This window comes from Kitasatospora sp. NPDC048545, assembly GCF_040651155.1.
GTDB lineage: Bacteria > Actinomycetota > Actinomycetes > Streptomycetales > Streptomycetaceae > Kitasatospora.
The window spans coordinates 1-47,735 of sequence record NZ_JBEZIQ010000071.1 but is presented as its reverse complement, the minus strand read 5'-3'; the positions used below and the strand labels follow the sequence as shown (position 1 = coordinate 47,735).

Below are 47,735 nucleotides of genomic sequence, written 5' to 3'. Positions count from 1 at the left end.
GACGGCTCGGTCACGACGACGCCTCCCCGGCCGGGTCCGGGACGCTGCCGCGCGGCCGGCGGGTGCGGCCGGGGCAGGGCTGGACGGGGGCGGCGTCGGGGCGGTGGTGAGGTCGACTGCCCCCGGGCCGAGCGCCGGTGAGTTTCGGGTGCCACCCGGTGAGTTTCGGGTGTCGGTGCAGGTCCGTGGTTGGTGAGAACGGCCGGGGCTGGGCGGTTCGGGTGTGGGAGGAGCTGCGCCCGCCGAACAACCGCAAGCTTCAATGTCTGCGGTGATCGCCATCATGGGGACATGAGCAACCCGAATCCGGCCACCGGCAGTGTCCGCCGGCTCCACCGCGGCGACCTTGAGGTGGCCCGGCCGGCGGTGACCGGCGCCGAATTGGCCCTGGATACACGCCGACGTCGAGACGGTTCCCGGCTTTGAAGAGTTCCGTCTACTGTTCGCGGAGCAGGAGCGGGCCATCGACGTAGAGGACTGGGAGCAGATCGACGAGTGCTACGTCCGGATCCGCAGTGCGCTCACCATGACGTTTCCCGACGGAAATCCCGTCGCTGAGTTCATGCTGCACATCCACGACGACGGCACCGCCGGCTGGCGCTGGCACGACGAGCCCTTCGACACGGTGAACCGGTGACGCGCTGGGTTCGCTGATTCTGGGACGAGGAAGCCGTCTGCTTCTGCTTTGAGCTGGTCACCGAGGGGCACGTGATCCGGCAGGTCGAGTTGCAGGAGCCCGGAAGCAAGGCTCTGGCCGCCGCGTCGTAGGCGGCCAGGTCGGTGCGCAGCCCGGCGTCGAGAGCGCCGGGAGACCACGGCAGCGGGTGCGGGGCGGGCGGACGACGGCGGACGGCGCCCGCCCGGCACCCGGGACGAGTCCACGCCGAGTGGCGTTGCTCATGCGGCTGCCGACGCCCCGGCCGCCCGGCCGACATCGTCGGCGCCGAGCCACCCACCGCCCACATCGGTTCGACGGCGGGTCTGCCTCGCCGCCGGTACGGGGCCTGCCGAGGTTCGACGGGGGCCGGTGCCCGCAGCTCCGCGCTGACCTCGCGGGTGGTTGGAGCAGGGAGACCGCGGCATGGATCCGCGCAAGGCCCGTCCGGGGCTTTTGCACCAATCCGTGGCACTGTTCGGAAAACCTTGTCGTGCCCGAATCGGACGAATAGCCTCACGCTCATCGACCGACACCATGGAAACGCAGGGCGGAGAATATCAGCCGACCAGGGCATTTCCGTGATCCCGGTTACGAGCGATTCATCTTCGCAGAGGAGCAACCCATGATCGAAAACGGCAACGTCACGCCCGCCGGCGCCTCGGACGAGCAGGACGCCCTGGATCTCGACGACGACGAGCTGGACGGCATCTCCGGCGGCCTTGAGCGCATCTGACAGCAGCCGCCCCGGCCGAGCGGCAGAACCTTCGGGCCCGGTGCGCGGCCGTCCACCCGGATCGGATGCAGGGATGGAAATGCCAATCGACTTTGCGCGCGGAATCTCGGACGCGCGCGAGATGTTGGATCACAGGTGTTCGACGGCCCGCTTCAAGGAAAGGCGCCAAAAACTCGAACAGCTGCTGGAGTTCGATCCGATCCGCGGCGCAGAGCGTCTGGACCGCCTCCTGGCCATCGCCCGGGACCGCGTACCGTACTACCGCGCACTGCAGGGCCGGGAATCCCTCCGGCTGTCCGACTTTCCGCTGACCCGGAAGGCCGACCTACGGGATCATTTCGCCGATCTCATCAGCCGTAAGGCGAACGGCGAGATGGAGCCCGGCCGGCACTTCATCAATCAGACCAGTGGCAGCACGGGCCAGCCGGTCAGGACGCTGACGACCGTGGAGACCGGCGGCATGGCCAACGCCGTCATCCATGAGCGGATCAACAGGTACCTCGAGCTGCCCGAGAGGGGGACGACCCTCAGCGTCGGATTGATGTTCGAGGGGACCAGACTGTTCGAGGCGATGCCGCTTCCCCGGCCCTACGTGCGGTGCAATCTCGGCGGCTTCGACCCCGCGTCTGCGAGGATCGTGGCCGAGTACGAGGCCACCGTCGGCAGATTCCCCGTCGACAAGATCACCGGCACGTCCAGCCGGATCATCGCGCTCGCGCAGTACTGTGGCGAGCGGGCGATCCGGCTCAGGCCCCGGGGGATCATCGCCACCTACGAGCACATGCCGGAAAGCGGGCGGAGGCTGGTCGAGGAGACGTTCGACTGCCCGGTCACGATGTTGTACATGACCTCCGAGACCGGCTACTCCGCCTGGGAGTGCCGCCGTGGGAACATGCACTTCCAGGACGATCTCGTGATGCCCGAGGTCATGCCGACCGGCGCGGAAGGAAAGGAGGTCGTCCTGACCGCCTTGCTCTCTCCGGCGATGCCGGTGATCCGCTACGTGACGGGAGACATGGCTGCGGATACGGTTTCCTGTGACTGCGGCCTCCCCGGGACGGCCATCAGCCGGCTGACGGGCCGCGCCAGGACCAGCCTGATCGGCGTCGACGGGGCGGTGTATTCGCCCTACTCCCTTCTGGCAGCACTCGCGGCGGCCGGAATCCCGGATTTCCAGATCATCCAGGACGAGCCCGGGATCCTGGATCTCGTCATTCCCTTCCGGTCGGATGAGACGGACGCGGTGACGCGGGACATCAACAGCCGGCTTTCGGCATCCTTCGGTCGGCGGCAGGGCTTTCTTCTCCGGCTCCGGCCGTCGGGCCACTTCGTTCTGACGGCGATGGGGAAGCGGAATCCTGTCATCCAACGCCTCCCGGTCCCCCTCGGGCCGGAGCGGACCCGTTATCTGGCGTCCTGAGCGGACCTGTTGTCTGACGCCCTGAGCCCCGGCGCCGGACGGGCTCCTGCGCCTCTGCCGGCCCGCTGTCAGTCCCTCCTGCACACCGCCCGATTGCCACGGAGACGACCGATGACCGACTCGCCTGACCGGCAGCCCGCTGCCGTACCGCTTGCGAGCGGCCGGGACCATGTCGCCCGGCTCCAGGAGGCGCTACGGAGCCTGGACGTGGAGCGGCTCCAGCGATGGGGGCGCCGTCTGGCGGGCGTGCTCAGGGACGGCGGACGTCTGCTCGCGGCCGGAAACGGCGGCTCTGCCGCGGAGGCCCAGCATCTGACGTCCGAGCTGGTCGGACGGCTTCGGGACGATCGCGAGCCGCTGTCGGCGATCTCGCTCCACGCCGAGACGTCCACTCTCACCGCGATCGGCAACGACTACGGCTATGACGAGTCGTTCGCTCGCCAGGTGCGGGCCCACGGCCGCGCGGGCGACATCCTGATCCTGTTGTCCACGTCCGGTCACAGCCGCAACATCCTGCGCGCGGCCGAGGCGGCACAGCGGGCGGGGCTCGAGGTGTGGGCGCTCACCGGGCCGGGGCCCAACCCGCTCACCGGCCTGTGCGATGACGTGGTCACCCTCGACTCGGCATCGACCGCCACCATCCAGGAGGGCCACCTGGTAGCCGTCCACCTCATCTGTGCGGCGGTGGACATCGCGCTGGGCGTCAGCCTGCCGGCCACCGCCCAGGATATCGGGCCCGCCGACACGGCGGAGGGAGACCGTACGGCTCCCCTCGTGGTGATCGGGGACGCCCTGCTCGACCGGGATGTGGTGGGAGTCGTGGAACGGCTCTCGCCCGAAGCACCGGTTCCCGTCGTGGATCAGGTCGAGGTGCGTTCACGCCCCGGCGGCGCCGGGCTCGCGGCCGTCGTCGCCGCTCGGGGCACCCGGCCGGTCGTCCTGGTCACCGCGCTCGCGACTGACCCGGCTGGCCGCGAGCTCGCCCAGCTCCTGCGCGAGCACGGGGTCCAGGTGGTCGACCTGGGCCTGGCCGGGCCCACTCCGGTGAAGTCCCGGGTACGTGCCGACGGCAGGTCCCTGATCATGCTCAGCCAGGCAACCGGGCGGCCCGCTCCCCTGCTACGCCCGCTCAGTGCGCGGGAGCGCACGACGGTGCTCGGCGCGGCGGCGATCCTGGTCTCCGACTACGGACGCGGGGTCAGCGAGGACGCGTCCGTCCGCTCCGCGGTCGAGGCGGCGGTCTCCCGGTGTCCGGTGGTCTGGGACCCGCATCCCCGCGGCGACGTGCCCGTTCCCGGTGTCCGGCTCATCACCCCCAACAGCCGGGAGGCCGCGCACTTCGCGCGGCACGTCGAGGGATCGGGGTTGAGGGCGGACATCGACCGAGGGCTTGAGCTGGTGAGGACCTGGTCCGCGGCGACGGTGGCGGTCACCAGGGGGGCGGACGGCGCCGTTCTGGTGGACGCGTCCGGCACATCGGCGCTGGTGGTGCCCTGCCCGGAGGTTCCGCACGGGGATTCCGCCGGGGCGGGCGACTGCTTCGCCGCCACTGCCGCCGGGCTGCTGGCCGACGGCCGCCTGGTCTCGCAGGCCGTCACCCGGGCGGTTGCCGTCGCAGCCGGGTTCGTCGCGGCCGGAGGCGCCTCGTCCGTCTCGGATCCGCTGCCCGGGGAGGGCGGGATCCGGCCCGGCGCCGATGAGGACGCACTCGCGGTGGTCGCACGGGTTCGGGCCGCCGGTGGGACGGTCGTCGCGACTGGTGGCTGCTTCGACCTTCTGCACACAGGACATGTCGCTCTCCTCGAGCGCGCCCGTCGGCTGGGCGACTGCCTGGTGGTGTGCCTCAACGACGACGAATCGGTCGGTCGGCTGAAGGGCCCGGAGCGTCCGGTGGTCTCCGCCGCCGACCGGGCCGCGGTCCTGCGCTCGCTGGCTTCGGTCGACGGTGTCGTGGTCTTCCCCGAGAACACGCCGGAAGACGCGCTCGAGCGGATCCGTCCGGACATCTACGTGAAGGGCGGCGACTACCGGATCGACGACGTTCCGGAGGCGGCCCTGGTGGAGGGCTGGGGCGGGCGCACGGTCATCCTGCCCTACCTGGACGGCCGGTCCACCACGAACATGATCGACAGGATCGCCCGAGGGACCTCGAGGTGACAGGGCGTCGCGGCGCGCACGTCGAGGGCCCGGCCGAACTGAAGGCCGTCACGGCCCGTCGGGGCGCCGACCGGCCGTCCGAGCGCCCTCGGCTTCGGACGCCAACCCGTCCGTACGCAAGCCGTCTCCACGGAAGGCCCTTCCAGTGCTGATCGTCTTCGACCTGATGGACACCTTGCTCACCGACCCTTACCGGCAAGCCCATGAAGCGGCCTCCGGACTCGGCTTCGCGGAGTTCGACAGCCTCCGCCCGCCAGGGGCCTACCACCGCCTCGAACGGGGCGAGATCTCGGAGGGCGAGTACTGGCGAAGCATCCGAGAATCCGGAATCGCGTTCGACGTCGACGTGTTCCACACGGTCCGGCGCCAGGGTTACCGGTGGCTTCCCGGCATGCGCGAGCTGGTGGCCGACTGCGCGGCCGTGTACCGCACGGTGGTCGGCTCGAACTATCCCGACTGGATCACCGAGATCGGCCGCGATTTTCTGACCGGCCTCGGAGTCGACGTATACGCCTCGTACCGATTCGGTGTTCGCAAACCCTCGGCGGACTTCTTTCTGATGCTGTGCGAGCAATCCGGTGTCACACCCGAGGAACTGGTCCTCGTCGACGACAAGCCCGGGAACACGGCGGCCGTGTTGGCGCTCGGCGGCCGCGGAATAACCTTCACCTCCGCCCCTCAGGCGCGCGAACTCCTCGGGCTCGCGGGCGAAACGCCGCGGGCCTGTCGCCCTCGGCGCGGCCCGGGATGATGTGGCGGCAGAGCAGGCCGAGGCTCGCCCACTCGCCAAGGGCTGTCAGCGGGCTGTCGGAGCCGGCCGCGTGAGCGGGGGCCGCGACCGTGGCCCCGTCGACCCATGCCGCGACTGCCAGCGCACCCGCCGCACGGACACCTCGGCCGGTTTTGTCATCCAACTCATCAGGGATATAGAGGAGTTTGGCTGCATCGGACGGAGGGCCCCGGACACAGCTCCGCCGCCGCGTTCGGGTCGGGCGCCGTGCGCGCCTACGCGCCGGCGCCGGGCAGTCGGGTCGGCACCCACCGGCACGACACGCACCAGGTCGTCTGGGCCCGTAACGGTGTGCCGACCGTGTCGACCGGGGACGGCGAGTGGATCCTGCCGCGACCCGGGCGCTGTGGATCCCGGCCGGCACCCCGCACCAGACCGCCGCCCTGGCCAGCACCGCCATGCGCAGCCTGAACATCAGCCCGGGCCCCGGGCTGCCCGGCTGGTCACTGCCCCAGCCGTTGGCGGTGGGTCCGCTGGTCGCCGTCCTGATCGACCACCTGGCCGGGGCCCTCGCTCCGGAGCACCGGGCCCGGGCCCAGGCCGTCCTGATCGACAACCTGGCGCCGGTCGCCGCCCGCTCGATCGAGGTGCTGATGCCCGCCGGTCCCCGGGCCCTGGACGTCGCCCGTGCCCTGGTCGCCGACCCGGCCGACCCGCGGACCCTCGCCCAGTGGGGGCGTCAGGTCGGGTCCAGCGCAAGGACCCTGGCCCGCGCGTTCGCCGCCGGCATCGGTCTCACCTTCGCCCGCTGGCGCACCGCCGTCCGGCTGCGCGCGGCCCTCGGCCACCTCGCCCGGGGGGAGCCCGTCACCAGGGTCGCGGGCCGCGCCGGCTACGCGACGCCCAGCGCCTTCGTCGCCGCCTTCGTCCGGGAGACCGGCCTCACCCCCGGCAGCTACTTCCACGGCGGTCCGCCGGAGGTCTGAGTCCCGCTCCCGCAGCCCGCAGCCCGCAGCCCGCAGCCCGTACCCGCGCCTGCACCCGCAGCCGGTGGGGCCCGCCGTCGGCCCGACCTGCCGTCGGCCCGGCCCGGCACCGCCGGCGCTCGATTGAGCCATCTGATCACCACGTGGTGGCACGGGACCCGAGCCCAGCGATGGGCACGGTGCGATGCCGAGGCCCAGCTCCATCAGCTGACGCCGGCCGAGGCCGAGCACCTAGCTTGCGATTTTAGGACGCAAAGATTGGCTTCGTAGGTGACAACGGAGAGCGGTTGTCCATGAGTGCCGACAGCAGTTGTTGGCCTGAGTGCCGTGCATCGCCTGTGAGTGTTGAGAGCGCCGAGCCGGGCGTGTCGGGCTGATGAGGACGGGGGCCTCCTCCTGGGCCGTGCGCCTCATGCCATGGTGGTGACCATGAGCAAGGACGAGAGTGCCCTGATGCGACAGTTCCTGGAAGCCGAGATCGCACGGCTGAGCGCCGTCATCGGGCTCACGGGTTCCGATGTGCCCGACTTCGTGCAGCGTGACGGTGCCTGGCCGTTCATGGTCGTCGCCGAGGACGGTGCACTGCGCTACCTCGCCGTGGAGCGGGGGCAGCTGGTCCATGAGCAGGCGACCCGCGACCCCGCCGAACTGCTGTACTGGGCGTTCAGCAGCGCCACATACAGACTCGCCAGCCGATGGGTGCTCAAGCACCCCAGAGACGACGAAGAGCAGCGGGTGACCCGGTGGAGGCGCCAGGCCACCCTGCTCCATGCCATCCATCCCGAGTGGGCCGAGCGTTGGCGGGCAGAGCTGATCGAGCGCCTTTCAGACCGGGACGATCACCAGCTCGTCCCCGCCCTGCCCCCGCCCCCGCTGGTCCTCGATCCCCGCTGAGCCCGCACACCCGGCGGCGCCGGAGGAGTCGGCACCGGTGCCGGGTCGGCTGGGCACCGGCTGTCGAGGACCGCCCGAGCCAGAGGAGCGAGGGCGTGCCCGTCCGCCACGCCGGGCACAACCGAGGTCCCGCCGCAAGCACTCAGGCGCTCTCAGAACCCAGCAACATCGTTCTCCCGTAGCGCGGAGTGCTCTCGGGGCGGAGCGACAAGTGCTCTCGATCCTCACCGACAAAGCCACAAAGATCGGTTAGGTCTGGGTTCTGCTGTTCTCCGGACATGTGAACGGCCTTCGGGTGACGCTGGGTTCTCGCCAGAGATCCAGCTGCACCGGAAGGCCCTGATGGACAGTCTGCAAGACGCCCCTGCCCGAGTCGAGGCGTTGTCCGAGTTATCCAGGTTCCGTGCGGGTCTCCGCGCCTGCTTCACCCGTCGCGGGGATGCCCTGTTCGAGTTGGCGGACGCGATGCTCTGCGCGCAGGGCCCGGTGCGATCGCCGGTAGAGCTGTCCTTGGAGCCGGAGTTCCGCCGCCGACACGGCTCCGTCTACGACGCCCTGGCCCATGGCCAGATGAGCAGTAGCCGCTTGCGGCACCTGCTGATCGGCCTGTCGGCCCCGGCCAGGGCGGGCGAGCCGCTGATGTTCGCGATCGACACCACTCCGCACGCGCCCCGACGCCCAGTACGCCGACGAGCGCATGATGGTGCAGGTCCGCGGCAAGGGCGGGAACCGCTGGCTGCCCGGCTGGCCCTACAGCCTGCTCGTCGGCATCCAGTGGGGCTCCTCCTCCTGGGTCGATCCCATCGAGGCACGCCGGCTGCGGCCCGGCGAGGAGCACACCGACGTCACGATCGACCAGATCACCGGGCTGCTCAAGGACCTGACCGCGACCGGGAAGTGGCAGCCCGGCGACCCGCCGCCACTGGTCCTGCTCGACGCGGGCAACTACGCCACTGACCTCACCCATGCCCTGGCCGGCCATGACGTGCAACTGCTGGTCCGGCTGCGTACCACCCGGGTCTTCTACCTCGACCCCCCGCCTCGGCGGCCGGGACAGATGGGTGCTCCGCCGCGCCACGGCGCGGAGTTCTCCTGCTCCGACCCCGCCAAACGGCACGCCCCCGATTTCGAACGCACGGTGGAGTCCGAGCTGTACGGCACCGTGACCGTCCGTGCCTGGAGCGGGCTGCACCAAAAACTCGGCAGCACCGGCCGCTGGGCCAACTGGCCGCGAGACAAGCAGTTGCCGATCGTGCGCGGCACGGTCCTGCAGGTGGTCGTCGACCATCTGCCCGACGGCCGCAAGCCACCCAAGGACCTGTGGCTGTGGCACGCCGGCCCTGTCCCGGCCGACCCGGACCTGCTCTGGAAGGCCTACCTGCGCCGCTTCGACCAGGAGCACTTCCACCGCTTCGCCAAGGTCTACCTCGGCCTGGCCAGCGCACACCTGAGTTCGGCGGCAGCCACCGACCGGTGGGTGTCCCTGGTCATCGGCGCCTACGCCCAACTACGCCTCGCCCGCCACCTGGTGGACGACCTGCGCCGCCCCTGGCACCCACGCCCCGACCCGGGCAAGCCCCTCAGCCCCTACAAAGTCCGCCTCGGCTTCCGCCGACTCCGCGCACGAATCGGCACACCCGCCGACTCGCCGAAACCCACCCGCCCCGGCCCAGGCCGCCCGAAAGGCTCGAAGAACCGCCCGAAACCCAAGCGACCGCCCCACCGCAAGACCGAACCGACCACCAGCAAACACGCAGAGTGACGACGAAAGCTAAAATCGCAAGCCTAGTGCTGCCACGCAGAAGTTCGTGGAGGGGGTGATCACAGTCGTGGGTGCATGGCAGGCTGCTTCGCATGGTGATCAGTGATTCGTCGCAAGGCGGCGATGAGGTGTTGGTGGTGTGTCCTGATCTGACGGACGCTGAGCTCAACGAGTTGTTCAGCGCGTCGTGGCCAGCTCACAGGCCAACGTCCTTCGCGCCGATGCTGTCCCGCAGTCTGACCTGGGTCGCGGCGCGTCGAGGTGGCCGGCTGATCGGATTCGTCAACGTCGTCGGCGACGGCGGTGCGCACGCCTTCATCCTGGATACGACCGTGCACCCGGATGGGCGCCGGCAGGGGCTCGGGATACGGCTGGTGAAGGCAGCTGCCGACGAGGCGAAGGCACGCGGTGCCGAGTGGTTGCACGTCGACTACGAGCCGCACCTGGAGTCCTTCTATGGTCAGTGCGGATTCCGGCCGACCGCCGCCGGGCTCATGCGGCTTTGAGCGGGCTGCCTTCGTAGGTCCAAGGGTACGGCTTGGCGGTCTCGTTGTGCCCGATGGCGTAAGTCTCCAGCTTGTCGATCAGGTCGTCACGGCCGGTGAAGTCGCCGTGCCGCACGACCCGGCGGGTGAGGGCGGAGAAGAACAGCTCGACCTGGTTGAGCCAAGATGCGTGCGGCGGGGTCAAGCGGACGTGCCAGCGTGGGTGCGCGGCCAGCCAGGCCTTGGTGTGTTTGGCAGTGTGCGAGGAACCGTTGTCAAGCACGACGTGGATCTCCTTGCCAGGGGCGATCACCTGGTCGAGCTGTTCCAGGAATGCGGTGAAGGTCACCGCGTCGTTGCGGGCGATCACTTCGGTGAGCACCTCGCCAGTGCGCACGTCGAGGGCGGCGACCAGGGAGGCGGTGCCGTGGCGCCGGTACTCGAACTCCTGCCGGACGGGCTCGCCCGGTCTTGCGGGACGCCCGGGACGGCGGCGCGAGCGGGCGGCGATCGCGGTCTTCTCGTCGATGGAAAGGACCACCGCTCCCTCGGGCGGGTTGAGGTAGAGGGCGCACACGTCGGCGGCGCGCTGCCAGAAGTCGGGGGTGTCCCGGCGGGTGAGCCAGCCGCGGACCTTGTGCGGTTTCAGGTCCAGGTCGGCCAGGATCCGGCCGACCTGGGAAGCGGAGACCGGTGCGAAGCACGTGCCCGCGACCCGCGGGGCAATGGCTCGGTGCGACCAGATCGCCTCCGGATACGGTGGCGCGCTCGTCGCGGTGGCCACGATCGCCACCCGCACCTCGGGCCCGTACGATCTGGGCCGTCCCGACCGTTCGGCATCGCGCAGGCCGTCCATGCCGTGGGCCGCGAACCGCCCGCGCCACGTGCGTACCGTGTTCACGCTGACCTCCAGCTCCCGGGTGATGGCCCCGTTCGCGAGCCCGTCCGCCGCCGCCAGCACGATCTTCGCCCTCAGCACCGCCCGTACCTCGGACTTCGCCGAGGCCACCGTCCGCACCAGCCGCTCGCGGACCTCCGCCTCCAGCACCACCGCAACCGCCGTCCCCGCCCGCTGCACACCACGCACGGCCAACGATCACGGTGGACCGCCAGCGCACCCGGCAGGATGGAGCCCGTGCCGAAGAACCCCCCGGAATCGATGCAGCACCACCTCCGCCAGCGCCTGAGCCATCATGCCCGGGAGCGGTGGCCGCAGGTTACCGCCATCACGGTCCGCTTCCGTACCGGATTCGCCTATGTGGCAGCCGAATTGGCCGACGGGCAGAGCCTGCCCCTGTGCCGCCTGCGCTTCGCCGGCGTGTTGCATACCTGGGGCTTCGCGCTCTACCTGGCCAGCAGCGACAGCTACAAGGACAACATCCTGCCCAGCGGACTACCCGCCGGCTCCCCGGAAGAAGCCCTCGACTGCGCGGGCGACCTCTACCTCACCGGACTGGCCACCTGATCAACGCCCCTCCACGAACTTCTGCGGAGCAGCACCAGGACTGTCTCAGGGCGTTCCCGCTTGGCTGATTCAGCGGATCCGGGTCGCCGCGACCGGGCGTCCCGCGGAGACCGCCGACATGGTGCTGCCGGCCGACCGGTGGCGCGTCCGCCTGAGGTGGCCCTGGCCGACCGCACCGCCGTGCGGCCGGCCAGGAGTCAGCGGCTACTCGGCAGGCGGGGGGTTCGGCGGCGGCGGGCTGGACGGTCCGGCCGGTGGCGCCTTCGGGCCTCCGATACCTCCGCTACCTCCCGACGCGGGGTTCTGCCCGTCGTCCAGAGTCTCCTCCTCGATCTCCTCGACCACCGGGATCTGATCCGGCGGCGGCATGGGGGGGGTGAAACTTCTGCCGGGTTGGAGCCGCAGCTCCCCGGCGGCGACCGGGCCAGCGGCCCTGCCGGTCATATGGCACGACGCCGCTCATGGCGTCCTCTCCGGGTCGGAAGTGAGGCCACCATCGTCGCGCTCCTGCGGCGGCTGCCGCTGGAGTTCAGCTGTTGTAGGTTCGAGCCCGGACCTCGCGCGGCGGCTCGCCAGGGCAGTCGTCGTGCTCGACCAGCTCCCGCCGCTCGTCAACCGTCCGAATCACCCGGCCACGGACGTACGCGTAGCAGCACGGACAGTGGCCCACGGCAGTCCTGGTCCCGACCGGATTCCCGCCGACGGCAGTCACCTGGTCACCGACCCGCCCGGCAGGACGCGGTACCCGGCCAAGTTGACCTGACCGCGGACCCAGGCATCGGCGCACTCCTCGATCGCGAACTCAAGAGGGCGCACCCCGCTGGTGCCGGCGGTGACCAGGCTGCCGGTCTCGGCGTCCCGGACCACCCACGGGCGCCTACCCCGGTCATCGGCCGGCAGCTGTTCGACGGTGTACCGGGCGCCGGTCCTCTGCGCTCGGGTCAGGCCGTCGCCGTGCCAGACCCGGACGATCGCCTGGCCGCCGCCGACCAGGCCGAGAGGCCAGTCGACGGAGCCGCCGCCGTTCATCATCCGCTCCAGGTCGGCCGTGCTACCGGAGCCGAGCAGCCACTCCATGGCCTGCAGCTCGTAGGAGCTGATCGGCAGCTGGCGGACCGTCTGCCACAGCGCGTCCAGGGCCTCCAGGGCCGGTTTGGTGACGCGCTCCAGGTGGCCATCTACCGAAACGGTCAGGTCGTCATCGATCAACGCGGATCCTCCTCAACGCACGCCGGGTAAGCAACGACAGCCCAACCGAGCGGCGCCGTCTTGGAGCCGGTCGACGTGCAGACGTGGCCGGCCGCAACCATCGGCGGCTCAGGCGAGCCGCAGCTGATGCACGCCTCCCCGTGGAGCCGAGCGGGGCTTATTGACCCCGGGTCGACAACCAGCGTGCTCGGTGTTTCTGTCACGCCCCTAAGCGTCCCCGGCGGCGACCCCCGAAAGTGCCACAACCTGTGGCACCTTCCTCAGACCGCCTTGGCCCACCGCGCGAACTGGAGCAACTGCTCGTCCCGACCACGAGACAGCCGGACCAGCGTGGCCAGCTCGGCCCGGACCTGGCCGTGCTCTCGTACGTGCTGCGGTGCGATCCGCCTCGCGACCAGCAGCGACTCCTTCGCGTGCTGCGGGCGCCCGAGGAGCATCTGCGCCCGGCCGAGGTCGATGTAGTAGTGGCTCCTGCGTTCGGCCGGTAGCTCTCTCGGCGGCGCCCAGCGCGTGGCTGCCGTTACCGCGTCATGGAGGTCTTGCTGCTCGCCGAGCTCGACCGCGACCGCCAGCCGGTGGATCTCCAGGCTGTCCGGGCCGACTGCGGTGCCGTCGTAGAGCCGCTCCCGGACTCGCCGGGCCAGTACCTCGGCGTCCCGCAGGTGCTCGCGCGCCTCATCCGCGCGCCTCATCCGTCCAGCCGCGACGGCTGCCCGCATGTGCAGGGCGGCGGCAGCTGCGGCGAGCGGCTCCGTCGTCGGCGCCGGCATCCGATCGACCGCAGCCCGAAGCGACCGCAGGCCGGGGCTGAGTTGACCGGTCGAGAAGTAGACCTCCATTCGGACATACGCGGCCGTGGCCTCCAAAGCCGGGTCGCCGGCGATTCCTGCTGCCCACCGCATCAGCTCGACCAGGCGAGCGCTCAGGTCCCGGTAGCCGTACTTGTAGGCCACAGCGTCCGCCGACCTGATCGCCAGCGCGAGGAGGCGGGCGGTTTGCTCGCGGTCCGCTCCCTGTGCGTGGTCGACCGCCCGGAAAAGCTCGTCCAGCAGCGGGGGCGTCTCCTCAGCGAGGCGCGCGTATTGCGACTGCACCCGGTACTCGACCGCCAGATCGACGGCTGCGGCGAGCTGAGGGAACGGTCGTACTGGGCCATCGTCTGGCAGGTCGTACGCGGCGATCACCCGCTGCAGCTCGGGGACGGCCTGGTGGACCCGGCTGTCGGTGCGGCGGGGGCCACCCAGCAACTCCTCCGGCGTGGTCTGGACTGCCCGCGCGAGGGCGTCGAGGACAGCGTCGGAGGGCCAGCGCTCGCCGCCCTCGGTCTTGCGGATCATGCTGATGCTCACGCCGGAGACGTCGCAGACCTGACGGCGAGTCAATCCAGCAGCGTGCCGCGCGGTTTCGATGCGCTGACCGAGTGCGGCAGCGGTGGTTCCGGGAATAGTGTGGCTCCGTTCCGTGGTCGCACTCGGAACGGTACCGGCGCCCGTGCGGGAGCTGGGCGGATTCGCCCCGGCGGCCATGCCGCCGGGGCGGTCCTGCTACAGGCTGGCCAGCAGCTTGGCCAGCTCGGTCAGCGAGTTCACGGTCCAGTCCGCGTCCGGCGCGCTGGTTGTGAGGCCGATCGGACCTCGGCGGAGGTGTGCGGCTTGCAGGCCTGCCGCCTTGGCCGGTGCCACATCATTCGCCGGGTGGTCGCCCACGTACACGATCTCGTGAGGCTCACCCGGTGCCCACACCGTCACCCGCCCGAAGAATCCGGGATTGGGCTTCGAGACGCCCCACTCTGCCGAGGTTGCGATGGCATCGGCCGGCAGATCGAGGCCACGCAGCAGAGAGGACACCGCAGCGTTCTGGTTGCCCGCGATGCCCACCCACAGGCCAGCCTCACGCAGCCGGGACAGCGCCGGGCGCACGTCTGGGTAGAGGTCCGTCTCATCGAGGTAGTCGCCCTGGCCGGTCGCCTGTCGGGCACGCCACTCGGCGCCTACGTCGACGCCAGGTTTGATGATCCGGATCGCGTCCGCGTTGTCGCGACCCTCGGCTACTACCTTGCCCACCAGGGCCGACAGCGTGTGCTGCGGAACCCCGAGCCACCGGGCCCAGTCCCCCCAGTACCGGGTGTCACTCGTCAGGGTCTCACCGATGTCGAACACCACAGAGCGCATGGGCCGAGCCTACGGGAGTGTGCCGATCGCTCTCTCGTACGATTGGGTGCATGCCCAAGAGCCTGCCCCTGCCGGATGACCTGCTGCCCCTCCGTGTCGCCGTGGTTGAGGCCGACCGGGCGATGATCGCGGCACGGGAGAGCGGCGACGACGTTGACGCCGCGCGCGAGACCTACGTGGAACGCTCCCTCGTCCTGCGTGCCCACCCGATCTGAGAGCAGGCCCGCACTGCTGCCGAGCCGTGCCACGCCCAGACGTGGCCGGCCAGCCTCGACGCAGCGAAGAAGGCGCTCGACGCCGAGCAGGCCAGCGAGGCCACCTGATCCTCGGGCATTATGGCCAGCACGGAGCGATGGGAAATGGTCGAGCTGCACGGCGGCCCACTCGACGGTTACCAGGCCGTCGTGAACACTGCCGACCCCGACCCGGGCACCGCGCTCACCAGCCGCACAGCCGGTACACCGGCGGCCGCAGCTGGTACCGGCCGGACCAACACCGTGTACGCGCCAAGCAGGCCCAGCGCCACGGTCACGGTCATCACGTGCCGGCCGATCCGGGTACGGCGCCACGGCGCCCGCAGGTGGTAAGTGACCGCCGCGAACACCGAGGTGACGGCCAGTAAGGCGGACGCCGCCCAGTTCACGAGCTGGTCAGCAGACAAGTGACCCGTCAGCGGCCTCCCTGTGGAACGTCTACGAGGCCTTCGCCACGCCCGGCCGCGTCCACGCCCAGGTCGCCGCTACCTCTGGACCGCCCGGGCGTCACCCGCTCCCCGGGCGGCTGGGCCCGCCCCACCAAGACCTTCGCCCTCGGCCTCGGCTGCGAACTCCGCCACGCCGGACGGCTCGTCTACTCGGCGGGACTCGATCTCGGCGACGAGACCGCCGCCACGCCGATCGGCCTCGGCTGCAAGGTCTGCGACCGCCCCGCCTGCCCGCAGCGCTCCGCACCCGCCATCGGCCGCCCGCTCGCGGTCGACGGGCACACCAGCACCTTCGTCCCGTACCCGGCGGTGCCCGCGCCCCGGCACTGACCTTCGGGCCGCTGCGCCCGCCCGCTCTGCCCGCCGGCCGGGCCGAAACCGCGGTGCGCCCGGGCCGCGGTCACCGGTACCGTCCGCGGGTGACCCGTCGAACTCCCCCGCGCCCCGTGCCGGTCGAAGAGCAGTTTCCCGAGGTCGTCCCCTTCCGCCGGGAGGCCGTGCGACTGCACCCGCGAGCGGGCCGGCCGGCCCCCGGTGACAGCTCGGTCGGCGGCCCGCTGCTGTGGCCGGCGCGGGAGCCGTGGCCGGACTGCCCGGAGCACCCGGGGTCGCCGATGGTCGCGGTCGTGCAGGTCCGCCGTGCCGACGTGCCCGACCTCGTGCCCTTCCCGGAGGGGCGGGACCTGCTCCAGGTGCTGTGGTGCCCGCGCGCCCACGATGGCCAGTGGGTCGTCCCGCTGGTCCGCTGGCGGTCCGCGGCGGAAGTCGGCGAGGTGCGGCAGGCCCCGCCGGTACCGCCGGAGGCCCGGTACGGTCAGGTGCCGCGGCCGTGCGTCGTCCATCCGGAACCGGTCACGGAGTATCCCAGCTGGGACCTGCCGGACGCGCTCTGGGACGCCCTGGAACCCCGCTTCGAGCAGGTGGAGGCGGAGACGGGCTGGGACTACCAGTTCCACCTGTCCACCGCGCCGGGCATCAAGCTGGGCGGCTACCCGGGCTGGTGCCAGGAACCGCGGTGGCCGCACTGTCCGACCTGCCGGGCACCGATGGACCACCTGCTGACCGTGGACAGCACCGAGGATCACGACTGCCGGCTGACGTGGACACCGGTCGAGGACCGCGACCTCCGCCGGCAGGGTGCGGACCTGAGCCTCGGCGACCTGGGCGGGGTGTACCTGTTCGAGTGCCGCGCGTGCCCCGGCCGCCCGTTCGCCCACCGCTACGACGCCTGAACGGCCGTCGCGCGCCGGTGCGGCCGGTGCGCGGCGGCCGGTGTCCCGGTCGGCGGTCCCGCAGGACTCAGCCCCGGAAGGCCGCCGCGTGTTCGGCGGCCCAGGTGGCGAAGGTCAGGGCGGGGCGTCCCAGGAGCCGCGGGACGGTGTCCGTCGTCGGGCCCGGCTGCTCCAGGCAGGCGGCCGCGTAGCCGATCAGGCGGTCGGGCACATCCTCGGGCAGCCCCTGGGCGAGCATCGCCCGGCGCAGTTCCTCGGGCGGCACTTCCGCGAACGCCAGCTCCCTGCCGATGGCTTCGCCGATGAGCCGGGCCCTGTCCCGTTGGGTGAGCGACTCGGGCCCGGTGAGTGCGTACGCACGGCCCGCGTGGGTGGGGTCCACGAGTGCCCGGACGGCGACCTCGGCGATGTCCCGTTGGTGGACGGGGGAGGTGGCTGCGTCGCCGTGCACGCCCCGGACGAGGCCGGTCGCGCGGATCTGCGGTGCCCAGGCGAGGGCGTTGGCGTCGAAGTCGGCGCACCGCAGGAACGTCCACTGCAGCCCGGAGGCCCTGGCTGCGGCCTCGACCCGCTCGAACTCCTCGGCGAAGCGCCGGTACCCCCCGCCGTACTCGACCGTGACGGCCGACAGCACCACCACGCGCCGCACGCCGTGCTCGGCCGCCAGCGCCAGCAGCTCGGCACTCGCACCGCCGACGGCGCGCGGGCTGAGCAGGAGGGCCTCCACGCCGTCCAGCGCCGAGGCCAGCGACTGCGGCCTGGACGGATCGCCGACGACCGGCCGAACACCGTCGGCCGGCCCGCCGGCGGCCGGATCGCGGGTGACTGCGGCGACCTCGCATCGCTGCGCCGCCAGGTGTTCCACCACGGTGCGACCGACGGTTCCGGTCGCGCCAGTGACCATGATCATGTGCAGACTCCTGTCCGGAAGGCAGGTGGCACCTCGTGCCCCTGTGGCCCTGATGGGCGGTCGTACCGTCGGCGTTCCGATCGCCGGCGTGGTGCTGTGCGGTTCCGACGGTGGCTTCGACACCGGTGACGCGGGTGGTCGGGCCTGCCGCCGGGTTCCCGGCCCGCCGCCGGTCCGCAGGTGACGGCGCGTCGCCTCAGTCGGCGTCGCGGGCGTGACGGTCGAGGTGCCGGCGCAGGAACGAGATCTCCGCTTCGACGGCCTGTTCGTGCGATTCGAGGAACGGGGCGTAGTGGCGGCCGGACAGCCGGACGACCTCGGCGTGCGGCGCGCTCCGGGCCGCGCGGACGGCGGGGCCGGGGAGCGCGCTCTGGTCCTGGTCGCAGACGACCACCAGCAGCGGGCACCTGATCCGGGGGGCGTGGCGCCCGGGCCGGTACCCGCCGATCTGCAGGGCCAGGCGTGCTGCGACGGTCTGCTCCCAGTTCGCGTGGCGACGGTCGGGATCGAGCGCCCGGTCGCAGTCCATGGCGTCGGCCGTGGTGAGGGAGGCGACGGCGCCGCGCGGTCCGGCGGTCGGGACCAGCAGCGGCGGGCGTCCGACGAGGCTGCCGAGCGCGTCGGCGACGCCCCGGCCGAGGAGCCGCAGCAGGGCGAGGGGCGTCATGGAGCGCAGCGCGTGGGGGGCGACGGCGCGGGCGTCGACCAGCGGGGTCTGGGCGATCGCGCAGGCCAGTCGCGGGTGTTCGGCCGCGACCCGGAAGACGTGGCCGCCCGCGAGCGAGAAGCCCCAGACGGAGATCGCGTCCGGGTCGACGTCGGGGAGACCGGCGGCGAAGTCGATCGCGGCGTGCCAGTCGGCGACCTGCTCGTCGACGCGGAGGATCTGGCGCGGAAGGCCCCCGCTCTCTCCGAACCGGCGGTGGTCGAAGGCGAGGACGGCGAAACCGGCGTCGTTGAACCGTGCGGCGAACAGGTCCGTGGCCGGTTCCTTCGTCACCGAGGTTCCGCCGGCCATGATGACGCAGCCGCCGTTGGACCCCGGGTAGTGCCAGGCGGCGCACGAGGTGTCGCCGCTGGCGAAGCGTACTGCTTTTCGTTGCGTGAGCGTGGGCACGTCGGCCTCCGTGGTGGATCTGTCTCTCGGGGTGCTGTGGAGCTGCGGGCCTGCGGTGTGGTCGCACCGCAGGCCCGCTCCTCCCGGGCGCCGGTGGCGGCGCGGGGGTGCTGACGGTCAGCCGGTGAGGCCGGGGAACCAGATGCGCGGGTCGAGGATCACGGGTTGCTCCTTTCCGGGGCTCGGGTCCGCCGACGTCGGTCGGGGACGGGCGGAGCGGATGACCTCCATGGTTGGGGTGTCGTCCGCGGAACGGGCGCCGCGAGGCCACGGAATGGGCGAAACTCTCGTTCATGGCACGTGAATCGACGAATTCCGTACTGAGCCTCCCGGACCAGCGGCTGGTGGCCGCGTTGCAGTGGGACGGCCGCCTCACCGCCGAGCGGGCGGCCCACGCGCTGGGGCTCAGCCCGGCCACCGTCCGCCGCCGCCTGCACGCGCTCGGCGCCGACGGCACCGTGCGCGTGGTCGTCTCGCCGGTGGCGCGACCGCGCAACGGGGGCTCGGCCGGAGCCCTGTTCCTGCGCATCCGGGTCCTGCGGGGAAAGCTCGACACGATCGTGGCCGCGCTCGCGGCACGCGAGGACATCCCCTTCATCGACATCACCACGTCGGGTGACGAGATCTTCGCGGTCGCCCGTACCGAGCCGGGCTCACGGGACCAGTTGGTCTTCCGTCAACTGCCCTCGACCCAGGCGGTGACCTCCCTGGAGAGCGCCACGATCCTGCACGTCTTCCGGCTCACCTCCGAGTGGCGCCACCAGGTGCTGACCGCGGCCGAGCGCGAGGCGCTCGGCCCGGGCGCGCCGGCCGCCGGGGCGACGGCCGCCACGTCGCCGGGCCCGTACGGCGTCGACACCGATGCCTTGGAACAGGCCCTCATCGACGCCCTCACGCCCGACGCGCGCCTGAGCGCGGTGGCACTGGCCGAGCGCACCGGTCACCCGGAGAGCACGGTGCGCCGACGCCTCGCCCACCTGGCGGCCGAAGGCCGTCTGGTCACCCAGGTCCTGGTCGACCCCCGCCGCCTCGGGCTGCCCATCGAAGCCAAGTTCCTGCTGCAGGTGGCCCCGGACCACCTGGCCGCCGCCGGGCAGGCGCTGGCCGACCACCCCGCGGTGCACGGCGCGTTCGCGACGTCGGGTCCTTCCAACCTGCACGCGGCCGCGTACTTCCCGGATCTGGCGACCCTCTACACCTTCCTCTCCCACGACCTGGTCGGGCTGGGCATCACCCACGTCGAGACGGCCGTCGTCAGTCACGCCGCCAAACGCACTCCGATGCCGGTCCGACCGGTCCCGTCGGGGTGAGGGCCCACCGGACCGTACGCCCGGGTGGGCGAACGGGGCGGGCCCTTCCGGGGTGACCGGTACCGCGCCGCCCGGGGCCGGGGCTCGGGACGCGGTACCGGTCGGGACGGTCCGGGTGGGGACGGCGCCGCCGGGCCCGGTGTCGGCGACCGGACGGGGCGTCAGCCGACCCGGTGCAGCCGGATCAGGCGGCTGGCGTGGTCGCCGGCGGGCAGGTCCAGGTCGATGCCGCGGTTGCGGAGGACAGCGCCGTCGTGCACCCGGCCGGTGTCCGGGTCGCGGTAGCGGTGCCCGGTGTGGAGGGCGGGCAGGCGCAGCGGGGCGGGGTGGTGGCCGAAGCGGGTGGTCGGGCGCCAGGCGAGGACTGCGTGCTCGGTGTCGTCCGGGGCGGCGTAGTGGACGGCGGTGAGTCCGTCGTGGCCGGTGAGCCGGTGCTGGAGGCCGTGCTGCACGAGTGGCCGGATCCGCTTGTACTCGGCGACCAGGCGGGCGGCCTCGGCGAGTTCGTCCGGTGTCCACCGGGTGAGGTCGCCGCCGAGGCCGAGGGCCCCGGCCATGGCGACGTGGAAGCGGAAGCGCAGGGGCGTGGTGCGGCCGGTGATGCCGTTCGGTGAGTCGGTGACCCAGGAGGCCATGGTGTGGGCGGGGAAGAGCTGGCTGAAGCCGTGCTGGACGGAGATCCGGTCGACCGGGTCGGTGTTGTCGGAGGTCCAGGCCTGGTCGGTCCGGGCGAGGACGGCGAGGTCGACGCGGCCGCCGCCGCCGGCGCAGGCCTCGATCCGCAGGCCGGGGTGGTCGGCGCGCAGCCGGTCCATGATCCGGTGGACGGCCCGGGTGTGGTCGATCCACCGCCGGTCGGGGTCCGGGTGGACGGATCGGCCGGTGTCGGTGAAGGGGCGGTTGGCGTCCCACTTGAGCCAGTCCACGTCGTTCTCGGTGACCAGCCGGTCGAGGGTCGACCGCACCCAGTCCTCGACGTCGGGGCGGGCGAGGTCGAGGACGAGCTGGTGGCGCAGTTCGGTCGTGTCCCGGGTGGGTGCGTGGAGCACCCAGTCGGGGTGGGCGCGGTACAGGTCGCTGTCGGCGTTGACCATCTCCGGTTCCACCCACACGCCGAACGCCATGCCGTGGCCGTGGACGTGGTCGGCGAGCGGTCGCAGGCCGTCGGGGAAGGCCCCGGGCCTGGGCGTCCAGTCCCCGAGGCCGGCGCGGTCGTCGGTGCGGGCACCGAACCAGCCGTCGTCCAGGACGAAGAGTTCGACGCCGAGCCCGGCGGCGAGGTCGGCGAGGCGGCACTGGCCGGCCTGGTCGACGGCGAAGCCGGTGGCTTCCCAGGAGTTGTACAGGACGGGCCGGTCGCGGTCGGGTTCGGGCAGGACGGCCGTCCGGACGTGGGCGTGCCAGGCGCGGCTCGCCCCGCCGAAGCCGTCGGGGGTGTAGAGGCCGGCGAAGACCGGGGTGTGCAGGGTCTCGCCCGGTTGCAGGGCCCAGCTGAGCCCCTCGTGGCCGAAGCCGCCGGTCCAGGTGGTGCGGCCGACCGGGTCCCGGTGCACGGTGATGCGCCAGCTCCCGCTCCAGGCGAGCGCGGTGCTCCACACGTCGCCCTGCTCCTCGGTGGCGGATCCGTCGTCGAGGGCCAGCCAGGGGCCGGCGTGGTGGCCGGTGATGCCCCGGCGGCTGGTGAGGACGGTTTCGGCGACCGGGAGCCGGTCGCGGTGCAGCTGGAACTCGCTGGCCCAGCCGCCGACCAGGTGACTGAGCCGGTAGTCGGGCAGGCGCGGAGCGGTCCAGGACGCCGAGTCGAGGCGTCGGACCGTGATCGGGCCGGCGCCGCTCTCCGCGGTGCCGGTGTGGGTGAGTTCGGTCCAGCGTTCGATCACGTCGCTGTCGGGCCGTACCCGGTAGCAGAGTTCGGCGGCCAGCGGGTAGTGACGGTCGGTCAGGAGGAGTCGTAGCTCGCCGCCGTCGACGCGGTGGCCGCGGAAGTGCCACTGGGCGCCCGAGGTGCCGTCGGGGAAGCGCACCTGGAGGCCTGCCGGGCCGAAGCGGGCGCCGGTCTGGATGCCGAGTTCGTCGGGGGCCGCGTCGTCCTCGAAGCTGCTGTCGGCGGGGGAGTGGGGGTGCGGCAGTTCGAGGGCGTCGAGGGGCGGCCCCCAGTGGACGTGGCGGGGGCTGCCGTCGGCGCCGACGCGTACGGCGTAGACGCTGTTCGGCGTGCGCAGGACGGCGGTGCCGTGGTCGGTGTCGAAGGAGACGGCGGGAGGGGTGGTGGGCACGGGTGTCCCCCAGGGAGGAGGTGGGTGGTCGGACCGGGGCGGGGCGGCGGGGCGGGCGTCCGGGCGGGTCCTGGTGCGGGTGGTGGGCACGTGGGTGGCCCGAGATTAGGTCCGGCGGACTGTCCAAATCAATACTGGAAGAAGTTATTTATTTGTCGTAGGTTGCAGCCGTGTTCCCCACCCATGTCCAGCCCTTGGTCACCGCGCCGGCCGAGACGTCGATGCTCGCCCTCCTGTTGACCGAAGGCCCCCTCAGCCGGGTCGAACTGGCCCGTCGCACCGGCCTGTCGTCCACCGCCGTCACCAAGGCCGCCCGGCCGCTCATCGACGACGGCTACCTGCACGAACTCCCCCCGGAACGCACCGCCCCGGGCGCCGGACGGCCCGTCAACCCCCTGGCCGTCACCGCGGACCGGGAGTTCTTCGTCGGGGTCAAGATCAGCGCGGAGGCCCTGTTCGGCACGGTCTGCGACCTGCGGGCCGGACTGCGGGCCACCGCCGAGCGCAGGCTGGGCGAGGACCGCGGCCCGGCCGCCGTGTGCGCCCTGGTCGGCGAACTCGTGGAGCTCCTGCTCGACGCGGACCCGGCGTTCCGGGAGCGCACCCGCCACCTCGGGATCGCGGTCTCCGGCGACGTCGACCGCACCGCCGGCCGGGTCCGCTACTCCGTCCTCCCCGGGTGGCAGGACGTCCCGCTCGCCGAGACGGTGGCGCGGGCGACCGGCCTGAGCGTCACCGCCGAGAACGACGTCAAGGCCCTCACCGCGGCCGAACACTGGTTCGGCGAGGGCATCGGCACCGAGTACTTCGCGCTGGTCACGATCGGTGCGGGGATCGGCTCCGGCCTGGTCGTCAACGGCCGGCTGATCGCCGGGGCGTACGGCGTCGCCGGCGAGATGGGGCACATCTGCATCGACCCGGCCGGACCGCTCTGCCACTGCGGCCAGACCGGCTGCGTGGAGGCGATCGCCTCCAGCGACGCCATCCTGGCCGCCGTCCGCGACGCCACCGGTGACGCGGACCTCGACTTCGACGGCGCCGTCCGCCTCGCCCGCGGCGGAGACCCCGCCGCCCGCGAGGCCTTCGCCCGGGCGGGACGGGCGATCGGCACCGGAATCGCCACCCTGGTCAGCCTGCTCGGCCCCGAACGGGTCGTCGTGACCGGGGAGGGCCTCGACACCTACGACCTCTTCGGCGTGCACATCAGGGACGCGTACGCCGCCCACTGCTTCAAGGCCGCCGCGAAGTGCCCGCTGACGCTGCGTCCGCTCCCCTGGGAGGAATGGGCCAGAGGCGCCGCCGTCCTGGGCATCCAGGCGCTCTTCCCGTAAGGCACGGCACCACCCTGACGGCCCCGCACACGCGGGAGCCCGGCCAGTGCACCACCACATCGCACCGGACTCCCGGCCGGTGTCCGCGCAATGCCCGGCAGCGACCGACGGCAGCGACCGACGGTCGCAACCGTCGCCGGCACCCGACAGCGGACACCCACCGGGGGCGGACCCACCCGCACCGGACGGCGGACACCCGCCCGGGACGGACCCACCCGTACCCCCACCCTCGAGGATGCGATATGAGCGCACACGCATCGCAGCTCAGCCGACGCGGATTCCTCAGCGGCTCGCTGCTCTTCGTCGCCGGCGCCGCGGTCGGCTGCAGCACCGACCCGACCGGCGGCGGCTCCTCCGGCGCCAGGACCACGCTGAACGTCTGGTTCCACGCCTACGGCGAGGCCGGGACCCAGCAGGCCGCCACCCGCTACGCCGAGGCCTTCACCAAGGCCCACCCCGACATCGCGGTCAAGGTCACCTGGGTCCCGGGCGACTACACCGGCAAGCTCAACGCGACCCTCCTCACCGACGGCGCCCCCGACGTCTTCGAGATCGGCGACTTCAGCGCGGCCATGGCCCGGCGCGGCCAGATAGCCCCGCTCGACGACCTGTACGGCACCGCCGCACCGGACTTCAACCCGGGCGACCTCGCCTACGTGACCGTCGACGGCAAGCCCCACGGCGTCAAGATGGTCGACGACGTCGTGATGCTCTACTACCGCAAGAGCGTCCTCGCCAAGGCGGGCATCAACCCTCCCGCCACCTTCGACGAACTGGTCGCCGCGGCCAAGGCGCTCACCACCAGGAACGGCAAGGGCCTGTTCGTCGGCAACGACGGTATCGGTGACACCCCGTTGCTGGCGGTGCTCTCCAACGGCGGCGACCTGGTCACCGACGGCAGGGTCGGGTACGCCTCCCCGCAGGCCGTCGAGGCGGTCACCGGCCTCAAGCGGCTGCACGACGACCAGTCCCTGCAACTCGGCTTCACCACCGACTGGTGGGACCCGTCCGCCCTGGTCCAGGACGTCGTCCCGATCCAGTGGTGCGGCCTGTGGGCGATGCCCGCGATCAGGACCGCGCTCGGCGACGACTTCGGCGTCCTGCCCTGGCCGGCCTTCAAGCCGGGCGGCCGCCCGGTGGTGCGGGTCGGCGGCTGGACCAGCTGCGTCAACGCCAAGAGCAGGCACGTGGACGCGGCCAAGCGGTTCGTCCAGTGGCTCTGGGTCGAACAGACCGACCTCCAGAAGGACTTCGCGGAGAGCTACGGCTTCCACATCCCGCCGCGCACCTCGGTCGCCGCCGCCGCGGACAAGCTCGCCCAGGGCCCTGCCAAGGAGACCCTCGCGCTCGCCGCCCAGTACGGCAGGAACAACCCGAACCTCTGGGACAGCACGGTCTCCACCCCGTTCAACGCGGCCGCCGCCAAGATCGTCTCCGGACAGGGCGACCCCGCCCGACTCCTTGCCGAAGCGGCCGCGCAGGCCCAGACCTCCGTGGACAGGCAGCACAGCGGATGAACGCCACCCCGGACAGCACCCGGAGTTTCGGGCGTGCCGCGTCACCCGCGACGCAACCGTGGGTCCATGCCCCGGCCCGCCGCCCCGGGCGTGCCGACCGGCGCGCCTGGGGAGCGTTCGCCCTGCTCGCAGGCCCGATGCTGATCGGCCTCGGGACCTTCAAGTACGTTGCCATCGGCTGGAGTTTCCTGCTCAGCCTCAGCGACGCCCACGGGACCATCGCCCTCGGCCACTGGGTGGGCCTGGACAACTACCGGCACCTGCTCGCCGACCCGGCCTTCCGTTCCTCGCTGGTCCGGATCGTGCTCTTCACCCTCGCCATCGTGCCGGTCACCTTCGCCGTCTCGCTCGGCCTCGCGCTGCTCGTGCACCGCGTCCGGCGCGGTCGGGCGGTGGTGCGCACCGCCTTCCTGATCCCGGCCGCCGTGTCCTACGTCGCGGCGTCCCTGCTGTGGAAGATGTGCCTGTTCAACGGCCTGCCGGCGGGCATCGCCAACACGGTCGGCGGCTGGTTCGGGATGGCCGCCGTCCCCTGGCTGCAGACCACCGACCCCCCGCTCTACTGGATCGTCCTGGTCACCCTCCGGCTGTGGCTCCAGGTCGGCTTCTACATGGTGCTCTTCCTGGCCGGCCTGCAGGCCGTCCCCCGGGACGTGTACGAGGCCGCGGCCCTGGACGGCGCCACCGGTCTGCGGCTGCTGCGGCGGATCACCCTGCCCATGCTGCGCAACACCTCCGTCACGGTGCTCATGCTCCAGTTCATCGCCGCCTTCCAGGCCTTCGACGAGTTCTACAACCTGTTCAACAGCGGTCTGTCGGGCGGCGGCACCGCGCCCGTGCGGACCCCGCTGGTCTACCTGTACGACACCGCGATGGGCGCCCAGGACTACGGCCTCGGATCGGCGGGGGCCTTCGTCCTCACCGCGCTGATCGTGGCCGTGACCCTGGTCCAGGGCCGGCTGACCGGCTTCGGCAAGGGCGGGGAGTGAACCGGCCGTGACGAACAACCCGTTCGGGCGCCTGCGCCCCGGCGCGCGCGGCCTGCTGGTGGGCCTGCTGACGGCGGTCTTCCTGACGCCGTTCTACCTGATGCTGCGCAACGCACTGATGGACTCCAGGGGCCTGGCCTCGCCCCGGTGGACCTGGTGGCCCTCGCCCATGCACTGGGAGAACTTCACCGCGCTCCTCGACGACCCGACCCTGCACATGGGCCGGGCCCTCGGGAACTCGCTGCTGATCGCCGGGATCACCGCCCCGGTCTCGACGCTCCTGGCCTCCGCCGCCGGGTACGCCTTCGCACGGATCCCGGTGCCCGGACGCGGCGTGCTGCTGGCCCTGGTGGTGGCCACGCTGATGATCCCCGGCTCGGTCACCTTCGTGCCCACCTTCGTGGTGGTCGGCTCGATGGGCGGGGTCAACACGCTGTGGGGCCTCATCGCACCCGGCCTGTTCAACCCGTTCGCGGTCCTGCTGTTCCGCAACTTCTACCTGCAGTTCCCGGCCGAGATCGAGGAGGCCGGGCGGCTGGACGGGCTCGGCTGGTTCGGGCTCTACCGGCGGATCGCCCTCCCGGCCTCGGGCGCGATGCTCGCCTCCCTCGGCGCGCTCGCCTTCATCGACAGCTGGAACGCCTTCCTGTGGCCGCTGGTCATCGGACAGGACCCGTCCAGCTGGACCGCCCAGATCGCGCTGTCCACCTTCCTCACCTCGCAGACCATCAACCTGCCCGGCCTGTTCGCCGGCGCCGTCGTGACCGTCGCCCCGCTGGTGGCGATGTTCCTCATCGCCCAGCGGTACATCGTCGAAGGCATCGCCACCAGCGGCCTCAAGGGCTGAACCGCCCGCAACCCCCCGCAACCGCCCGCCCCGAGGGCCGAACCGCCCCCCCAGACACCCCGGACGTCGTGAGCCGGGGTCCGCACCACCCCGCTCCTCCCTCACCCCACCAGAAGACCGGAGGGAAACCCTCATGCGATCCGTCCGACCCGCCCCGCGCGGCCTGCCCGCGGTGCTCGTCACCACCGCCCTGCTGGTCCTGTCCGCCCCCGGCGCCGTCGCCGCGCCGACCACCGGCACCGCGACCGCGAGCGCCACCGCCTCCGCCACCGCCTCAGCCCCCGTCGCGATGACGGGAGCCCAACTCGCCGCCTCCTGGACCGGACCGCTGTCCACCCGGGGCCGGTACGTCGTCGACGCGAACGGCGAGCGCTTCAAGCTCAAGGCGAGCAACTGGGCCGGCGCCCAGGGCACGTGGGAGGGCAGCGGCGCCGTCGACGACCCGGCGAACAACCAGGCCGGGCAGGTCTCCCACAACATCCCGCTCGGCCTGGACCGCACCCCGATCAGCCGGATCGTGTCCGACTTCCACGCGGTGGGCGTCAACAGCATCCGGCTGCCCTTCGCCAACGCGATGATCCACGACACGGTGGCCGTCCCGGACTCCGCCGTCGCCGCCAACCCGCAGCTCAGGGGCATGACCCCGCTCCAGGTGTACGACGCCGTCGTCGCCGCGCTGACCGCGGACGGCTTCGCCGTCATCCTCAACAACCACACCACGAGCTACCGCTTCTGCTGCGCCCTGGACGGCAACGAGCGCTGGAACAGCGGCCAGTCCACGCAGCAGTGGATCGACGACTGGGTGTTCCTGGTCAACCGGTACAAGGGCAACAAGCGGGTGGCCGGCGCCGACCTGCGCAACGAGGTCCGGCGCGACACCTGGGACGACCCGAACTGGGGGTGGGGCGACGACCACGACCTCTACGCCGCGTTCGAGCAGGCCGGCAACAGGATCCTCGAAGCCGACCCCGACATGCTGATCATCATGGAGGGCATCAACTGGCAGGGCATCCCCTCCGGGATGTTCAGCCACGGCCGCCCGATGCTCACCCCGGTCCGCACCCTCTCCAACACCCTGATCGACTCCGGCAAGCTCGTCTACTCCGCGCACTTCTACGCGTACACCGGCCCCAACCACACCGGCGCGAGCGGCGGCTGGCAGAACGGCGAGACCAACGACCCGCGCTACCAGGACCTCACCCCCGAGCAGCTCGTCCAGGTCGTGAACGACGAGGCCCTGTTCGTCACGCAGTCCGGACAGCACTTCACCGCACCCGTGTGGATCAGCGAGTTCGGCGCAGGCGGCCGCGGCTCCGACAACGCCAAGGAGAAGGACTGGTTCGACCGCTTCACCGACATCCTGGTGAAGAACGACACCGACTTCGCCCAGTGGCCGCTCGTCGGCTGGAGCGACCCCACCGGCAAGCCGAACGACACCTGGGCGCTGATCTCCTACGACGCCACCGGCAGGAGGACGAGCGTCGAGGACCCCGGCGACTGGCGCGCCACCGACTGGAACAAGCTCGTCAACGCCCCCGCCAGGACCGGGCCCGTCCCCCGGAGTGACCACTGGAACATGCTCGACCTCGACTTCGGTGACCAGGACCTCTCCCGCACCATGCGCGCCAAGGCCGACTGGGCCGCCGGCTACCGCAAGGGCAACTGCCCCGACACCCAGCGCGTCGTCGGCCTCGCCCGCAGCTCGAACCGAGGCCTGTGCACCGACGCGAACCAGCCGGCCGGGACCGCCGCCGGATGGACCGCCGTCAACGACGAGCGGTACGTCAAGGCCGACTGGGCCGGCGGCTACAACAAGCTCCAGTGCCCCGACAACAGCTTCGCCGTCGGCTACAGCGTCAACGGCAACGCCATGGCCACCCTGCTCTGCGCCCCCTCCACCACGCCGCTCCCCGCCACCGACCGCCTCGTCTGGTTCGACCACGGCGACAACCGGCCCGCCACCGGCGGATCGAACGCCAGCGACTGGGCACCCGGCCACTACAAGGGCCAGTGCGCCGACAACGAGTACCTCGCCGGCGTCGCCTTCACCTGGAAGTGGACGCACGGCGGCGCCCCCGACGCCCTGCTCTGCCGTCCGCTCGCCTGACCCGCCCGCCCGCCCGCAGGGCCCGCCCCCGGACCCGGGCCGCCCCCACCCCTGAGACGCCCCGGACCCGGCCCGCCCCCACATCGACCAGCTAGGAGCACCCCGGCATGCCACGACTGGAGACCGCCGACGACGGCTTCCGCCTCGACGGCCGACCGCTGCGCATCATCTCCGGCGGACTGCACTACTTCCGTGTCCACCCGGAGCAGTGGGCCGACCGCCTCCACAAGGCGAGGCTGCTGGGACTCAACACGGTCGAGACCTACGTCCCCTGGAACCTCCACGCCCCCCGGCCCGGACGGTTCCGGCGGGACGGAGGTCTCGACCTGCCCCGGTTCCTCGACCTGGCCGCCGCCGAGGGCCTGCACGTGCTGCTCCGCCCCGGCCCCTACATCTGCGCCGAATGGGAGGGCGGCGGCCTGCCCGCCTGGCTGCTCGCCGAGGACGGCATCCGGCTGCGCAGCCGCGACCCCCGTTTCCTCGCCGCCGTCGACGGCTATCTCGCCGACCTCATGGCGGCCGTCAAGCCCCACCTGTCCACCGGCGGCGGCCCGGTCATCGCCGTCCAGCTGGAGAACGAGTACGGCGCGTACGGCGAGGACCGCGGCTACCTCGCCGACCTCGCCGCACTGCTGCGCACCCACGGCGTCGACGTCCCCCTGTTCACCTGCGACCAGCCCGCCGACCTGGAACGCGGCGGCCTGGACGGGGTGCTGCGCACCGCCAACTTCGGCAGCCGCGTCGACACCGGCCTCGCCGAACTGCGCAGGCAGCAGCCGACCGGGCCGCTGATGTGTTCGGAGTTCTGGATCGGCTGGTTCGACCGCTGGGGCGCCACCCACACCACCCGCAGCCCCGCCGACGCCGCCGCCGACCTGGACCGCCTGCTCGCCGCCGGCGCCTCCGTCAACGTCTACCTGTTCCACGGCGGCACCAACTTCGGCTTCACCAACGGCGCCAACGACAAGGGCACCTACCGGCCCACCGTCACCTCCTACGACTACGACTCGCTCCTCGACGAGGCCGGCGACCCCACCCCCAAGTACCGGGCGTTCCGCGAGGTCATCGCGAAGCACGCGCCCGTCCCGGCGGAGCCGGTCCCCGCCCCCGGTCCCAAGCTCGCCCCCGTCACCGTCGAACTCGACTCCTGCACAGGCCTGTTCGACCAGGCGCAGCTGTTCGGCCCGGCCGTCACCGCCCACCGTCCGCAGACCATGGAGCAGCTCGGCCAGTCGTTCGGCTTCGTGCTGTACGAGACGGCGCTGCCGGCGGCCGGGCCCGTCGTGCTCCGGGCCGGCGAGGTCCGCGACCGGGCGCAGGTCTTCGTCGACGGGCAGCCCGTCGGCGTGCTGGAGCGCGAGAACCACGAGCACGCCCTCGCCTTCACCGCGCACCGGCGCGGCGCGCGCCTGGCCGTCCTGGTGGAGAACCAGGGCCGGGTCAACTACGGGACCGGCATCCACGACCGCAAGGGCCTGCTCGGCCCGGTCACCGTCAACGGCGAGGAGCCGGCCGGCTGGTCCAGCCGCGCGCTGCCCCTGGACACTCTCGACGGCCTCAGCTTCACCCCCGCCGCCGCCTCCGCCGTGCCCGTCGTCGGCCCGGCCTTCCACCGGGGCCGCCTCCACGTCGAGGAGCCCGCCGACGGGTACCTGGCGCTGCCCGGCTGGACCAAGGGCCAGGCGTGGATCAACGGCTTCAACCTCGGCCGCTACTGGTCCCGGGGCCCGCAGACCACCCTGTACGTCCCCGCGCCGGTGCTCCGCCGCGGCGGGAACGAGATCACCGTCCTGGAACTCCACGCCTCCACCGCGCCCACCGTCCAGCTGCGGGACCGGCCCGACCTCGGCCCGACCGAGGACTGAGGGCCGCCGGGGGACCACCGCGCATGGCGGGCAGCGCCCCACCCGGGGCGTGTCGTGAGGGCGTCGGCTCCCCGGCCCGGCGGGTTCACCTGCCGGAGATGCTCCACGTGCCGTCGCCGGCCGCCGCGGCGTCGCGCAGTGCGGTCCACGCGGCGCCGTCGACCTCGAAGGCGTCGAGGAGGTAGGCGGAGACCGCGTCGGCGACGAGGGCGACGCGGGCGGGGTCCTCGTCGCCGGTCTCGGCGACCGCCTCGCCGGCGATGCCGCCCAGGGTGTGCTCGCCATCGGCGATGACGAGCAGGCTCTTCGGGGCCGGGCCGAGGTGGTAGGCGTCGGTGAACCACTCCGGCCCCCGGGTGGAGAGCTGCGACCGGTCCTTGCCGCCTGCGACGATCAGGGCCGGGGTGGTCATGGTGGAGTAGTCCGGCCTCATGAACGGAAGGTGCTCGGCGGCGAACGGGGTGAGGCTGTCGCCGGTTCCGGTCACGGCGATCAGTGCGCCGGCGGAGACCGCGGGGTGGGAGAAGTCCTCGCCGGGCAGGCCGTCGGCGTCGAGCACGCGTGCGCCGAGGATCGTCCCGGCCGTCTGGGCGCCCCAGGAGTGGCCGACGACCGCGATGCGCTCGCGGTCGGCGCGGGCCTCCAGGCCGCCGGCCTGGCGGAGGATGTCGCCGAGGTTGTCGAGGACCGCGTGGAGGTCGGCGATCCGCACGCGCCAGATGGTGGCGAAGCGCGGGTCGTCCCACCCGAGGCCGTTGCGGCGGGAGTCCAGGTGGGTGGGCTGCACGACGACGAATCCGGCGGCGGCCCACCGGTCGACGAGGGGCTCGTACCCGTCGAGGGACCATGCGTTGCCGTGGGAGAACACGATGACGGGCAGGTCCTGGCCCGACACCGGGGCGGTGACCTTCACCTGCAGGTCGACGCCACGGCCGGGGGCGGGAACGGTGATGGGCTTGACGGCGACGATCCGCCGGTCGAGGTGGCGGGTGGGCATGGGAGACCTGCGCTTTCTCCGAGGGAAGGCTCTGCCATAATTTGGCGGAGCAGCGTTCCGCCAAACTAGCGGAACAATGTTCCGCGAGTAAAGGAGAAACCCGTGCCGGAACCGGTCGGAGTACGCCAAGCACAGGCCCAGCGCACCCGAAGCGGCGTGCTGGCGGCCGCCGCGGCGGTCTTCGTGGACCAGGGGGTCCAGGCCCCCGTTCGGGACATCGCCGACCGCGCCGGCGTCGGCGTCGGCACGGTCTACCGGAACTTCCCGACCCGGGCGGACCTCGTCACCGCCGTCTACCGGCACCAGATCGACACCTGCGCCGCGCTCGCGCCCCGACTGCTGGCGGAATCAGCCTCCCCGTTCACCGCCCTGACCCGCTGGGCGGACGCGTTCGTGGAGTTCCTCGTCACCAAGCACGGCCTCGGCGCGGCACTGGGGTCCGGCGATCCGGGGCTGGAGAACCTCCACGCCCTCATGCTCGACACCCTGGTCCCCGCCTGCGCGACGCTGCTGGACGCCTGCGCCGCCGCCGGCGAACTCGCCCCCGGCATCACCGCCTACACCTTCATGCGCGCCATCGGTAACCTCAGCATCACCGGCCCCGACTACGACCAGGCCGACGCGAAGCACATGGTCGCCACCCTCCTTGCCGGATGCCGCAGTACGGCAGGGTGACGGCAGGGCACGGCAGGGCACGGCAGGGCACGGCAGGGCACGGCAGGGCACGGCAGGGCACGGCAGGGCACGGCAGGGCACGGCAGGGCAGGGTGACGGCCCCCGGCCCGTCCCGGCCGCCTGTTGCGCGCAGCATCGCCCCCTGCCCGGGCGCGGAAGGCGCGGCCCCGCCGGGGACCCGACGGCCGTGACCGTCCCGGCACGGCTCCGCCCTGCCCGTTCGGGCGCGCCGTCCGGGGCCGGCCCGCCGCCCGCCGTCGCCCGCCGTCGGTGTCCCGGCCGTCGGCCGGGCTCCCGTCCGCCGGGCCTTCGGCGGCAGGCCCACCGGCACCGACCCGCCGTGACCCGTCGGCCGGGTCCGCAACCGTCGACGCCGTCGTGCGCTCGCGGCCCGCGCACTGCAGGATGGTCGGATCAGCCCGGCCGCCCGACGCCCGCCCCAGCGGGCGCCCGCTGTCGTGCGGCCACGCGGCCACGCGGCCGTTCTGCTCTCTGCTTTCCTCTGCCGTGATTGAGGTGGGTCCGTGCCCGGTCAGCCGAAACCGGAGTTCATCGCCGTTCGCCCCCGTGAGGAGGTCGCCGCCGGGGTCGCCGAACTCACCGGCCGCGGCGCGGGGCCCGTAGCCGTCGAGGCGGCCGGGGCGCTCGCCGTGTACCGGTGGGCGCTCGACCCGGTGGGTCCGGCGCCGGTGACCGGCCGGGTGCTGGACGGTGCACCGTCCGAACTCGACCTGGCGGTGGAGGAGCGCGCCGCCATCGAGGCCTCCCGTGACCCCGGCCGCCCGGAGGACGCACGGGCCCGCGCGGCCGGTGCGGCCCACGCATTGGGCTGGATCCTCGGCTTCGTCCCGGCCGGCCGGCGACCGTGAGCGCGCCCGTCCGCACCTCCGCTCCCGTGTCCGGCTACCTGCTGCGGCTGCGCGGTCCCGCCGGCACGCTCAGCACCTCGCCCGTCGCGGCCACCGGCCGCCTCGGCCCCGCCGGGCACCCCCTCTACACCGGCTGCGAGGGGCGGCTCCTGGTGGAGATCAGCGCCGAGGGCAGCCACCGTGTCATCGCCCGTCCGGCGGACACCCGCATCCTGACCGCCGAACCCTGCGCGTCCGGCCCGTTCGGCGCGTCGGGCTCGACCGGCCCGTCCGGTGCGACCCCGTTCGGCGCAGTCCCGTTCCGGCCCGGCGCCGCGGCCGAGGGCCGGACCCACTCCCGGTAGGCGAATTCCCGGGAGCGGGCCCCGCGTTTCCTCAGGGTCCCCGGAGACTAGCGCGGGGCACTGACATCGCCCCGCGCCCCGGACCGCGGCGGCGGCCCCCGGCCGCCCCGGGTGGCCCACCGCCGGCGCCGGAAGCCCCCGGGACACAGGGAGGCCGGGGACGTACAGGTGCGCGGCTATCCCGACGCCGGCGCGGTCGAAACGGATGCCGGCCCCGGCCGTGCGGGCACCCTCCCCGTCGATCGGCTCAGCACGGCTCCGTCGGCGCCCGCCCCGCACCGGCCGGGCGCCGACCCGGTCCTCACCCCGCGCCGGGGAGGAGTCCGGCGAAACAGCCGGATGACGGTGCTGACACGGCCCTCCGGTACCGGGCACCGTGACCGAGGCCGCCCGGCTCGGTCGGACGGTCCGGGATGTCGGAGGGCGTGGCTACGATCCCGGGCATGGGCTACACCACGACGTTCACCGGACGGATCGCCGTCGAGCCGCCACTCGGCGCGCAGGAGATCGCCTACCTGCGGAAGTTCGCGCACACCCGGCGCATGGACCGTGCCAACGGTCCCTACCACGTCGGCGGCACCGGCTTCGCGGGACAGGGCCACGACGCGGACATCCGCGATTTCAACAAGCCGCCGGCGGGCCAGCCCGGCCTGTGGTGCAAGTGGGAGCCCACGGATGACGGGGCCGCGATCGAATGGAACGGGTGCGAGAAGTTCTACGACTCGTCGGAGTGGATGGCCTACCTGATCGACCACTTCCTGAAGCCCGGCGCCCGTGCCCGGGGCGAGGCCGGGTTCGAGGGCTTCACCTTCGACCACGTGCTGAACGGTGTGATCGACGCGCAGGGCGAGGAGGCTTGGGACACCTGGCAGCTGACGGTGCGTGACAACGAGGTGTCCGCGTCCGAGCCCTTGGAGCCCGAGACGGTGTGGCTCTGCGGTGGCTGCCTCGCGGAGATCGCCGACGAGGACACCGTCTGCTGCCCGGGGGCGGAGCCGGAACCGGCGTACGTGGAGTAGGTTGCGGCGTGCACGTCCGCGTCGGTCGAGCGGACCGGTGGCCCGCCGCGGGCGTGGGACCGGCTCGGCGATGCATCAGCGAACCTGGTGCGGGCGCGGGCCGTCCGGCCCGATCCGCACAGACCCCGGGGGGACCGCGTGATACGCGTACGGCAACGCACCTACACCCTGATCCCGTGGCCGTGGCGCGTCATGCGCTGGGTCCAGCTGCCCGAGGATCTCGAATTCACCCTGTACGACGTCGTCCAGCCGCCGGGGCGCGGCATCGAGGTGCCCGGGACCCCGGAGGACGCCGCCCGCTGGAAGGTCGCCCACGACGCCTACGACAGCTTGCTGCGCCACGCCGAAGACGTCGTGCGCCACGCCCACGGCGTGCGCTCCAGGCCCGGCTTCATGGTGGACATGCGGTCGGTGCGCCTGCGCCGCTACGACCTGATACCCGGCCGCAGGGCCCGTTCCCGGCGGCTGTTCGCCGAGTGCCGGACCCTGATGCGGGCCGCCGAGGAGGCCTACCGTCCGATCCTGGAGGAGATCGAGGCCCGGCTGGCAGAGGCCCCCGCGGACCCGGCCGCCTGATCCGGGCGGGCCCTCGTGCTCCCCCGCGGAGGCGGGTCGGTCCGTGTCCCGCCGGTCAGCGCCTGACGATCCGGTCGAGGACGGCGGCGACGCCGGACTTGACCGTGTCGCGGTGGTGGACGGGCTCCGCGGGCAGGTCGCCGCCGGGGCGCACGCCCCGGTCGGCGAGGACGTGGAGCTGGCGCAGCGTGCGCAGGCAGTTGCTGATGTGGGCGGGCACCGGGGTGCCGATGCGGTCGGACCCGAAGCGGTCGGCTATCGGCTCCAGCCAGCCGACGGCGTCGCGCTCGCCGAGGTCGGTACGGGTGAGGACCAGGGCGACGGCCCGGGCCAGGCGGTCGTCCTCCATCTGCTCGAAGACGTGGTCGGTGGGTGCCGTCAGCCGGGCGGCGGCGAGGTCCAGCATCCGGGTCGGCGTCACCTCCGGGTGGCGGCCGAACCGGGCGAGCAGGTCCGCGCCGTGCGCCACCGCGTGGAGCCAGCCGAGCGTCCCGTCGTGGCCGCGCAGGTCCTGCTCCGCCGGGTACCAGCGCTCGAACGCGTCGACCCAGCCGGCCCTGAAGTCCCCTGCGGCCACCAGCATGTCGAGCACGAGGGGCGCGAAGCTGCGGGCCTCGATCCGGGGGTCGGCGAACCGGCCGGCCATCTCGTCCCCGAGTTCCAGCCGCCGGGGCGTCCCGATCGTCCCGCGGGCGATCCAGGTCGCGAGGACGGTGTAGGGCGCGCCGTCCCGGACCAGCGGATCGGGATCCGCCAGCGCCCGGGACAGCTCGCCGACGAGGTCGTCCACGGGGCGGCCGGCGGGCACGGCGCAGTCGGCGGCCTCGACGCTCTTCCAGTCGATCATGGCGGGCAGCCTAGCTCCCGGCCGGTGCCGTGCGCCCGCGAATTACGTCCGGGCACCGGTCTCGACCCGTCAGCGGGACCCGCGTCGGCGGCTCACCGCAGCACGACCGTGACACCGCGCCGTTCGAGGAGTCGCACGATCTCCTCGACGTAGGAGAGCCGGCCCTGCGGGTCCCAACGACGTCCGCGAGCGCGTGGCGGGCGATCTCGAAGTCGTGCCAGGTCAGGGTGAAGGGCGGGACCACTCCGAACCCGCCGCCCAGGCAGTCCTTGAAGGCGTTCCACTCCCGGCCCCGCCGTCGGCGAGGGTGATGTCGACGAGGGTGCCGCCGAGCCTCGACGGACGCGCTCCGGTGACGGCCGGGCCCACGGCCAGGGAGGCCATCACCGCGCCATGACGGTCCAGCACCAGGAGGCGGGCCCGGTCCCGCTCCGACCAGCCGCGGAGGGTGAGCACCTCGCGCGGCGGCGGGACCGGGTCGACGAACAGTCCCTCGACTCCCGCGCACCTCCCCCAGAGCCGTTCCGCCCCGTCCTCGTCCTCCCGGACCAGGAGGTACTTCACCGGAACGTCCGGGTTCCGGGCAGGTCGGGGACGGAGGCGAGCCCGACCGGTTCCGGCCTGATCACGGTGCCGTAGGTGAAACAGGTGCCGTAGGTGAAACAGAAGGAGACGGCCATCCCCACTTCGTAGTGCGCGGGCGCGCTCCTGCGCACCCTGATTTCGCTGCTCGTGGTCGGTGCGGGCGGCGCTGGGGCCGGTGGGGGCGGCGGGTCGTCGATCTCCCGGTCCGGGCCGATGTCTGACGCCGCCTCGGCCGTTCCGCGCCGTCCTCCGGCGGTGTATCGTCACACGGGAATGAAGCGGGGAGTGATCCCCATTTCCGGGTGGGCAGGGGGAGAGGAACACCATGGACGGGACAGCACTGGTGCTGGGCGGCGGCGGACCGGTCGGCGGGGCGTGGCTGACCGGCGTGCTCGCCGGCCTCGCCGACGGCGGGATCGACCTGACCGCCGCCGACACCGTCATCGGCACCTCCGCCGGAGCCGTCTTCGGCACCCGGCTCGTGAGCGGCGAAACCGCCCACGACCTGTACGAACGTCAACTGGCCGACCTCGACCGGGTCGACATGGGCGTCACCACCGCACAGACCCTGCGCTTCCTCTGGGCGGCCCTCGCCACCCGCGACCCCGAACGCTCCGTCCGACGCCTGGGCCGCGCCGCCCTGACCGCGCGTCCCACCCCCGCCCACGACCTCCACGACACCGTGCGCACCCTGCTGAACGGTGTCACCGCCTGGCCCGCGGCCGCGCTACGGATCACCGCCGTGGACGCGGAGACCGGCACCGTCGAAGCCTTCGACGCCGACTCCGGACTCGACCTCGCCGACGCCGTCGCGGCCAGCTGCGCCGTCCCGCTGGTCTGGCCGCCCGCCGCCGCCCTCGGACGGCGCTGGATCGACGGCGGCACCCGCTCCACCGGCAACCTCCAACTCGCCTCCGGCCACCGTCAGGTGCTCGCCGTCACACCCGTCCCCACCGCCGTCGGCCCGCACCCCGGCGCCCGGCAGCAGGCGGCGGACCTGCGCGCCGCAGGCACCCACACCACCCTGATCGCGCCGGACGCCGACGCCCGCCACGCCATGGGACGCAACCTGACCGCCAACGCCCGCCGCCCGGCCGCCGCCCGCGCCGGCCACCGCCAGGGCACGGCGCTCGCCGCCTCGGTCGCCCGTACCTGGCCGGTACGCCGCAGCACCGGGGACTGAACGGCGGGCCACCCGCCGTGGGTGCCCGATCCGACAGAGCGCCCTGGCCCGACCCGGTGCCGGGCCCGTCACCGCTCCGGGACGTCGTCCGTCACAGCGGGACCAGGACGTCCTGGTGCGCGCCGTCGAGGACGAGGCCGTTGTCCCACCGCACCCGGACCGTCACCAGCTTCCCCCGGTCCCGGAACGCGGCCCACTGCGGCTCCAGCACGGCGATCTCCGCTTCCAGCCGCTCCCGGCTCGCCACCGGCATGGTGTGCCCGTAGTCCTCGAACAGTGCCTTGAGCCGCTGGTACTCGCGGACCTCGTGGCTCTCCGGGAGCTCCCCGTCCACCCGCTCGACGGTGCCCTCGATCCCGGCCCCCAACGAGAGGAAGCCGACGACGGCCCCGGGTTCCCCGGCGACCGCCTCACCGATCCCGAGGTCCTCGGCCAGCCTGACACGCAGGCCTTCCACCAGGGTCATCCGTCCTCTGCCTCTCCTCGATCCGTTCCGCCGGCGTCGCCGGCCCGCGGCCATTATCCGCCGGGCACGACACCGGCACCGCGCGCCGGACCTCGCGGGGATCGGGACTATCCGGCGCCGATCCGGTCGGCGACCGAGAACCCGCTCCCGCAGTCCGGGCAGGACGCGTCCCCGAAGACGTAGGTCAGCAGACGCGCGACCTCGTTCCGGCCGTCGCCGAGCGCGATGCCGTGGAGGCGACAGCCGAGGCCCGTCAGATCCGCAGGGCGCGCCGGCCGGAGCGGGCGGCTCTCGACGGGCTCGTCCGACAGGGCGTAGTCCTCGCTGCTGCAGAAGAACCCGCCTTCGCCGAGGGCGATGAACAGCCCGGCTTCGCATCCGGGACAGGAGACCTGGAACTCCTCGCCCCCGAGCCCCCACGCCAGGTCCTCGCCCCATCCCTCGACACCCTCGAAACCGAGCATGGACGCCAGCAGGTCGACGTACTCGACCTGGTCGGCCGCGGTCCGGAGACGGCGGTTCACCGACACCAACAGCGCCGCGACCTCCGCCGAGTACCGAACCCGGACGTCATCCGCGCCGTGCGACTGCCCGGCACCCGCCACGATGGAACCCGCAAGGCAGAGGGCGTTCACGGCCTGCTCCCGATCGTCGCTCTCGGCCATGCCGGCCAGCCAGGGCAGTGCGGCGAAGCTGGCCGAGTAGACACTGCCCTGGTGGCAGAGCGCGGACCACAGTTCGCTCCACAGCCCAGGCTCCGGCTCCGCCGCGATCCGCGCGAGCAGGGCGGGTATGTCCTCGGCAGAGCCGTAGGCGTGGCTGAGTTCCGTCCAGTCCGTCATGCGGAGGATCCAACCAGGCCCGGCACCCGCCGCGAGCGGTGGGCCCCGGCAGCCGTCCCGTTCGCCTGCCGCCCGGGGCCAGCCGATCGACAGCGCGCGGCGGACGGCCGGAGAGCCCGCTGCGGGGAACCCGCTCGCGAGTTCGAATCCCGTACGTTCCGCTGTGACCGAAGGCCCCGGCCGCTCAGCGCGGGGGGTTCTCGCCGGGGGGTCGGTGGCGGAGGGCGTCCTGGGAGGCGACGTACTTGAGCATGAGGCGGGCGAACTCCAGGCGTTCCCGCTCGCTCCAGTCGGCGGTGACGTACTCGAAGGCCGAGCGCTGGTGGCGGCCGAAGCGGGCCATCAACTCGCGTCCTTCGGAGCTCAGTCGGAGGACGGTGCGGCGGCCGTCCTGCTGGGAGGCCGCGCGGATCAGGTAGCCGGCCGAGATGCAGTCGGAGACCATGCGGCTGGCCACCGACGGGTCCACGCCCAGGTGCCGCGCGACCGCGCCGACCGTGACCTCGTTGGCGCCGGACTGCCCGGACTGCCCGGACTGCCCGTTCTCCTGCCCGTTGTCCGGGGCGGTCTGCTCGGACTCCAGGACGATTCTGAGCACCAGCGTGCGACTGAGGTCCTTCTGGGAGATCGGGTCCTCGACGTCCAGGAGCGAGGAGCGTCGCAGCTTCCCGAAGGCCGGGCCCACGGCGTTCAGCAGCTCGTTCGCCGTCTTCGGCTCATGCTTCGTCATGCCCCCATCGTACAAGGTATGGATGACCTCCTGAAGGCATGTGTTGACTTGCAAACGTGTGCATGGAAGCATGCATATGTCGTTAAGCAGCGAATGGAGTCCCTCATGACCATCCTCATCACCGGCGCCCGCGGCAAGGTCGGCCAGGCCGTCATCGGCCGCCTGCACTCCGCCGGCCGCACCGTCCGCGCTGCCAGCGCCGACCTCGCCGAACTGACCGTCCCGGCGGGCGTCGAGACCGTCGGGCTTGTCCTCGACCGGCCCGAGACCTTCGAGGCCGCGCTCCGCGGAGTGCGCCAGGTCTTCCTCTACCCCCAGCCCGCCGGCGTGCACGAGCTGGCCGAGGCCGCCGAGGCCGCCGGCGTCGAGCACGTCGTCCTGCTCTCCTCATCCTCCGTCCTCGGCCCCGACGCCGAGAACGACCCGCTCGCCAACCACAGCCTCCAGGTCGAGCGCGCCCTCGCCGCCTCCGGCCTCACCCGCACGTTCCTGCGCCCGGACGCCTTCGCCAGCAACTCGCTCGGCTGGGCCCGCGCCATCGGCCGGTCGATGCCGGTCCAACTCGCCTACCCGGACTCGCACATCGCGCCCATCCACCCCGAGGACATCGCCGACATCGCCGTCGAGGCCCTGACCGGCACCTCCCTCACCGGCTCCTCGGTCACCCTGACCGGCCCCGAGTCGCTCAGCTTCCGCGAGCAGCTCGCCGTCCTCGCCGACACCCTCGGCCATGAGATCCCGGTCGAGCGGATCACCCGCGCCGAGGCCGAGCAGCAGATGGGCACCTACATGCCCGCACCGGTGGTCTCCTCGCTGCTCGACCTGTGGGAGGCCGCCAACCACGGTCCGGCGGCCATCGCCGACACCACCGACACCCTCCTCCGCCGCCCCGCCCGCACGTACCGGCAGTGGGCCCGCGAGAACGCCCCCGCCTTCACCCGGCACTGATCCGGACGGGCCCGCGCCACGGGGCCGTCCCCTCCACCCGAGACACCCCATGTCCACGGCCTCGACCCAGGCCCCCGCGACCCCGCAGACCACGACCGGCCGCCGCCGGTGGGCCGTCCTCGCCGTCGCCATTCTCGCCTGCTGCGCCCTCGTGCGGCTGCTGCCCCGCAGCACCCGACCCCGGCACCACCGACCCACCCGGGAGCCCCATGTGAAGCCCATCGGATACTGGCTCAACCGCACCGACAAGGCCCTCACCACCTCCATGAACGCCGTGTTGGCCGAGTTCGGCCTCACCCGACCCGCCTGGCAGGTCCTCAACGTCGTCGGGGACGACCCGCAGGCCACCGACACCGGCGTGCTGACCGTCCTGGCCGCCAATGCCGACGTCACCACCCTGACCGAGGCCATCGGGACCGCCGTCGCCGACGGGTGGGCCATCCGCCCGGAGCCGGGCCGCGTCGCCCTGACCGACGACGGCCGCGCCCGCCTCGCCGAGGTCGGCGAACGCGTCGACGCCTTCCGCGAGTTGTCGACAGCCGGCATCACCGGCGAGGAGTACCGGCTCGCCGTCACCGTCCTGGAACGGATGACCTACAACCTGGAGAACGGGGCAGAACGATGACTGTGCCCCGGCCGCGGTCTCGTCAGCGGTAGCGGAATCGCTACCCCCGGGTCGGCGCCCCGGGTCGGCGCCCCCGTCGATTGCGGTCAGCCGGACCGGCTCCACGTCTCCAGTTGTACCCGGAAGGTCGAGCGAAACCGACGGTTCGCCAAGAACGATCCCCGCCGTTGCGGCGACGGCTCCCGGCGGGCGGTGCCGTCGCCGCGGCGGCCGGGCCGGCGTGCTGTGCGCGAAGGCCGTGGTGTGCGGCTCAGGTGAGGACGACGGGGTGGCCGGTGAGGTGGACCCCGGCTCGGCGGAGTTCGTCGAGGGCGTCGGCGGTGGTGTCGGGGGCGACGCCTGCCGGGGGGAATGTCAGCCCCGTCGGCGGCGTGTCAGGAACATCCCGACGACGCCCGCCGTCACCGCGGCCGCCGCTGCGCCGATCCGGGCGGCCTTCGCAGCCTTCGAGGCCTCTGCCGTCGGGATCGCGAGCGCGGTCGGCGTGGTGAACGCGGTGTGCGTGCGGCCCCGGCTCCGGCGCGCGGCCGTCCGCACGGAGTGCCGGACCGTGCGCACGGCCGCGCGGGCGCCGTGCGCGGAGTCCGTCAGCCGGTCGCGGGCGGTCGCCGCGGTCCGTAGGGCCACCCGTCGGCGGTGGCCGTCGGCCGCAGCCGCCCGGGTCCGCGTGCGGTGCGTCGCGGCGTGGCCCGGACGGGTCCGGCCCAGTCGGGCCGTGACGGACCTGGCGGTGCGCCGCAGGCCGTCCGCCGTGGCCGCGACGGGGACGGCGACCGCCTCGTGGGCCCGCGCCCGGAGGGCTTCCACTGCGGCCGGGTGAGGCGTCCTGTGCAGGGGGTTCATGACGACCTGTTTCCCTTCGTTCCGTCTGCGGGCGCGCGCCCGCGTCGTCGGTTCCGGATCGACCGGATCCGGGCGGTACGCCTTCCTCCGTGGTGCTTTCTTCCGGAACGCGTACCGCCCCGGAATTCCCGTTGTCCGGGGATCACCAGCGGTACCAGCGGCCGCGGTTTCCGGAGGCGCCGGAACCGCGTGCGATGAATCCCAGCAGCCAGATCACCAGTACGAGGACGGCGGCCCACCACAGGATCTTGACGGCGAATCCCGCACCGAAAAGGACCAGGGCCAGAAGGAGAACGAGGAGCAGCGGAACCATGGTGATCGACCTCCCGGTCGGTGACGGCTGTGGACGTCATTCGCCTGCCCCGACTCCGGACGGGTATTCCCCCGGATTTCCCGTTCTCCCGCATTCCTCGCCGTCCCCGTCCCCCTGCCCCTGCCCTGCCCCCACCGCCGTCCCCTGTGTCAGTCGACGTTGCGGGCGGTGCTCCCCAGCGCCTCCAGGTTCCAGGTGATGACCCGGCGGGGGTGGACGCGGACGATGTCGTTGCTGAAGCGATCGGGCGCCACGGGCGGCACGTCGACCGTCAGCGTCTCGGCCCGGCCCCGGATCTCGACGCCGCGCCCCCAGCCGCCCGCGACCGGGTCGTCGGCCGGGGCCAGGTCGTCCACCAGCACGGAGACGTCGGGATTGGCCTGCACGTTGCGGTACTTGCGGCTGCGGGCCATGGCGGGTCCGCCGATGTCGATGGTGCCGTCGGCGTTGAGCCGGAAGCCGACCGGGCGGATCTGTGGACGGCCGTCGGGGCCGGTCGTGGCCAGCCGGGCCAGCAACTGGGCGGTGAGGTACTCGCGTTCCTTCTCGGTGAAGATCATGCGGTCGAGCCTAGAAACTGAAGTGCGCTTGAGGTCAAGGCCGCCGGGGCCGCAACACGCCGAGTCGGGGCCGGTCGGATTCCCGGGCCCGTCACCCGGCGGGCGCGGCGGCTTCCAACTCCTCGACGGTGCCGGACATGACGGTCCGGACGTGCCGGGTGAGATGTTCGGCCGGCCAGTCCCACCAGGCCAGGGCGAGCAGACGGGCGACGTCGGGCGCGCTGTAGCGGGTGCGGATGAGCCGGGCCGGGTTGCCGCCGACGATGCCGTAGTCGGGGATGTCGTCGACGACGACGGCTCCGGACGCGACGATGGCGCCGTGGCCGATGCGGACTCCGGGCATCACCATGGCGCCGTAGCCGATCCAGACGTCGTTGCCGACCACCGTGTCTCCGCGGCCGGGGAGGCCGGCGAGGAGGTCGAGGTGTTCGGCCCAGCCCCCGCCCATGATCGGGAACGGGAAGGTCGACGGGCCGTCCATCCGGTGGTTGGCGCCGTTCATGATGAACCGGATCCCGGTCCCCAGCGCGCAGTACTTCCCGATGACGAGCCTCTCCGGGCCGTAGTGGTACAGCACGTTCCGCGTCTCGAAGTCGGTCGCCCCGTCCGGATCGTCGTAGTAGGAGTACTCGCCGACCTCGATCAGGGGAGACGTCACCAGCGCCTTCAGGAGGACGACACGCGGTTGTTCCGGCATCGGGTGGAGCGTCGAAGGGTCCGGCGGGACAGAACTCACGGCAGCACCAATCCGGTTCACATGCGACGGCGTGGACGACGCGTCCATGATCGCAGCCTTCGCGGGGTCGCCTCGTGCGCGCACGGCGTGGGTCGGCGGACCCGTTCGGTCGGCACCGGTTCGGTCGGGCCGTGTCCGGCTGGTGCCGCGTCAGACGATGTTCGCCTGGTGGCGAGAGGTCGCTCCGTCGACTGCCGGGAGAGTGCGGGCATGGAGATTGCGAAGACGATGTGCGGTAGTCGATGTCAGTGCGCGGTGTGGGCGATCGGATCGAGGGGTGACCAGGTCCGGGGGGCAGCTCAGTCGGCGGTGTCCGCGATCTCCCTGCTGCGGCCTGCCCACTGGATCACGTAGGGCATGGCGAGGCCGGCTGCGACGAACACGCCGCCCATCACGAGCCAGCCGGGCGTCCCCCAGGTCACGCAGAGCAGGCCCAGCAGGCTCGGTGCGACGGTGTAGCACAGGCCCATGCCCATGCCGAACACTCCGGAGTACTGGCCCTGGGCGTGTGCGGGAGCCAGTCGGAACCGCAGTTCCAGCGATCCGGCCGCATGCCACAGCGAGCCCACTGTGTGAATGGCGACGCCGGCCGTCATGATGGCCACGGCGGCACAGCCGGGTACTCCGGAGGCTGTTGCGATGACCGCCATGCCGATCATGAACGCCAACCCGGCGCGGCGGGTGGCCCGGCCGGCGACCGTGCCGCCCTTGACCCCGCGACTGGTCCGGATCTGCAGGAACACCACCATCACGGTGTTGACGGCGATCGCCGGACCGACGAACCACCGCGGTGCGTCCGTGTGCAGGACCACCCACAGAGGCAGGGCGAACGACAGCACCTCGTTGTGGATCCACATGATGCCGTCGAGCACGACGAACGCCATGTACGGCTTGTCCTTGAGCGCGGTCCACCGGCCTTCCTCGCGCGGGGACGCCAGGGCGTCGAGCTTGGGCAGCTTGACCAGGACAGCGGCACTGCCGATGAACGTCAGCGCGTTGCCGAGGATGAGGGCGCGGTAGGCGAAGTCGCTGTCGATCTGCACCACCGCACCGGCCGCCATCGCGCCGAACGTGCCGGCGAGCATGGCCACCGATCGCAGGTAGGAGCGGAACTTCGGCACCTCGTCACCGCCGAAGCGGCGGATCAACGGGCCACGAGCCGCACCGCCGGACGAGCCGGCGAGGTCCGTCACGGCCACGGCCAGCGTGAACGCCAGGAACGAGTGGGCGAACAGCAGCGACAGCATGGACAGTGTCTGGATCAGCAGAGTGATCACAAAGATGTCCCGCGGGCCGCGGCGGTCGGCCAGATGCCCTACCGGGATCCCGGCGATCAGACCGACCACTCCCGCGGCACTGAGGCCGAGGCCGACCTGCCCGATGGACAGATGGATCACCTGATGGGCGTACAGCGGCACGGTTGCCAGGAAGGCCGCGGTGCCGAGCTGGTTGACGAAGCCGGCGAGGGCCAGCTTCCGCTGGGGGCCGGACTCCAGCAGCAGCCCTCGCCGGACCGGCCAGGATCGGCGTGCGTCGCCGAATTGCCGGGGAGTGCTGTCGGTTGACGTGGCGGGGGCTTGACTCACCCTGTACTCCATTGTCTGTCGATCGTGTCGTCCCGGGATCAGGATGTGCATCCGGAGGCGGCGTGCCACACGACTCCGGTGCGAGGATCACGGGGGCGAACTGCTCGTCGAGAGACTGAGCGGCACGCCCAGCGGCCCCCGCACTGTGGTGTCCTGAGATGAGGCAGACGTGGAGTATGCCCAGGTGGGAGCCATCGTGAGAAGACACCCGGTGGTGAGGGAATGTCACAGCGAAAACGGGAATCTGGGCACGGCTCGCCCGGTTGTGCGTAGTGGTGCTTCGCCCCGTGCGCGGAACAGGGCCGGTCCGGTGGTGAACGGGACCTCGTCGACGATCCCGTCCAGGGACAGGACGGCGGAGGTCGGTTCCGGGTCCCCGTCGGCCGGTCGGACCCAGCGGCTGCGCGACAGCGGGCCCACCAGCGGGACCGAAAGGCCGGTCAGCGCGGCGGGCACGACCTGCCAGCCGAGGGGGAGCCCGCGCTCGGACACGACGACGAGTGTGATCAGGGCGGCCGCATCGACGAGGGCGGCGGCCAGGCCCACCGTCCGCTGCCCGTGCCGGTCCGCGATCCGTCCGAGGACCGGGCCGTAACCGTCGGATCGTGCGGGGGAGTCGGGCCGCGGGGAGGGGACGGTCGGAGGAGTGACCAAGTGGAGAAAGGAAAAGAGGACCCGGGAGCGTAGCCTGCTCCCGGGCCCCTGTGTGCCGCCCAATTGCGCACACCGGCACGTTTAAGGGTCGCGGATCAGGTTGAAACCGACGCGTTCTACCTTTGAACTACCGTGCCACGAAGCGGCACAGACAGGACTTGAACCTGCATTCGTCGATATTCGTCCGCACCCGGTCGATCCGGTGTTCGGCGGCGAATGCTGAGACTGGAGCGAGAGTCTGAGATTCACGGGGCCTGCCTCTGCCTGGCTTGGGCTACCCCGGCCGGTGGTGCCGGGGGGAGGATTCGAACCTCCACTGTGACCCCTTGTCAGCTTCAACATCAGTGTCAGCTTTTCGCGCCGTGCCGCGCAGCGTACCCGCCCCGTTCAGCGGGGCGAGGTCCTGCACGAGCCCGGCGCACCCGCCCGGCTCCCCGGGCGGGCGATCATGGGGCTACCGGAACAGGTAGCCGAAGACGGCGTCGCCCACGCGCTGGTCGGTGACCTCGACCGCATTGGCCTCCTCGCGGGCGAACTTGACCGCCTGCTGGAGCTTCTCCACGCGCTCGGCGAGCTCGTTCACCCGGCGGGCGGGCAGCGATCCGGAGAACTTGACCGTGGTCCAGTAGCCGACCGGGACGTCCTCGTAGTAGACCTCGACCTGGGCCGGGTGCTTCTCGGTGGCCTCGGCCTTGACGTGGTTGCGCGGCACCTTCTTGGTCCGGATGGTGCGCACCGGCTCCGTCTTCCAGGAGTCCGTGGACGGGTCCAGGTTCCAGGACTCGGAGGCGTCCAGGACCGGGAGCTTCTTCACGAAGGTGAAGAGGTCGGTGAGCTGCTTCTCCAGGAAGAGCAGGTACGGGACCGGGACCCGGGGGAGGAGCACCTGGCCGTCCACCACCACGTCCGCACTGGCGCCGATGTTGGCCCAGTCCTTGGTGGCCGTCACGTCGAACAGCCGGGTCAGCGTGCGCGCGGTGGACTGCAGGATGTCCTCGGCCTTCAGCTGGACCCGCGTCGACTCCGCCGGCAGCTGCTCGCCCTCCTCGTCCTTGGGCTGGTAGGTCCGGGAGATGCCGGCCAGCAGCGCGGGCTTCTGCAGGTCCTGGTGGGCCTGCGTCAGCTCCTGGAAGGACTTGGACTTGACGCCCTTTTCGACGGCGATGATCTGGTTCAGCTTTGCCACGTCCGGGACGCTACCAGTCTCGAACGGATTGGCGACACCCAATTTTCGATGCCGGGGTGCAGGCGTGCCGGGGTGCCGGGCGCCCCGGGCCCGGGACGGGTCCGCCCCGGGCGCGTGCACACGCGCCCGGGGTCGAGCCGGCCGGTCCGCTCGACCGCTCAGGATCGGAGCGGGTCGGCGCCGGCTCAGCGGGCGCTGCCGAGGTTCCGGTCGCCGTCGGCGCCTTCGAGCATGAGGGTGGTCTCCTCGATGCGGCGGAAGCGGCCGTCGGGGGCGA

At 72.4% G+C, this 47,735-nt stretch carries 45 protein-coding genes and 4 pseudogenes; 28 read left to right on the top strand and 21 right to left on the bottom strand.

The window, feature by feature from the left end; translation table 11 throughout:
• The first annotated feature begins 1,464 nt into the window (after positions 1-1,464).
• The 9 genes and pseudogenes from AB0D10_RS40390 (at position 1,465) to AB0D10_RS40350 (ending at position 9,846) form a co-directional block, all read left to right on the top strand.
• Positions 1,465-2,811 (top strand): hypothetical protein, encoded by a 1,347-nt coding sequence (locus AB0D10_RS40390; protein ID WP_360266149.1) that lies wholly within the window; start codon positions 1,465-1,467, stop codon positions 2,809-2,811.
• A gap of 111 nt (positions 2,812-2,922) precedes the next feature.
• Positions 2,923-3,510, top strand: a pseudogene (locus AB0D10_RS40385) (SIS domain-containing protein); the annotation flags it as partial.
• On the top strand, positions 3,496-4,968 hold the full coding sequence (gene rfaE2, locus AB0D10_RS40380; RefSeq protein WP_360266157.1) for a D-glycero-beta-D-manno-heptose 1-phosphate adenylyltransferase: 1,473 nt from the start codon (positions 3,496-3,498) through the stop codon (positions 4,966-4,968). The pseudogene AB0D10_RS40385 and the gene rfaE2, both read left to right, overlap by 15 nt.
• 145 nt (positions 4,969-5,113) lie before the next feature.
• Positions 5,114-5,719, top strand: coding sequence for an HAD-IA family hydrolase (locus AB0D10_RS40375; protein ID WP_360266146.1), 606 nt, complete (start codon positions 5,114-5,116; stop codon positions 5,717-5,719).
• Between the two features lie 359 nt (positions 5,720-6,078).
• Positions 6,079-6,684: an AraC family transcriptional regulator gene (locus AB0D10_RS40370; RefSeq protein WP_360266144.1), complete on the top strand. Its 606-nt coding sequence runs from the start codon at positions 6,079-6,081 to the stop codon at positions 6,682-6,684.
• Between the two features lie 429 nt (positions 6,685-7,113).
• Positions 7,114-7,578, top strand: a complete 465-nt coding sequence (locus AB0D10_RS40365; protein ID WP_360266142.1) for an Imm63 family immunity protein — start codon at positions 7,114-7,116, stop codon at positions 7,576-7,578.
• Positions 7,579-7,920: 342 nt separating this feature from the next.
• Positions 7,921-8,229 (top strand): annotated as a pseudogene (locus AB0D10_RS40360) (transposase); the annotation flags it as partial.
• Positions 8,230-8,275: 46 nt separating this feature from the next.
• Entirely contained in the window at positions 8,276-9,340 is a 1,065-nt protein-coding gene (locus AB0D10_RS40355; RefSeq protein ID WP_360266139.1) for a transposase, read from the top strand.
• A 92-nt stretch (positions 9,341-9,432) separates the two neighbouring features.
• A complete protein-coding gene (locus AB0D10_RS40350; RefSeq protein ID WP_360266136.1) occupies positions 9,433-9,846 on the top strand; it encodes a GNAT family N-acetyltransferase in 414 nt (137 codons plus the stop codon).
• Here AB0D10_RS40350 and AB0D10_RS40345 read toward each other — a convergent pair.
• Positions 9,833-10,912, bottom strand: coding sequence for an IS630 family transposase (locus AB0D10_RS40345; RefSeq protein ID WP_360266134.1), 1,080 nt, complete (start codon positions 10,910-10,912; stop codon positions 9,833-9,835). The two genes, AB0D10_RS40350 and AB0D10_RS40345, sit on opposite strands and share 14 nt — an antisense overlap.
• Positions 10,913-10,960: 48 nt before the next feature.
• Between AB0D10_RS40345 and AB0D10_RS40340 the strand changes: the two genes are divergently transcribed.
• Positions 10,961-11,290, top strand: coding sequence for a hypothetical protein (locus tag AB0D10_RS40340; protein ID WP_360266131.1), 330 nt, complete (start codon positions 10,961-10,963; stop codon positions 11,288-11,290).
• A gap of 708 nt (positions 11,291-11,998) precedes the next feature.
• Here AB0D10_RS40340 and AB0D10_RS40335 read toward each other — a convergent pair.
• The 3 genes from AB0D10_RS40335 to AB0D10_RS40325 all read right to left on the bottom strand — a co-directional run bounded on the left by AB0D10_RS40335 (position 11,999) and on the right by AB0D10_RS40325 (position 14,670).
• Positions 11,999-12,499 (bottom strand): hypothetical protein, encoded by a 501-nt coding sequence (locus AB0D10_RS40335; protein ID WP_360266129.1) that lies wholly within the window; start codon positions 12,497-12,499, stop codon positions 11,999-12,001.
• Between the two features lie 260 nt (positions 12,500-12,759).
• Positions 12,760-13,944 (bottom strand): helix-turn-helix transcriptional regulator, encoded by a 1,185-nt coding sequence (locus AB0D10_RS40330; protein WP_360266155.1) that lies wholly within the window; start codon positions 13,942-13,944, stop codon positions 12,760-12,762.
• A 99-nt stretch (positions 13,945-14,043) separates the two neighbouring features.
• Positions 14,044-14,670 (bottom strand): HAD family hydrolase, encoded by a 627-nt coding sequence (locus AB0D10_RS40325; protein WP_360266126.1) that lies wholly within the window; start codon positions 14,668-14,670, stop codon positions 14,044-14,046.
• A 50-nt stretch (positions 14,671-14,720) separates the two neighbouring features.
• On the opposite strand from AB0D10_RS40325, the gene AB0D10_RS40320 reads away from it, so the two are divergent.
• The 3 genes and pseudogenes from AB0D10_RS40320 (at position 14,721) to AB0D10_RS40310 (ending at position 16,605) form a co-directional block, all read left to right on the top strand.
• A complete protein-coding gene (locus AB0D10_RS40320; RefSeq protein WP_360266123.1) occupies positions 14,721-14,885 on the top strand; it encodes a hypothetical protein in 165 nt (54 codons plus the stop codon).
• A gap of 466 nt (positions 14,886-15,351) precedes the next feature.
• Positions 15,352-15,703, top strand: a pseudogene (locus AB0D10_RS40315) (short-chain fatty acyl-CoA regulator family protein); the annotation flags it as partial.
• A gap of 89 nt (positions 15,704-15,792) precedes the next feature.
• A complete protein-coding gene (locus AB0D10_RS40310; protein ID WP_360266120.1) occupies positions 15,793-16,605 on the top strand; it encodes a DUF1963 domain-containing protein in 813 nt (270 codons plus the stop codon).
• 67 nt (positions 16,606-16,672) lie between these two features.
• Here the strand turns inward: AB0D10_RS40310 and AB0D10_RS40305 are convergent, their stop codons facing one another.
• Together AB0D10_RS40305 and AB0D10_RS40300 are read right to left on the bottom strand one after the other, a co-directional pair.
• Positions 16,673-17,515 carry an NAD(P)H-binding protein gene (locus tag AB0D10_RS40305; RefSeq protein ID WP_360266117.1) on the bottom strand — a complete coding sequence of 281 codons (843 nt, stop codon included), beginning with the start codon at positions 17,513-17,515 and terminating at the stop codon, positions 16,673-16,675.
• Positions 17,516-17,711: 196 nt separating this feature from the next.
• Positions 17,712-18,704, bottom strand: a complete 993-nt coding sequence (locus AB0D10_RS40300) for an alpha/beta fold hydrolase (protein ID WP_360266152.1) — start codon at positions 18,702-18,704, stop codon at positions 17,712-17,714.
• 221 nt (positions 18,705-18,925) lie between these two features.
• Here AB0D10_RS40300 and AB0D10_RS40295 point away from each other — a divergent pair, with 221 nt between their 5' ends.
• On the top strand, positions 18,926-19,942 hold the full coding sequence (locus tag AB0D10_RS40295; RefSeq protein ID WP_360266114.1) for an Lrp/AsnC family transcriptional regulator: 1,017 nt from the start codon (positions 18,926-18,928) through the stop codon (positions 19,940-19,942).
• 161 nt (positions 19,943-20,103) lie between these two features.
• On the opposite strand, the gene AB0D10_RS40290 is transcribed toward AB0D10_RS40295, so the two are convergent.
• A complete protein-coding gene (locus tag AB0D10_RS40290; RefSeq protein ID WP_360266111.1) occupies positions 20,104-22,218 on the bottom strand; it encodes an alpha-galactosidase in 2,115 nt (704 codons plus the stop codon).
• A 170-nt stretch (positions 22,219-22,388) separates the two neighbouring features.
• On the opposite strand from AB0D10_RS40290, the gene AB0D10_RS40285 reads away from it, so the two are divergent.
• From AB0D10_RS40285 to AB0D10_RS40260, 6 genes are all read left to right on the top strand, one after another.
• Positions 22,389-23,549, top strand: a complete 1,161-nt coding sequence (locus AB0D10_RS40285) for an ROK family transcriptional regulator (protein WP_360266109.1) — start codon at positions 22,389-22,391, stop codon at positions 23,547-23,549.
• A 242-nt stretch (positions 23,550-23,791) separates the two neighbouring features.
• A complete protein-coding gene (locus AB0D10_RS40280) occupies positions 23,792-25,066 on the top strand; it encodes a sugar ABC transporter substrate-binding protein (protein WP_360266106.1) in 1,275 nt (424 codons plus the stop codon).
• Entirely contained in the window at positions 25,063-26,055 is a 993-nt protein-coding gene (locus tag AB0D10_RS40275; protein ID WP_360266103.1) for a sugar ABC transporter permease, read from the top strand. The genes AB0D10_RS40280 and AB0D10_RS40275 overlap by 4 nt, the downstream gene beginning before the upstream one ends.
• Before the next feature lie 7 nt (positions 26,056-26,062).
• A complete protein-coding gene (locus tag AB0D10_RS40270) occupies positions 26,063-26,902 on the top strand; it encodes a carbohydrate ABC transporter permease (protein ID WP_360266100.1) in 840 nt (279 codons plus the stop codon).
• Positions 26,903-27,035: 133 nt separating this feature from the next.
• Positions 27,036-29,009 carry a cellulase family glycosylhydrolase gene (locus AB0D10_RS40265; protein WP_360266097.1) on the top strand — a complete coding sequence of 658 codons (1,974 nt, stop codon included), beginning with the start codon at positions 27,036-27,038 and terminating at the stop codon, positions 29,007-29,009.
• A gap of 107 nt (positions 29,010-29,116) precedes the next feature.
• Complete coding sequence (locus tag AB0D10_RS40260; RefSeq protein ID WP_360266095.1) at positions 29,117-30,874, top strand: glycoside hydrolase family 35 protein; 1,758 nt, start codon at positions 29,117-29,119, stop codon at positions 30,872-30,874.
• An 85-nt stretch (positions 30,875-30,959) separates the two neighbouring features.
• Here the strand turns inward: AB0D10_RS40260 and AB0D10_RS40255 are convergent, their stop codons facing one another.
• Positions 30,960-31,871: a chlorophyllase gene (locus AB0D10_RS40255; protein WP_360266092.1), complete on the bottom strand. Its 912-nt coding sequence runs from the start codon at positions 31,869-31,871 to the stop codon at positions 30,960-30,962.
• Between the two features lie 102 nt (positions 31,872-31,973).
• Here AB0D10_RS40255 and AB0D10_RS40250 point away from each other — a divergent pair, with 102 nt between their 5' ends.
• The 5 genes from AB0D10_RS40250 (at position 31,974) to AB0D10_RS40230 (ending at position 35,354) form a co-directional block, all read left to right on the top strand.
• Positions 31,974-32,546: a TetR/AcrR family transcriptional regulator gene (locus AB0D10_RS40250; RefSeq protein ID WP_360266089.1), complete on the top strand. Its 573-nt coding sequence runs from the start codon at positions 31,974-31,976 to the stop codon at positions 32,544-32,546.
• Between the two features lie 524 nt (positions 32,547-33,070).
• Entirely contained in the window at positions 33,071-33,415 is a 345-nt protein-coding gene (locus tag AB0D10_RS40245) for a hypothetical protein (protein ID WP_360266086.1), read from the top strand.
• Positions 33,412-33,759 (top strand): DUF6296 family protein, encoded by a 348-nt coding sequence (locus tag AB0D10_RS40240; RefSeq protein WP_360266083.1) that lies wholly within the window; start codon positions 33,412-33,414, stop codon positions 33,757-33,759. Before AB0D10_RS40245 ends, AB0D10_RS40240 begins: the two co-directional genes overlap by 4 nt.
• A 443-nt stretch (positions 33,760-34,202) precedes the next feature.
• Positions 34,203-34,778, top strand: coding sequence for a hypothetical protein (locus AB0D10_RS40235; RefSeq protein WP_360266080.1), 576 nt, complete (start codon positions 34,203-34,205; stop codon positions 34,776-34,778).
• A 138-nt stretch (positions 34,779-34,916) separates the two neighbouring features.
• Entirely contained in the window at positions 34,917-35,354 is a 438-nt protein-coding gene (locus tag AB0D10_RS40230) for a hypothetical protein (protein ID WP_360266077.1), read from the top strand.
• Between the two features lie 55 nt (positions 35,355-35,409).
• Here AB0D10_RS40230 and AB0D10_RS40225 read toward each other — a convergent pair whose 3' ends face one another.
• Positions 35,410-36,201, bottom strand: coding sequence for a DUF2785 domain-containing protein (locus tag AB0D10_RS40225; protein WP_360266074.1), 792 nt, complete (start codon positions 36,199-36,201; stop codon positions 35,410-35,412).
• A gap of 222 nt (positions 36,202-36,423) precedes the next feature.
• Positions 36,424-36,765 (bottom strand): hypothetical protein, encoded by a 342-nt coding sequence (locus tag AB0D10_RS40220; RefSeq protein ID WP_360266072.1) that lies wholly within the window; start codon positions 36,763-36,765, stop codon positions 36,424-36,426.
• A 346-nt stretch (positions 36,766-37,111) separates the two neighbouring features.
• Here AB0D10_RS40220 and AB0D10_RS40215 point away from each other — a divergent pair, with 346 nt between their 5' ends.
• Entirely contained in the window at positions 37,112-37,969 is an 858-nt protein-coding gene (locus tag AB0D10_RS40215) for a patatin-like phospholipase family protein (protein ID WP_360266070.1), read from the top strand.
• A gap of 91 nt (positions 37,970-38,060) precedes the next feature.
• On the opposite strand, the gene AB0D10_RS40210 is transcribed toward AB0D10_RS40215, so the two are convergent.
• The 3 genes from AB0D10_RS40210 to AB0D10_RS40200 all read right to left on the bottom strand — a co-directional run bounded on the left by AB0D10_RS40210 (position 38,061) and on the right by AB0D10_RS40200 (position 40,007).
• Complete coding sequence (locus tag AB0D10_RS40210; protein ID WP_360266067.1) at positions 38,061-38,435, bottom strand: hypothetical protein; 375 nt, start codon at positions 38,433-38,435, stop codon at positions 38,061-38,063.
• 107 nt (positions 38,436-38,542) lie between these two features.
• Complete coding sequence (locus tag AB0D10_RS40205; RefSeq protein WP_360266064.1) at positions 38,543-39,277, bottom strand: hypothetical protein; 735 nt, start codon at positions 39,275-39,277, stop codon at positions 38,543-38,545.
• A gap of 184 nt (positions 39,278-39,461) precedes the next feature.
• Positions 39,462-40,007, bottom strand: coding sequence for a MarR family winged helix-turn-helix transcriptional regulator (locus tag AB0D10_RS40200; RefSeq protein WP_360266061.1), 546 nt, complete (start codon positions 40,005-40,007; stop codon positions 39,462-39,464).
• Positions 40,008-40,112: 105 nt separating this feature from the next.
• Between AB0D10_RS40200 and AB0D10_RS40195 the strand changes: the two genes are divergently transcribed.
• Both AB0D10_RS40195 and AB0D10_RS40190 read left to right on the top strand, forming a co-directional pair.
• Positions 40,113-40,955, top strand: coding sequence for an NAD(P)H-binding protein (locus tag AB0D10_RS40195; protein WP_360266058.1), 843 nt, complete (start codon positions 40,113-40,115; stop codon positions 40,953-40,955).
• Between the two features lie 49 nt (positions 40,956-41,004).
• Positions 41,005-41,580: a MarR family winged helix-turn-helix transcriptional regulator gene (locus AB0D10_RS40190; protein WP_360266055.1), complete on the top strand. Its 576-nt coding sequence runs from the start codon at positions 41,005-41,007 to the stop codon at positions 41,578-41,580.
• Between the two features lie 354 nt (positions 41,581-41,934).
• Here the strand turns inward: AB0D10_RS40190 and AB0D10_RS40185 are convergent, their stop codons facing one another.
• The 8 genes and pseudogenes from AB0D10_RS40185 to AB0D10_RS40150 all read right to left on the bottom strand — a co-directional run.
• Positions 41,935-42,423 (bottom strand): hypothetical protein, encoded by a 489-nt coding sequence (locus AB0D10_RS40185; protein ID WP_360266052.1) that lies wholly within the window; start codon positions 42,421-42,423, stop codon positions 41,935-41,937.
• A gap of 142 nt (positions 42,424-42,565) precedes the next feature.
• Complete coding sequence (locus AB0D10_RS40180) at positions 42,566-42,736, bottom strand: hydrophobic protein (protein ID WP_360266049.1); 171 nt, start codon at positions 42,734-42,736, stop codon at positions 42,566-42,568.
• A 149-nt stretch (positions 42,737-42,885) separates the two neighbouring features.
• On the bottom strand, positions 42,886-43,296 hold the full coding sequence (locus AB0D10_RS40175) for a PPOX class F420-dependent oxidoreductase (protein WP_360266046.1): 411 nt from the start codon (positions 43,294-43,296) through the stop codon (positions 42,886-42,888).
• A 91-nt stretch (positions 43,297-43,387) separates the two neighbouring features.
• Positions 43,388-43,993: a CatB-related O-acetyltransferase gene (locus AB0D10_RS40170; protein ID WP_360266043.1), complete on the bottom strand. Its 606-nt coding sequence runs from the start codon at positions 43,991-43,993 to the stop codon at positions 43,388-43,390.
• Between the two features lie 338 nt (positions 43,994-44,331).
• The gene (locus AB0D10_RS40165; protein WP_360266040.1) at positions 44,332-45,669 is read right to left on the bottom strand and encodes an MFS transporter; all 1,338 of its coding nucleotides are present in this window, start codon (positions 45,667-45,669) and stop codon (positions 44,332-44,334) included.
• 174 nt (positions 45,670-45,843) lie between these two features.
• Positions 45,844-46,272: a hypothetical protein gene (locus AB0D10_RS40160; protein WP_360266037.1), complete on the bottom strand. Its 429-nt coding sequence runs from the start codon at positions 46,270-46,272 to the stop codon at positions 45,844-45,846.
• Between the two features lie 454 nt (positions 46,273-46,726).
• Complete coding sequence (locus AB0D10_RS40155) at positions 46,727-47,458, bottom strand: hypothetical protein (protein WP_360266034.1); 732 nt, start codon at positions 47,456-47,458, stop codon at positions 46,727-46,729.
• A gap of 185 nt (positions 47,459-47,643) precedes the next feature.
• Positions 47,644-47,735, bottom strand: a pseudogene (locus AB0D10_RS40150) (nuclear transport factor 2 family protein); the annotation flags it as partial.

Coding starts and splice junctions, on each gene's coding strand:
- AB0D10_RS40390 (WP_360266149.1), top strand. CDS start 1,465: ATGGAAATGCCAATCGACTTTGCGCGCGGAATCTCGGACGCGCGCGAG.
- AB0D10_RS40365 (WP_360266142.1), top strand. CDS start 7,114: ATGAGCAAGGACGAGAGTGCCCTGATGCGACAGTTCCTGGAAGCCGAG.
- AB0D10_RS40355 (WP_360266139.1), top strand. CDS start 8,276: ATGATGGTGCAGGTCCGCGGCAAGGGCGGGAACCGCTGGCTGCCCGGC.
- AB0D10_RS40350 (WP_360266136.1), top strand. CDS start 9,433: ATGGTGATCAGTGATTCGTCGCAAGGCGGCGATGAGGTGTTGGTGGTG.
- AB0D10_RS40325 (WP_360266126.1), bottom strand. CDS start 14,670: ATGCGCTCTGTGGTGTTCGACATCGGTGAGACCCTGACGAGTGACACC.
- AB0D10_RS40320 (WP_360266123.1), top strand. CDS start 14,721: ATGCCCAAGAGCCTGCCCCTGCCGGATGACCTGCTGCCCCTCCGTGTC.
- AB0D10_RS40305 (WP_360266117.1), bottom strand. CDS start 17,515: ATGATCATGGTCACTGGCGCGACCGGAACCGTCGGTCGCACCGTGGTG.
- AB0D10_RS40295 (WP_360266114.1), top strand. CDS start 18,926: ATGGCACGTGAATCGACGAATTCCGTACTGAGCCTCCCGGACCAGCGG.
- AB0D10_RS40280 (WP_360266106.1), top strand. CDS start 23,792: ATGAGCGCACACGCATCGCAGCTCAGCCGACGCGGATTCCTCAGCGGC.
- AB0D10_RS40275 (WP_360266103.1), top strand. CDS start 25,063: ATGAACGCCACCCCGGACAGCACCCGGAGTTTCGGGCGTGCCGCGTCA.
- AB0D10_RS40265 (WP_360266097.1), top strand. CDS start 27,036: ATGCGATCCGTCCGACCCGCCCCGCGCGGCCTGCCCGCGGTGCTCGTC.
- AB0D10_RS40260 (WP_360266095.1), top strand. CDS start 29,117: ATGCCACGACTGGAGACCGCCGACGACGGCTTCCGCCTCGACGGCCGA.
- AB0D10_RS40255 (WP_360266092.1), bottom strand. CDS start 31,871: ATGCCCACCCGCCACCTCGACCGGCGGATCGTCGCCGTCAAGCCCATC.
- AB0D10_RS40235 (WP_360266080.1), top strand. CDS start 34,203: ATGGGCTACACCACGACGTTCACCGGACGGATCGCCGTCGAGCCGCCA.
- AB0D10_RS40225 (WP_360266074.1), bottom strand. CDS start 36,201: ATGATCGACTGGAAGAGCGTCGAGGCCGCCGACTGCGCCGTGCCCGCC.
- AB0D10_RS40215 (WP_360266070.1), top strand. CDS start 37,112: ATGGACGGGACAGCACTGGTGCTGGGCGGCGGCGGACCGGTCGGCGGG.
- AB0D10_RS40210 (WP_360266067.1), bottom strand. CDS start 38,435: ATGACCCTGGTGGAAGGCCTGCGTGTCAGGCTGGCCGAGGACCTCGGG.
- AB0D10_RS40205 (WP_360266064.1), bottom strand. CDS start 39,277: ATGACGGACTGGACGGAACTCAGCCACGCCTACGGCTCTGCCGAGGAC.
- AB0D10_RS40200 (WP_360266061.1), bottom strand. CDS start 40,007: ATGACGAAGCATGAGCCGAAGACGGCGAACGAGCTGCTGAACGCCGTG.
- AB0D10_RS40195 (WP_360266058.1), top strand. CDS start 40,113: ATGACCATCCTCATCACCGGCGCCCGCGGCAAGGTCGGCCAGGCCGTC.
- AB0D10_RS40190 (WP_360266055.1), top strand. CDS start 41,005: ATGTCCACGGCCTCGACCCAGGCCCCCGCGACCCCGCAGACCACGACC.
- AB0D10_RS40185 (WP_360266052.1), bottom strand. CDS start 42,423: ATGAACCCCCTGCACAGGACGCCTCACCCGGCCGCAGTGGAAGCCCTC.
- AB0D10_RS40180 (WP_360266049.1), bottom strand. CDS start 42,736: ATGGTTCCGCTGCTCCTCGTTCTCCTTCTGGCCCTGGTCCTTTTCGGT.
- AB0D10_RS40175 (WP_360266046.1), bottom strand. CDS start 43,296: ATGATCTTCACCGAGAAGGAACGCGAGTACCTCACCGCCCAGTTGCTG.
- AB0D10_RS40170 (WP_360266043.1), bottom strand. CDS start 43,993: ATGCCGGAACAACCGCGTGTCGTCCTCCTGAAGGCGCTGGTGACGTCT.
- AB0D10_RS40165 (WP_360266040.1), bottom strand. CDS start 45,669: ATGCACATCCTGATCCCGGGACGACACGATCGACAGACAATGGAGTAC.